Raw genomic sequence first — 55719 nt, forward strand, 5'->3', positions numbered from 1 at the left:
ACTAAATAATGAATGTAGGGGAAGTGGGTTTTGGTGGAACGTTGCAAAAATGTTTGGCTGGCAGTGTCCGGCCTTGTGATATCGGATAAAGGTGAGTGGCTTGTCGTGAACAAAAGGTATGGCGGATTGAAAGGGCAATGGTCGCTTCCGGCAGGTTTTGTCAAAAATGATGAAACCGTCGATGAAGCTGTCGTAAGGGAAGTGCTGGAGGAGACGGGCATTCATACAGAAATCGAAGGCATCGTAGGAGTGAGAAGCGGAGTCATCAAAAGGGATATAAGTGATAATATGTTGATATTTTTACTTAAACCGCTCAGTTTTGAAGTAAATGCTCAATTGGATGAATTATATGAAGCTAAATTTTATCACCCTGATTTACTCATGAAGGAAGGGAAGCAATCGTTACTATTGGAACAGCTTTTAGCTTTTAAAAAGGAAAGAATGCAGACGATGCTTGACGGGTTGAATCCGGGAGATCAATTTGGATATACATCATATAAACTATTCTTGTAATTTGGGTAATTATCTTTTCTTCGGTATTATTTGGTATAAGTCGTTGACGCAGCAATTATTTTTTCAGTAAACTAAAGGTGTCGCTTTTAAGGAGGGTCAAGAATAACATGCCATTGCCTGTTTTAATTATCTCAATACTCTTATTTTTCATATTGTTTTTCGGAATTGGCTTTTTGCTGAATATGCTCTTTCGTTCTTCGTGGATCATGGTCTTCTTATTTCCAATCGTCTTCATCATCATTGTCAATGAAACAAAGCTAATAGAATATTTTAGGAATCCGGGAATATCTTTTTCCAATCTTGGTACGAACCTTACATCCCTGCATACGGCAGACATCATTATTTTATCAAGCGGGCTGCTTGGCGCGGTTTTAGCTGGTGTGGTCATCAGGATTCTAAGGAATAAAGGATATCAAATGTTTTAATAAGGGAAGGGCCGTCATGTATGGACGGTCCTTTTTTGTTTTCGCATACTTTGTTGCTATTCACTAAGTAGTGCGGTGTGGTTGATTTCCCCTCCAGATGCTCGCTTTCCGCTGCTCCCGCATGAGTATCGCACTTCCGCTCCAGATGCTCGCTTTCCGCGGGGCGGTGAGCATCCTCGGCGTAAACCCTGTGGGGTCTTCACCTGTCCCGCTGCTCCCGCAGGCAGTCTGGCACTTCCGCTCCAATCAATCGAATAGTTTCGTTTTAAAAACAACGATCTTTACGAAAAGAGCCTTTTTTGTAAGAAAAATTGGTTCTTTCCATGCTTTATGAATACTTTCACTCCGTAAAGGGAACAAATATCCTTGTGAGAGGAGTGAAATTGATACATATGAAGATTGTGAAGGCATTATTTTTGAGGGTTGCTATTATCATATTATTTATCTTGGCCATCGAATCGACCTTGAATCATGTTTTTGGGGCAGTTCCTGAAGATCATCCTTTTGAAGAGGCAATGAGACAACATCGAATGCTTGGTCTCGAATATAAAGCGATTCATAGTGGGGGGCAAGTGGCAACGCTAATGGCATCGGCATCCGCGAGCAATGGTCCCACGACGATAGCGGAGGCAATCGAGCTTTCGAAATACCCGAAGCATGAAGTTTTGGCTACAGGATATACAGCAGGGTATGAATCAACCGGAAAGTACCCGGAAAGCCCATCTTATGGAATTACATTTTCAGGGGTGAAAGTGAAACGGGATCTGTTTTCCACCATTGCCGCCGATCTTGCCGTATTCCCTCTCGGAACCATCCTTTGGATTCCGGGCTATGGATATGGGGTTGTAGCGGACAAGGGTGGTGCGATCAAAGGGAATCACCTGGATCTATACTACGAAACGGTACAGGATGTGTACGAGAACTGGGGAAAGAAAACCCTTGAAGTATATGTTGTCCAAAAAGGGAACGGCGAGTTATCCGAACAACAGTTAAGCAGGTTGAATGAAACCAAGATCAAGCAGGTATTCAAGCCGAAAATCGCTGAGAAAACATTGAATGAGAATGTAGCTTCCTTTGCTTTTTAATGAGGAAAGTGAAAGGCTGCCTCAATTGAGGCAGCCTTTTCTGTTTCATTTGGGACGCCCTTAGGGCATGCCTTTGTAGGCTTCAGGATGCAGAGTCTTTGCCAATATGGACAGCCCATCCAGCAAACGCGGGGAAGGCCGGCAGAATAAAGGTTCTTCCATGATGTGAATATGGTTATTCCGGACGGCCTTCATATCAGTCCACCCTTGCCGTTTCTTGACAAGCGCAGGGTTTACTTTACGTAAAGGGACACCGACCCAAGCTAAGCAAATATGGTCGGGATCCTTTTTTTGGACCTCTTCGGAAGTGACTTGAATGCTTGCCATGTCGACATCCTCGAAAAGGTTATATCCTCCCGCAAGCGTACTGATCTCGGAAAGCCAATTAACTCCCCCGGGGCTGAATAAGGGATTAGGCCACCATTCCCAATACAGGGACGGCTTTGTTTCGATTTTATCGGCGATGTTTTTATATTGAAGGATGGCATCACGGAATTTGGCAGCCTGTTCCTCTGCTTTTTCCTTAAGATCCATCGCCTCGCCCAAGGTCAGTAAATCTTTTGCGATATCTTCAAGTGATTGCGGGTTGAAGATTATATGGGGGATGTTCCGTTCTTTTAGCCCCTCAATGTTTTTTTCCATGCCCGGTACACTCAGTGAAGCCAGCACCAAATCGGGTTTTAGTGATTCCACATGATCGATATCGATCGATAAGTCGGGCCCCACCTTAGGAAGATGCTGTAGGGTTTCAGGCCAATCAGAGTAGTCATCGATGGCGATCAGCTGATCTTCGATTCCTAGATATGTGCATAGTTCCGTATTGCTGGGGCAAAGAGAGATTATTTTCAAATTGAACACCTACCCTTGAAAGATGAAAAAGTGAAGTGCCAATGCAATGAATACTCCGGTCAAGGCTCCGAAAAATACCTCGATTGGCTTATGGCCCAACAGTTCCTTTAATTGTTGCTGTTTCTGTTTATCTGCTTTTTTCTGCCAGTTCTTTGCTTGCTCGACAAAGGTATTGAAGTCGGTAACGAGCTGGTTCAAGACGGCTGCCTGTTCTCCTGCCTGCCGTCTCACTCCTGTCGCGTCGAACATCGTGATGATTGCAAAGATCGCGGCAACGGCAAATACAGGGGAATCCATTCCGGTTTCGATCCCTACCGCCACGGTCAGGGCTGATACGGCCGCAGAGTGGGAGCTTGGCATACCGCCTGTGGAGTTAATGAGTGACCAGTTCACTTTACGAAATGCTATGAAGTGGATTGGCACTTTGATGAATTGAGCAAAGAAAATGGCAATCAATGCTGCGATTAAAGGGAAGTTGAGTAATAATTCCAAGAGTATCAGCCTTCTTTCTAGTTATAAGTAAAGATGAAATCCATATATGGGTAAATGCATCCTGTTCGGAATAAGGCCCTTATTATTAGTTCCATTCAGTCCTGTCGATTCCCTGCCGGTATAGGTATAAATATGATCTTTCTTATACTATTACTCTAAAGTCACCCATTCTAAACAATATACCTTGTTATTATTATTTTCGCGGACCTTATTCGAAAATTTTTGAAGATTTCGTTATAATGAATGTAATAGAATGGAGGAGGTAGCAGAATGTTCACAGTAAAAAATTCCTTAAATATAGATTTGATTGATGAATGCCTGATTCTAGGCCTATTTGACAGACCCGTAAAGTTCACAGGGATAGGAAAAGAAGCGGATGAACGATTGGATGGCCAGCTGACAGAGTTGGTGAAAGCCGGGGAAATCTCTTCCAAGAAAAAGTCAGTGGTCAAAATACATACATTAGGTAAATTAAGCGTTAAGAGATTGATTTTTGTAGGATTGGGCAAGGAAAAGGAGCTATCTTTTGAAACGCTCCGCGAAGCGTTGGGAAAAGCACGTAAGACGATTAAAGAATCCAAGATTACGACACTTTCGATCGCGTTGGATACATTCACGACTGAAAATCTGGATGCATTGGACGCAGCCCATGCTTGTTCCGAGGCTTTTGAACTTGCTTCCTATAAGTTTGACGGATACAAGCAAAAATCGAACCAGGTCGAAAAAAGCCTTGAATCGATTACGGTTTACAGTGAATTTGATCAAGAAGAGGTCGGTGCCGCGCTTCATGTAGGGAGGATCTTCGGAAGGGCGACGAACTCAGCCAGAACTTTGGTCAATACACCAGGCAATTTGCTGACTTCCACGGATTTGGCGGATTATTCATCTGCCCTGGGCGAACGTTATGGGTTTGAAGTGGAGATCCTCGAGAAGGAGGACATGCTCAAGTTGGGAATGGGCGCACTCCTTGCTGTCAATAAAGGTTCGGTCGAGCCTCCGAAAATGATCGTCCTGAAGTATCAAGGTAAGGATGAATGGAAGGATGTTATCGGGTTGGTCGGTAAAGGGATCACATTCGATACGGGTGGATACTCATTGAAAACCAAGGCTGGTATCGTTGGAATGAAGACGGATATGGGCGGTGCGGCAGCTGTTTTAGGTGCAATGGAAATCATCGGCGAATTGGGACCGGACCAAAATGTCGTGGCGGTCATTCCTTCCACTGATAACATGATCAGCGGTGATGCATTCAAGCCCGATGACGTGATCACTGCCATGAGCGGCAAGACGATAGAGGTATTGAACACGGATGCGGAAGGCCGTCTGGTTTTGGCGGATGCCATGACTTACGCTAAACATCATGGCGCTGACTATCTTATTGACGTTGCGACTTTAACGGGTGGTGTCATAACGGCGCTGGGCATGGATATGACGGGTGCAATGACAAATGACACGGAATTCTATGAACAAGTGGTCAAAGCCTCAGAGGAGGCCGGGGAGCCCATTTGGAGATTGCCGATTACGGAAAAGGATAAAGAGCGGGTACGCAATAGTAAAATAGCGGATTTGAATAATTCACCTGGAGGGGCGGGACATGCAATCATGGGCGGCGCCTTCATCGGTGAATTTGCCGAAGACACTCCGTGGGTCCATCTGGATATTGCCGGAACTTCCACAACCTCGAGCAACTCCGAATTGTGCACATCGGGGGCTACCGGTGTCATGGCACGCACGCTTGCACTATTGGTTGAAACCTTTGAAACGAAAACAAGATGAACCCAAATATCCGAAGCCGAAAATAGGCTTCGGTTTTTTTACCAAAAAGGTATTGGACGGACGTTATGCATCCCTCCATTTCAAGCTGACGATGATATGGCAATTTTCTTCCCCTGCTTTAGGATAGAAATCAAAACGGATCCCATCGGGGTTATACGTGATATCAGGTTCGTTCTTAATTCCTATCTTTCGGATCATATCGATCACGACATTTTTTTGCGATGCTTGGGCAGCAGTCATCAACCGGTTCGAGAAAGGCTTGGATGTGGCTATGGTATCCATGACTTTTTTTACATCAAGCATCAAAGATTGCGAGGTCTTTGCCGATTTGACTAGCAGATCTGGATTGGTTGCCAAGTAGGGACGCAATGTCCGATTCCTGGCGTGAGGCGGAAATAGGATAGGATCATATAAAAAATAAGGGAAATCCTCCAAAAGGTTTCCTTCCTTTCATTAGGTCTGTCTATAGACACGTTTTCGTTATACGTTAAAATATGTATAAAGGCCAGCCGATATGATAGCGGTTTGTGAATGACCTTTTTCTGCAAAATAACTTCTTGAAAATTATGATCAAAGACACACTATTATTTGTAAACTGCTTCATTGACAGGTATAGTGTATAGTAATATACTTACTTACCTAAAGTAAGGAGAAGGCACACTATAAATTATAAAATAGGTGATGTTAACATGAAAATGACCCAGGAAACAAAAGACCTTTTAATAGATAAAATGAATATCATCCAAACCCCCGGTAAAGCTGATATATGCCTTGTTGGACCTGTGAACCTGCCGGTTGAACAAGGAGATTTCTCAACGGTTTTCCAATGGTATACATGGCTTCAGCTTGACGGTGCGGATAATGACAAGGATACGGTGCTTGATTCGCTTTCGGAAGCGAACCTCGCTTTTGGACAGCAATCCTCCGTATTGGTTTATGGTGATTTTGAAAAGTCGGAGGATGCACTTGTCCGGATGCATAGCATCTGCCACACTGGTGATATCTTCGGCAGTAAACGCTGTGATTGCGGCTACCAGCTCCACCAATCGATGAAGATGATAGCCGAGCATGGGTGCGGGGCCATTTTTTATCTTGCGGACCATGAAGGAAGAGGGATTGGCCTATTTTCCAAATCTCTTGCCTATTTGCTTCAGCAGGAAGGTTATGACACGGTCGAGGCGAATGAGGCTTTAGGATTCGAAGATGATACGCGATCTTACGAGGGAGCCATTCGCGTATTGAGGGAACTGCGTAAGGATCCGGTGACTTTAATCACGAACAACCCCAAAAAGCTGGATGCCCTCATGAAGCATGGACTTGCGGCAAAGGACCATATTCCGCTATGGGGCGGTTTGACGGAAGATAATAGTTTCTATCTCGATACAAAGGTCAAGAAGTCTGGACATATTCCCAAAAAGAAGCCAACTTTGATTGTATAAGGAGAGCTATAGAATGAATGATGATCAATATTACATGAAGCTGGCACTGGATTTGGCAGCCAGTGCTAAAGGAAAGACGAATCCAAATCCAGTGGTCGGGGCAGTCATAGTGAAAGACGGTGTGATAGCCGGGACAGGGATCCACCGTAAAGCGGGTGAACCGCATGCGGAAGTACATGCTTTTAAAATGGCGGGTGAGTATGCAGAAGGTGCAACGCTTTATGTGACTCTTGAGCCTTGTTCCCATTATGGAAAGACGCCTCCTTGTGCAAATTTGGTGAAAGAATCAGGTGTCCGGCGAGTGGTGGTTGCGACTCAAGATCCAAATCCGGAAGTGGCCGGCAGAGGAATATCGATCATAAAGGATGCAGGCATTGAAGTTGAAGTCGGCGTCCTGGAAAAGGAAGCTCAAAGGCTGAATGAGCGTTTTATTCACAATATGCTGACGGATCGTCCATTTGTCATATCGAAGTATGCGATGACGCTCGATGGAAAACTTGCAACCCACACAGGCCATTCAAAGTGGATAACAGGAGAAGAGTCACGTCATTCCGTTCATTTGCTCCGTGATGAGGTGGATGCCATCCTAGTTGGTATCGGGACTGTGTTGGCCGATGATCCATCACTGACGACCAGACTTCCGGAGGGCGGAGGGAAAAATCCGATCCGGATCATCTTAGACAGTGAATTACGGGTTCCATTGGATGCCAAAGTTGTGGAAGTATCAGATGCGAAGACCTTGATCGTAACGCAGGAAAATGCACCTGCGGATAAAATGGACCTTTTACGTGAAAAAGGGATCGAATTCATTTTCGTCCCCAAAAACGAGACGGGACTGAATCTAACGGCATTAATGGAAGAGCTGTATAAAAAGGGGATTACGGATGTCTTGCTGGAAGGCGGAAGCGAAGTGAATGCCTCATTCCTTAGGGAAGGGCTCATCGATAAATACTTGATTTATATAGCCCCTAAACTATTGGGCGGCAGAAACTCACTGACACCGTATACTGGCATGAATGTGGATACGATGGATGAAGCGATGGATGTTTCCTTCTCTGGCGTGGAAACGTTTGGTGAGGACATACGCATCACGGCTTATCCTAAATAAAAATAGACAACAGGTGAAGAGGCATGATGGTTAAATCAGATGTATGCATAGTCGGTTCAGGTCCTGGAGGTGCCCTGCTGGCTTACCTATTGGCCAAGCAGGACATTTCAGTCGTATTGCTTGAAAGGCATTCTGAAGTTTCAAGGGAGTTCAGGGGCGAGTTCTTGAACGATGAAGGAGAGGGCATTCTTAAAAAGCACGGTTTATTCAATAGTGTGGAAAAACTTGGCTTGCTTAGGATGGAACAAATTGAATATTGGCATGACGGCCAAATATTCAAAAGCATTATCCCGGAATGGCCTGTCGATCATGTTGGGATACATGTCCCTCAAAACCATCTGCTTAAAGCCATATTGAATGAAGCCGAAAAGCTGGACTCCTTTCAATTGATGATGAATACGAGGGTTACCGACTTGATGCAGAATGAAATGGGCCGTTTTACGGGTGTCGAGGCCCGTAATGACGGAAATGACCTTGAAGTGCAAAGTCCATTGATAATCGGAGCGGACGGCAGGTTTTCCATCGTTCGAAAAAAAGCGGGAATACCAGTCGAGATTAAAGATCATGGCTATGATTTACTGTGGGCAAAAATTCCTGCTCCGGAGGGGTGGAAGCCTTCGATCAAGATGGCATTGGTCAATGGCTCCCAGGTTGCCCTCTTCACCCAGGCCGGAGGTTTCATCCAAATTGGCTGGAATATAGAGCATGGTTCATTTCCCCATTTGCGAAAACAGCATTTTGAACCATTCATTGAAGATTTGCTTCTTGCCTTTCCTGAATTAAAAAAGGTTGTGTGTGAAAATATCCGCTCTTGGCAGGACTTCATTTTATTGGATGTTTACAGCAGCTATTGTGAAACGTGGACAAAGGATGGCGTTGCTTTATTAGGTGATGCAGCCCATACGATGACGCCTACAGGTGCATTCGGACTCAATTGTGCCATGAAGGATGCCGATATATTGGCCGAGCTTATTTCTGGATGCATCCTGCAGGGGGATACTGGCTTCCTTGGACTTAAAATGGCTGAGCCAAAAAGAAAAGCCGAGATTGAAAGATTACAGGCCATTCAGGTGGACAAGGAGATGTCCTTCGCATCACAGTTTGCCGCCGCTTATGTTTGAATAGGAGTGAAGGATATGAAATTCGGTTTTGATATTGACGATACCCTTATTAACTTGAGGGAGTTCGCGTTCCATCTTTATAATGAAAAGCTTAATACGAACATAGAGTTAACGAAATTCAGGGCTTTAAAGACGTTGGAGATCCATGAAGCTTTCGGGCTTGATAAAGAGGCTGGGGGCAAGATGTGGAACAGCCTGGCCGATGAAGTGTATTATTCATCCTGTCCAGCCTTCGAGGGCGCAGTGGAAACGCTGCAGGAGCTTGAACGCGATGGCCATGAAATCTATTACATCACCGCCAGAAAAGCGGAGCATGGTGAACGGACGAAAAAATGGCTGATCGAAAACGGCTTTCCGGTTAAGGATGACCATTTTTATTGCGGGATGAAGGATCATAAAAAAATTGATACGATCCGCAAATTGGAATTGGATTATTATTTTGATGATAAACCGGCAGTGCTGGAAACGTTATTGGATATTCCAACGAAAGTGTATGCAATGGATAACTCCTATAACAGGGAATTGGATATTCCAAGACTGACAAGCTGGTTTGAATTAAAAGAAATCCTCTCCAAATAATACATTTACATTATTGACGGATGACTTGATAGACTTGGGTCATCCTTTTTTTGTATACTAATATGAATAACGGTTCATTTTTTGCTAAAAAAACAAGAGAGTCGGGGGTAATGGGATGGAGAGAAATATTGAAAAGTCATTGATAGGCACGCTTGGAATTGAAATGAAAGAAGTCGGCGAGGGGAAAGTCATTGCGACGATGCCTGTGGATGAACGCACTAGACAGCCGTATGGTTTATTGCATGGTGGAGCATCCGTTGCACTTGCGGAATCCGTTGCAAGCTTTGGAGGAATGATGCTGGTAGATAGTACAAAACAAGCTGTCGTCGGCCTTGAAATCAATGCCAATCATGTTAGGGGCGTCCGTTCAGGTATTGTTACCGCAGAAGGGAACATCATCCATCGCGGGAAGACGACGATGGTGTGGGACGTGAAGATCCGTGATGAAGAGGATCATCTTATCTGCATTTCACGCTGTACATTGGCCGTTATCGACTTACCGAAGTCAAAGTGAATCAAAAGAACAACGTAAATTGGTGCAATGATTCTACATTATCCGGTTTACGTATAATATGGCAGCAGACTATTGTATGAAAAGAGGTTTTTTTATGCTGGTGGGTCATATTCAAGAAATCACCCGTCATCCTGTAAAATCATTCACTGGTGAACAGGTACAAAAAACGAAGGTGATGGACTATGGACTATATGGAGATCGCAGCCATGCCTTTAAAGGCAAAAATGGGAAGTTCCTGACGATAACCCAAGTCCCGGAAATGGTCCGTTATCAAGCTGCTTTTTCTGGTGAGGAAGCACTTGACCAATATCCGGAAATCCAAGTGAAGACCCCTTCAGGAAACGTTTTGACATGGGGAGAGGGAGCCTTTCAGGAGGAAATGGAACGGTTGTTGAAACAGGAGGCAGAACCAGTTGTTTATCATCCTGCACATATTCCGTTAGGTGCGATTGAAGAAGAAAACATCCTGCTTGTCAGTGATGCCTCGATTGGCGAATTGACAAAGCTTTGGGGAAAAGAACTGGATGGCAGGAGATTCAGGCAAAATTTAGTGCTATCCTTAGTGAATAAAACCCCCTTTTTAGAAGAGCAATGGTTCGGAAAAAGGATTCTAATCGGAAATGAAGTGGAATTGGAGATCAAAAGGCATTGTGAGCGCTGTATGATCATAACTGTCGATCCAAGCGATTCACATAGAGATCCATCACTGCTGAAAACTGTCGTCAAGGAAAGGGAAAATCATTTTGGCGTATATGCCTCGGTCATGCAAACAGGTGAAATCAAAGTGGGCGACCAGGTATTTTTAAAAGATTGAAACAGAAAAGAGCTGCTCCTGTAATCAGGGCAGCTCTTTTGCAATGGCAGGGATCACCGGGTTTTCTTTAAATCATCCTGGACACTCCGATCCCACATTTTTACGCCAGTATGATAAGCCGAGCGCATGATTAAATGTCCGGCAACAGGACTGGTCATGAAGATGAAGATGATCGCGAGCACGACCCGGAAATCGAAATGGCTATGTTTATAATAAAAATATAACAAGGTGCCGATCAGGATGAACATGATTCCAAGTGTCGAGCTTTTTGAGGCAGCGTGATTTCTTGTATAGACGTCGGGCAGCCGGATGATGCCGAAAGCCGAGACTAAAAAGAGAAAGACTCCCATTAATAGGAATAGGGCCGATAGGATTTCAACGATTGCGGTCATCTTCGATTATCTCCCCTTTCTCAAGGAATTTGGCGAAAGCGACCGTTCCGATGAAAGATAGGATTCCGAGCAGAAGAATGGCTTCCAGATATGCGCTTGTATCCATGACAATGGAGGCAAGTGCAACGATTGCGATAAGATTGATTCCCATTGCATCGAGTGCAATGACACGATCCGGCACGGAAGGCCCTTTGATTAAACGGTATAAGAATCCAATCATGGAAAGCGAAACACCGAGCAACGCGATTTTAAGCATTAGATCGAACATTATTTGCCCACCTCCATAATCGCTTTTTCAAATGTATTTTTAATGCTGTCCACAGCCTCATCCTTGTCGGCAATATCCATCGCGTGGATATAAAGAATCCGATTATCTTCCGATACTTCAACGACAAGTGTACCTGGTGTCAGTGTAATTAAATTCGATAGTATCGTAATTTCCCAATCCTTGGTCAGCACGGTTTCAAATGCGAATATGCCAGGTTTCATATCCAGACTTGGTTTAAGCACGGCCTTAAGGACGCTAATGTTGGAAAGTATGAGTTCCCTTGCGAATATGAGCAGCAATAGAACGACGGCATTCACCCTTTTCAAGTAAAAACGATCATTGAAAAAATGACGGAAGACGAACATGATGCCGAGCCCCAATATATATCCGATGATAAAAGTGCTCCCGTTAAACTCATTTTTCAAAAACATCCAGATAAACGCAAGGAACACATTCAGTAAAATTTGGAATGACATCAGGCACTACTCCTTTAAAACCGCTTTGTTATAGATTTCGGGATTCATTAATGAATCTACAGCTTGTGTAATGTATGGGTAAACCGATTCTGTCCCTACTCCGAATAAAACGGAAATGATGACGAGGAGGACTGCAGGAACCAGCATTTTATTAACCTTTCCATTAGTTAAGGCATAATCAGCTTTTGGAGTTCCCCAAAAGCCATTCATGAATATTTTCATGACGGAATAGAGGACCATCAAGCTTGAAATTAAGATAACGGCCATTCCCAAGTAGGCCCCTTTTTCTGCAGCTCCCTGAAGAATAAGGAGCTTGCCGGCAAAACCGCTGAACGGCGGGATTCCCGCCAATGATATGGCCGCTATGAAGAAGGTCCATGCAACGGCAGGGTATTGCTTGATCAAGCCGCCCATGTCCCGTAAATCATCCGATCCGCTGATTTTGATCATGATACCTACCAGCAGGAAGAGCGCAGCCTTGATCAGCATGTCATGAATGATATATAGAATGGAACCCGATAAGGCCTGTTCATTCATGACGGAGATGCCGAATAGAATAACCCCGACGGCGATGATGATATTGTAAATGATGATTTTTTTTACATCCCAATAAGCTATCGCACCAATGACACCGATGATGATGGTCAAGATTGCAAGTATCGCCAGGAATGTATGGGTGAAATCCTGGTCATGATAAAACATCAGTGTATAGGTACGGAAAATGGAATATATCCCGACCTTTGTCAGCAATGCCCCGAATAGAGCCATCACTGGAATGGGCGGAGCATAATAAGACCCAGGCAGCCATTGGAAAAGCGGGAAAATGGCACCCTTCAAACCGAAGACGATCAGAAAGCCAATCGCTATCACCGAGATGATTCCTGGCTGGTTGACTTCCGTTATCCTTTGACTGATGTCCGCCATGTTCAATGTTCCTACGACTGAATAAAGATAAGCCACCATGATGACGAAAAAGGAAGAGGATAGTACATTGACGATGATATACTTCAATGATTCCCTCAGTTGGATTTTCGTACCTCCCAGTACAAGCAGCACGTAGGAAGCCATCAGCATGACTTCAAAGAATACGAATAGATTGAAAAGATCCCCCGTAAGGAAGGCACCGTTTACCCCGATCAGCAAAAATTGAAATACAGGATAGTAATAATGTCTTTCACGTTCTTCCCCTATGGAGTAAAACGAATAAAGCAGTATGGCAAATCCAATGATATTCGTGGTCAGTACGAGCAGCGAAGATAGCATATCTGCGACGATCACGATCCCGAATGGCGCATCCCAGCTGCCGACGCCTAAAGTCAAGATGCCTTGATTATGGACCGTAATCACTAGGTAAAAGGAAATTACAATTCCGATAAGAGAGGAAAAAAGCGATATCCCTCTTTGCAGATTGATTTTTTTTGCAAAGAATATGAGCAGGATGCCTGTGAAAAGCGGCCATAAAACAGGCATGAAAGTAAGATTATTCATTCGTTTCCGTACCTCTCATTTCTTCCATGTCATCCGTACCGAGTTCCTGGTAGGTCCGATAAGCAAGTACCAGCAGAAATGATGTGACCCCGAAACTGATGACGATCGCCGTCAAGATAAGCGCTTGCGGAAGCGGATCGACATAGGATGCAGCTTCATCACTTAGCAATGGAACGGAATCGCCTTTCAAACCGCCCATCGTCAAAATCAAAAGGTGGGCGCCGTGACTAAGCAGCCCGGTACCGATTATGATTCTTAAAATGCTTTTGGAAAGCATTAAATAGGTCGCACACATAAATAGTATTCCAATGACAATGGCCATTAAAAGTTCCATTATTCACTCTCCCCTATCGTTTGAATAATGGTCATCGTTACACCAACAACCACAAGATAAACACCCAGATCAAAAAGTACCGCGGTATGAAGCGAGATGTGCCCAAGAAGCGGTAAATCAACATATTGATAAACATGTGTCATGAGGGGCACCCCGAAAAATAGCCCGCCGGCCACGGTCAGGCTTGATATGAACAGGCCTGAACCGATCATTAACTTATAGTCAATCGGCAAAATGCCGGTGACGGTTTTAATGTCGAAAGCGAGCAACAGCAGGACTATGGCGGCTGAAGTCATTAAACCGCCGACGAACCCGCCACCTGGCGAATAATGCCCGCCTAAAAAGATGGCTACCGCAAACAGCAAGATAACAAAGGCGGCGACTTTCGTAACCGTTTGGAGAATCAGGTCATTTTGCTTCATGATTTATCTTTCCCCCCTGTCAAACGCAATTTGATCATCGCGAATATTCCGAGTGCAGCGATGGAAAGGACACAGATTTCAAACATCGTATCAAGTCCACGGAAGTCAACGAGAATGACATTTACGACATTTTTCCCGCCTGCTTCCTTATAAGCATTTTCAAGATAGTAACTGGATATGGAATCAAATAGTTTATTGCTATGTGCCGATAAGGCAATCAATGTGACGATGACTCCTACACCAATGGATATCATGGCATTATTCAACTTGAACGTCATCCGTTCTTCCTTTCTGCTTGCCATTAACGGGAGGTGGAAGAAACAGAGCAAAAACAGCGATACCGAAATCGTTTCGATGACTAGTTGAGTCAGAGCTAAATCCGGTGCCCGCAGCAAAACGAAAAATAGGGAAATCGTATAACCGATGGCTCCTAAGATGATAATGGAAGTTAAACGGGATCTTGCAAACAGAATGGCGATCGAGCCAATCACGATGATTCCAGCTAATACCAATTCATATATGCCGATCGGGGCAAAATTACCTGTATCCAATTTAAATGCATCCTTCGAATATAGCGTAAAGCCCAACGAGAGAATGAAGAAAAGGAAGATTGAAAGCAGATACGTCCGAATCGAACCTGTCATTAATACTTTCATGACGAAGGAAGCTGAACGTTCGAGCCCTCTTACCCCGTCATCATACAAAGCATTCAGGGAGATGCGTTCAGGAATCCACTGAGTGACTTTCTGCCACTTCGGAAGCGTTTTGTATAATAGAATTCCAAATGCTATGATGCCGATGGTCATCCATACCTCAGGTTTGAATCCATGCCAGAACTCGATATGGACTTGGAAATCCGGTCCCGCTAAGCTTGGCTGTATGCCGGCTACAGCAGGTTTAATGATGGATGAAGACAGCAAGTTTGGAAAAATACCGAAAACGATGACCAACGAAGCAAGGATGATCGGGGATATCAGCATCCCAATCGGTGCCTCGTGGGGCTTCTTTTCCAATAGTTGTAACTGAAGTTTGCCTGTAAAGGGTTTGAGCACGACAATCATGCTGTAAATAAAAGTGAATACACTGGCTACCCATGCAACCACAGGGAACAGGACCCCCCATGTCTCCATATTGAAGATATTCAATTTCAATACATTCACCATGCTGGCCAGGAACATTTCCTTGCTCAAAAAACCATTGAAGGGAGGAAGTCCAGCCATTGAAAAAGCACCAATCACAGCGACGGTGAAAGTGATCGGCATCAACTGCATCAATCCGCCAAGCTTTCTGATATCACGCGTACCGGTTTCATGATCAATGATGCCTGCAACCATGAATAGGCTCCCTTTAAAGGTTGCGTGATTAATTAAGTGGAATACTGCAGCAACCGTTGCTGCCAAGTATATATTTTCCTCCAACGCTTCATAGTGGAGTGCCGCAGCACCAAGCCCCAAAAGCGACATGATCAATCCGAGCTGACTGATGGTGGAAAAAGCGAGAATCCCCTTCAAATCAGTTTGCTTGATTGCAGAGAATGAGCCCCAGAACAGGGTGATCAATCCGGCGATCGAAACGAGCCAGAACCATAATCCTGATTCTGCAAAAACAGGGCTTAATCGGGCAACCAAATAAATGCCAGCCTTGACCATTGTGGCGGAATGAAGGTAGGCACTGACCGGAGTAGGGGCTTCCATCGCGTCAGGAAGCCAGATGTGGAACGGGAACTGTGCGGATTTAGTGAACGCGCCAAGCAGCACTAGCAAAAGTGCAGGAACGAAGAGCGCGTGGTCCATAAGTTCCCCGCTTTGGGCAATCAATTCACGTATGCTGAATGTGTTCCCCATAATGGAAAGGAGAATGATGCCTCCAAGCATGCTTAAGCCTCCAAGCACAGTGATCAGCAGCGATTTCTGCGCCCCGTAACGTGAACGCTCCCTCTCATTCCAATATCCTATCAATAGAAAAGATGATAAACTCGTGAATTCCCAAAACGAATAAAGGACTATTAGATTATCGGATAGGACGACACCAAGCATCGCTCCCATGAAAAGCAAAAGGAAGACGTAAAATTGGTTCAGCTGTTCTTTCTCCTTCGACAAATAGAAAATCGAATACAGGACGACGAGTGAACCAATACCTGTAATGAGCAAGGCAAACAAAAGCCCTAGTCCATCCACATAGAAATCAACATCAATACCGAGAGAAGGAATCCATGTTGCGCTTTCCATAATGATATCCCCTTGTTTGGTCAAGGAAATGAACCTTGAAAAATAGGTGAAAAGGAGAATCGGTAAAATCAATACAAACCATCCTGTATGTATTTGTCGAAATAGTTTGTACAATATCGGTACAATAATTGCTAATAGAAACGGTGATAATACCGCCCAATGAAGTAAAGACATAAACTCCCCCCTTTTTTAAAAACGAAGTCAGTCGTCTTATTATGCTTTTTTCGTGCAATTCTAGACGTTAGGAATCTTCGTTGAATATGTATTTTTTTATCGAATCCTTGCCTCGCTTAAAAGTATAACGCAATTTATGCGGGTTTGCATGGCTTTAAAAACGCTGAAGGCCAACTAGAATGATGTTTTATATATAGGTAGAAAAGGAGGGGGAACCGTCCTGAAAAATTTATTAAAAAAAGTTTTTCAACGGTGAATGAGCAGAGTATCCATTGTGAAATCGTGGATTATCTTGCGTGATATAGGACAAAAGAAACGCTTATGGGGAAATCATGGAAAACCCTCATTTATTTAGCTATCTACCAATCATTTCAATCGTGTTATTCAGCCTCTCCTTTGCCATTTATGGGAAAATGCAAATGCTCAAGTTATTTGGAAATTTGGGAATCTATCAAGGGATGCTGGAATTCTTTTCTGAAGCCGGCATCAAGCTGGCGCTGCTGATCGTATTGCTCCTTTTATTCTTCATGGTTTTTGCTGCATTGAAGCTGATCTCCGATACGATATTGGAGCTGTCTTTATTATTCTTTCCAAGGATTCGGAGGGTAAAGCCCTGAACAGTGTAAGAAAGGGGTCTGTCATTTATGTGATTGACGGTGCCTGTTCATTGTTCAGCGTTCAATTCATCTTCGGGCTGATTTCAATAGTCGCTTATGCGGGATTGAAGCTCTATAACAGCGTCATTGCAAGTCTTCCCATATAGCGAAAAAGAAGGTGCCATTGCGGCACCTTCTTTTTCACTCGGCAGTCTGGCTGATATCTTTCCAAATCAATAGAATGGGGTGAATGTGAATAAATGGATTGTAGATTGGATGGCTTGTCCCTTCCAATCCAAACCCCTGTTGTATAGTTTGCTGTCTGACCGACAAACCACATGTCTTTGACATCATTGGTCGTACCGGTTTTACCGCCAACATAATCTGTAGGAAAGTAGGCTTTTCGGGCTGTCCCGGAAAGCGTTGTTTCATGGAGCAGCTGCCGCATCTTGGCTACGGTGCGTTTGTTCCATATCTCCTTGGAGCGGTCTTTCCATTTATAAAAGGACTTTACCTTCTTGGTCGGTGACTTTTGTAATGGCTCGAGCTGTGATAGTTTCTGTCATGGAAGGAAGTATAGGCATCTGTGAGTTCAAGGGGACTCATGCCATATTCGAATCCGCCTATGGCCGAACTCGTATGGTGGTCTTTTTTGCTGACTTTTCTAAATTCAAAAGCATCCAGGTACTTGAAACCCGTTTCCACCCCCGTCTTTTTCAAAGAGTCTTATGGCGGGTGTGTTATACGACTGAGCAAAGGCAGTTCTTAGTGTGACCATCCCATAGCTGTCGCCGCTATAATTTTTTGGACAATAGCTATTGCTCAATAGCTTGCTCCGCTAACGAGCAGATCCGTTTCTTCTAAATAGGGAGCATAATCGAGAAGCGGCTTAATCGCAGACCCTGGCTGCCTATAGCTTTGATATGCCCGGTTGAAAGAATTTTTTTTTTAATCTTTTCCCCCAATCAAAGAGACAAGCTCGTGCGTATGATGCTGTATAACCACTAAAGCTCCCTCGATATCATTGACACCGATTTTTGATTGTACAGCAGTCTTTGATTGTGTTTGCAGTTTAGTATCGAGTGCGGTATGGATGGTTACACCGGAATTCAAAAGCTTTTTGACCTTTTTATCCAACTCGGCTTCCGCGTTCTTACGTATAGTGATATCAGTGCTTTGCAGAGATTTGTCGAGACCCTCGGAGGATGCCACCAGGTTTTTCAATTCCTGATGAACATATGTCACGTAATCGGGATATAAGTCGACCGGGATGGACAAGTCTAATTTAATCGTACTTTTGATAAGACTTTCATACTCGGCCTGTTCTAATGCACCATTGGCAACCATTTGTTCCAGCATTCTCTCCTGACGCTTTTTCGTCGCATCGAAATGTTCAAGGGGATTATAGTATTCCGGATTATTAGGGATTGCGGCAAGGAAGGCAAGTTCCGCCTTGGTTAACTCTCCAGTCGGTTTACTTTTAAATAATATTGGGAAGCAGCTTCGATTCCATAAGCTCCATTACTGAAATAGATGGCATTCAAATATAGCTCCATGATTTCCGGTTTTGATTTTTTTCGCTCTATCTGAGAGGCATAAATGAGTTCACTGAGTTTTCGGTTATATGTCCTATCATGTGATAGATAAACATTCCTGGCCAGTTGCTGGGTAATGGTACTGCCGCCTTGTTCGATTGTTTTATTTTGTGAATTGATAAGAAGCGCCCTCCTTATGCCGGATAGGTCGACTCCTGCATGATCATAAAATTTCTGGTCCTCTGTAACGATGAACAGATTTTCCAGGAAAAGGGGGATATCTTCAAGTTTTAAGTAAGTCCGTTTCTCACCAGTGGAAATTTCACTGATGACCTTTCCATTTGCGGCCTTCATGTAACTATTCTGAGCCAGTTCTATCGATTCAACAGGAATTCGCTCGTCGAGTACATGATAGGGAGATTGCGCTAAGGACCACTCCTGATGGGAAAAGAAAATGAAAAGGATCAATACCGGAACTAAGAGGGGAATCGTGATATAGCCAAGATACGTGCGCATAGTTCAACTTCCTAACTAATATATTTTTAGTATGTCCTTGGAATGAAGGAATGAAAAAATGGTACTTTTGGTTCATTCATCCATCGTGATCCAAAAAATGTAGACAATAAAGGGTTTTGGGTAAATTAGGTATGACGGCTAGCGCGGTATTCGAATGGCAAAGAAATAACTTTCTAAATCTTCTGTTATAATAATCTCGTGAGAAAAAACCATGTTTGTTTATATGTTGATGTCAGGAATATGAAGGGGGTCATAAAAATGGAGGAACAACAGCAATATGTATTCATAGATTTTGAATTTACGATGCCGGAAGGAAAAGCCAATCCAACGGGGTTTTATCCGGAAATCATTGAGGTTGGTTTAGTCACCGTCATTAATGAGACCATTGAGGAACAATTCTCATCTTTTGTTAACCCATTGAAATTTCCAGTTTTAACGGGAAGATGCAAGAAGTTCTTGAACATTACCCAGGATCAGGTGGACCGGGGGATTTCATTTGAAGAGCTGGTTGCGTTATTGAAGAAAATAGATGAACAGCACCCGACGACGATTGTTACTTGGGGAAATATGGACATGAAGGTGCTTCGCCAGAATTGTCAGAAGGCAGGATTGGATTTCCCTTTTTCAGGGAAGGAAAATGATCTATGCCTGGAGTATAAACGCTTTTTCGGGGATCAAAATCAAACCGGACTTTGGAAAGCTGTACAGGCCTATGGCAAAGAAGGGACAGGCAAGCATCATAGGGCGCTGGATGATGCGATTACGACATATAATATCTTTAAGTTAGTGGAGAAAGATAAAAGTTATATGAAAAATCATGAACCGACGACAATTGGCGATCGCATTGATTTATCAAAGGTATTGAATCATTTAGCGTTATAAAAGCCAAATCATATACTACTGATTTGGCTTTTAAGCTTTATTTGAAATAATCCGCCGCTAGATCTTCAAGCAACTGTAAGCTTTTATCATTCCACTCTGTTTGGGCTTCGCTTAAAGTGCCTTTCATTTTATCAACAGCTTCTCTTAAGGATTCCTTATACTCCGGAATCTCCTCATCGAATGTCCTTACCATATTCTTTGGTACATTGGTTTGTTCCCGGAATGCAAGAGCACGCCGCTGATGGAACATGGACACTTCCGTTTGTTTTGGGTTATGAAGATCTCCCTGCATGGGGTGCTTCAAAACAGCCAACACTTTAACAAGATATGCAGCAGGTCTGATATCGGTGACTTCCCCGATGTATTTTCCAGTTTTATATATGGCGGTAACCTTATCGCCGATTTTAAAATCCTGTTCTGACATTTCCCTACCACCTTTCTTTTAACTTCCTTCATGATACATAAGAACAACGATTTTTCACAGCGAATTTGTTCAATTTCGTAAAGATGCTTTTTTTTTGAAAATCGTGTAAAGTGTACAAATGAAGATGAAAAATGGTGTTTCATGCCATTTTATTTTAAAAAGAAAGAGGTTATGTACAATGACAAACTTTCCGCAATTAACAAGTGAAGTTTTGGAAAATGAAAAAGCGGTCATCATGCAAACGACGATGGGCGATATTAAAATTAAACTATTCCCTGAACTGGCTCCAAAGACAGTGGAGAATTTCTTGACACATGCTGAAAACGGTTATTATGAAGGAATCATCTTCCACCGTGTCATCAAGGATTTCATGCTTCAAGGCGGAGATCCGACAGGGACTGGAATGGGTGGAGAAAGTATTTGGGGAGCTCCATTCGAGGACGAGTTCTCCATGCAATTATTCAATTTGCGCGGAGCTCTTTCCATGGCTAATGCAGGCCCGGGAACAAACGGCAGCCAATTCTTCGTCGTACAAGCCCAGCATGTGGACAGCAGGATGGGTGAGCAAATGAAGCAAGCCGGTTATCCGGAAGAAATCATCAGTGCTTATATGGAACAAGGAGGCACACCCTGGCTGGATCATAAACACTCTGTTTTTGGACAAGTGGTCGAAGGCATGGACGTTGTTGATACGATTGCTAACGTAGAGACAGTTGCGGGAGACAAGCCAGCAGTTGACGTTGTCATTAAAGGGATCACCATTCTATAAATAAAGGTTGTTTTCACATACTTTGTTGCTATTTACCAGGTAGTGAGTTGTGGTTGATTTCCCCTCCAGATGCTCGCTTTCCGCGGGGCGGGCGGTGAGCCTACTCGGCGTAAACGCCTGTGGGGTCTCACCTATCCCGCTGCTCCCGCAGGGGTCTCGCACTTCCGCTCCAATCAACCTTAAATAGTTTCGTTTTAAAAACATCAATCTTTACGAAAAGAGCCTAAATAAAAGATAAGCGAGGGGCTCAGTGCCTCTCGTTTTTTACGTTTTAGTGGATTACGCCCACTAGTGGATTGTTCTGGTAATTGATATAATGAGAGAATGCAGTTTAATTCCCTATCAGGAAGGATGTAACGGATGGACTTTCTCAATCATGCTTTACTAGGTTTGTTTCTTTACTTTCCGGAAGACAAGACTGAATATATCTCGGCTGGTATAACTTGCTTCATTTTTTTAGTGGCGGCCGTTTTTACGATGAGGGCAATTATAAGATATTCAAAGAAGGAAGAATTGAAAACGAAGCAATTCGAAGATGAGGTCACCAGAAGGAACCAGCGTATAAAGGATGATACCATTTCCTGATCCCGGAAGATGCCTGCATCGCGAGCCCCGTTTTTAAATATTGATTATCTGAATATGAATGGTATTATATTTTGTTAGAAGGTCGTAAAGAATTAAATGTTCCCTTCTCAGCATAAGCATTTTATACTAAAAGCATAGAGATAGAAATTTTGGGGGCGTAATTGGTTATGCAAATCGTAGCTAAAAGAATGATTGCGGCAGATACGGTCAAGGATTTTTTCATTCAGCACTGGGAGACGACTCAAGTCGTTTTTTCAAGAGGCTTGTTTCATTATGCGGAACTTGAGGGTGTTGGGGTGATGGACGAGAATGGAAAAATCACGGGGTTGGGAACATACAAATTATCCGACCATGTATGTCAGATCATCTCTTTGAACAGTGAGCATGAGAATCAAGGTGTGGGCTCATCATTGCTTTATGTGATGGAAAATATCGCTAAGGAAAAAAATTGCCTTACTATTAAAGCGATTACAACGAACGATAATCTACAGGCGTTGAAGTTTTTTCAAAAGCGTGGTTATGTCATTTCGGAAATCGTTAAAAATGCCGTGGAAGAATCACGGAAAATCAAGCCGGAAATACCATTTTACAGTTTTGATGGAATTCCGATCCGAGACGAGATCATACTGGAGAAATGCTTATAATAAGGTGAAGTTCACCTGGATATTGATAGGGGGAATGGTTATGTTTAAGAAAATGGCGGCTGATGCCCTTGGTCTTAGTGATATTGGAAGTGTGATTAGTCCTGCAGATTATGACAAGGTGGATGCAGATGATTATATCATGCATGAAGATGGGGAAAAAATTTATTTCCTGATTAAATCGAAAACCGATGAGTACTGCTTCACGAATCAAGCGTTCATACATTTGGACGGCACAAGTGCAATCAGCAAAAAGCGAACACTTACGAGATATAGCTACAGTCAGTATACGATTTCCAACGCCACGCTTGAAACCGCAGGGACAGTGGACTTGGATGCGGAAATTAAATTTTCGATCGGTGCAAAGACGTTCTCCATTGATGTCCATAAGAAATTCATTGAAGAATTAAAGGACTTGTTCAAATCACTCGTGAAAATATCTGAAATTAGCCATGAGAATGAGTTTGCCCTTCAATATGCCCAGCAAAGCGTAAACCTTGCTTCTTCCACTTTGAACCAGGTTCGCACTGATGGAAGCCAAATGGCGGCAAGTTTCAAGGAAATTAATTCGGCCGCTTTCGAATGGTTGATGGACAGCCGGAAAAAGTACCATGTGAAAGATTTTGGCTTTGTTTTTGAGAAATATATCAATAATTAAAAAAGAAGGCGAACACAGAATGATGTGTCCGCCTTCTTTTTTAATTATTCAAATCATTCAATCCCGGGCTATGCTCATTTGGCATATCCGGCATTTCAGGGACCGGGAATCCTTTTGGCGGCTCGGTAACAGCAAGGTTTCCGCCATTTCGGCTCGGTGTCTCCCCTTGGAAAATCTGGCTGATCCGCGTTTGATCCATCCTGAAATTGAATTGGGCATTATGGTAGCCTAAATCCACATATTTGCGGCATTCAGGATATTTGTTCAAATCATAATTAGGCACAGGGAAGATTTTTCCCCAGTCGACCCCAAGTGTTTCCAATGCCTTGGCAAATGCATTTTGGTGGGAATTGTCGCGAACCATTAAAAATGCCAGTGTTTCGCGCATTGTTTTATTGGAACTCATTTCATAAATCCTGGACTTTTGCAGGACTCCTGTAGATTCAAGCATGACATTATTCAAAAGGTTCGCCACAAGATTACCATGATCATAAACCCATGATCCGTTCCAAGGATTGCCGCCAGCATCGACGGGCAGGGATGCTTTCGCACCGATGATGAAATGGTGGGGGTTTGCGCCGCCTTTGATGACTTCATCCAATGGGGCGCCATCGGTACCGGAATCTCCTGGCATATCCCCGCCAGCATCATTCAGCAGCTGATTGATGGTTGATTGGACAAGTTCGACGTGGCTCAGCTCCTCCAAGAAAACCCCGCGAATTAAATCACGATATTGTTTAGCCTTGCCGCGGAAGTTGGCGCTTTGGAAAGAATATTGCATCATTGTCCGCATTTCACCGAATTGCCCTCCAAGCGTTTCCTGGAGCACTTTTGCTGCATTTGGATCAGGCTTATCGGGAACGATCATATTGATTAAGTCTTCTTTATAGAAGTACAAATGGAAGCCCTCCTTAAAATGAATATTTCTAAGTTAGCTTCTGTTATCTGAATTAAATTATTCCTAAGGTAAAAAGTACCTTTATGGAATGGCGGGAAGAGAGAAATACTAGAGGGAAGAACGATTTTGAAAGGATGTTGCACATGCTATCCAATCAGCAGCTAAAAGAATTTCAACAGCAATTGCAGCAAACGAAGCAAGAGTTGGAAGAGCGATTAAATGATTCAGGCAACTACGATTTAAGAAGAAGCCTGGAGGATTCGACTGGTGAGTTATCGAGTTACGATAATCATCCCGGAGATGAAGGAACCGAGTTATATGAACGGGAAAAGGATTTAGCCCTTTCCGAGCATGATCGGGATGAAATAAGGGATATTGAACGAGCGCTTTCTGCCATCGAGGCAGGTGAGTATGGAAAATGCGAGGTTTGTTCAAAGGAAATACCTCTTGAACGTTTGAAAGCGATCCCTACTACGACTTATTGTGTCGAGCATACCCCCTCACAGGAAACTTCGGACAATCGGCCGGTGGAAGAGGAAGTGCTCGGACCCCCATTTGGGAGGTTTGATTATGATGACCGGCATGAATCGGTTGCGTACGATGCGGAAGATTCTTGGCAGGATGTTGCCAGTTATGGAACATCTGAATCGCCTTCCGATTTCGTAAATCCGCCAAACGATTACGAAGATATGTATGTGGAGTCCGAAGAAAATGTCGGCTATGTGGAAAATTATGAAAATTTCGTTGGTGTGGATATATACGGTAAAGAGGTAACGGTTTATCCGAACTCCCAATATGAAGAATTGAAGGAAGAACTTTTTGAAGAAAATATTCAAACCCCATTTGGGGATTTGCCCCGATATGAGCATGATCCTTATGTGGATGAAGAAAAAGATTGAAAAAGAAGAACCAGGATTCTAAGCCTGGTTCTTTTTTTTAAGAAAAAGCCAATTTCAACCGGTTTAGCCCATCCATCAGGACGCTGCGTGAACAACCGAGATTCATGCGGACGAAACCTTCTCCGCCAGGTCCGTATTTAGAACCAGGCTCCAATGCGAGCTTCCCTTGATGGATCAGTCGTTCCTTTATTTCCTTGTCGGTCAATCCAAGGTCACGGCAGTCAATCCATAAAAGGTAAGAGGCTTCCGGATGCATGACATGCAGTGAAGGGATTTCGGCTGCAATGAATTCCTCTGCCACTTTTATATTCTCCTCAATGTAGCCAAGCATGTCTTCCAGCCATTCCAAGCCCTCCCGATATGCGGCTTCCATTGCTGTTAAGGCAAAGATGTTAAGGCCATGGAAGGCCAGTTTCGTTTGCGCCATTTGCAGTTTCTTCTGCAATCTTTCATTACTGGTGATCAGGAATGAAGCCTGAAGGCCGGCAATATTGAATGTTTTGCTTGGCGCCATCAATGTAACGGTCCTATCCGCTAATTTTCCTGAAAGGGAGCCGATCGGATAATGCTTGGATGTTGTATGGAATAAGTCAGCATGTATCTCATCACTGACGATGACTACATCATATTTTTCACATAGCTCCCCGATCCGCAAGAGTTCATCCCTTGTCCAAACGCGTCCGCCAGGGTTATGCGGACTGCAAAAAAGGAATAGTTTCACTCCGCTTTTCAGCTTGTCCTCAAAATCGTTGAAATCAATCTCGAAGCGGTCCTTTTCTATGATAAGGGGACTATTGACCACTTCCCGGTCATTATTTTTGATCATATCAAAAAATGGGGTATAGACGGGAGATTGTAACAGTATTTTATCGCCCGGGTTCGTAAATGCCTGGATCGTTGTACCGATTGCGGAAACGACGCCGGAGCTGAATGAAATCCACTTCTTATCGATTTGCCAGGAGTGCCGGTCTTTAAGCCAGCTTTGAATTTCAGTAAAAACCGTTTCAGAAGGGACGGTATAGCCGAAAATTGGATGATTCAAGCGTTCCATCAATGCCTTTTGAATGCCCTCAGGAGATGGGAAGTCCATATCGGCAACCCACATTGGCAGAACATCCTCACGCCCATATAAGGATGTGAGGGAGTTTTTATCCCATTTTGCAGACCCTGAATTTTCCCTGTTGATTTGTTCTTCAAATATTGATTTGTTCAAAATATCCACCACCGAATAAAAATTTGTCGTCTTCGCGAAAAGCCTGTTGTTATGATACTATGATATCATGTTCTTTGAAAATATTGAGCAGGTGATAAATTAGATGGATACACAGCAAATGAATTTAGCGTTGGTTGCCGTTTTACAAGAATGGGACCCTTTCAAGATAGGTTGGGATCTATATGAGCCGGAAATTGCAGATACGGTCGTAGCAATCCGGGATATAGATGACCCGAAGGAACTGGCGGAAAGAATAAAATCCATTTACGAGTTCGCATTCGATGAATCCATTCAGATGGAAAAGTGCCTGGACGTTGCACGAAAGCTGCTCATCATAAAAAATGATGCAAGCTGTTCGATATAAAGGTGAAAAAGGTGTACCCGGAAATCAGGGGCACCTTTTTTACGTTGTTTTTTTGCTCTATACCCATAGTTTGTTCAGTTAACTGATGGTTTGTGCAGTATACTTATGAGTTTTGGCGATTTACTCGTGAGATTCGGCGATTTACTCGTGAGTTTCGCCCATTTACTCGTGAGATTCGGCGATTTTTTGGTGATTTGTGCTTTTACTCGTAAGTTTGTGCAGTATACTCGTGAGTTTTGGCGATTTACTCGTGAATTACAGCGATTTACTCGTGAGTTTACGTTGGGGTGGCTACTCCAATAAACCCCTTAATTAGTTGATACACTTCTTCAGGTTTCTCCTCTGGAAGAAGGTGCCCGGAATCCTCAATGACAACAAGCTCGGAATTGGGCAGATCATCATGAAGCCTTTCGCCGATACTCAATGGCACCACTCGATCATGTCTTCCCCAAATAAGCAGGCATGGTGTATGAATATCACTAAGGTCCTCCTTCAGCAAATCGATTTCCTTATCTCGAAGCATCCTTCCCAATGCCCGGAAAATATCATGCTTCTTTATGAATGGCCCTAGATATCCCTGCCGCATTTCATCGTCAATCATCGCCGGGTCATGGACGACATTTTTCAAGTTCTTTTCGATACCTGATTTTTGCAGATACCGTTTTATCCCGTATGAAAAGAAAGGCAGGTAACTGACCATCTTCATTTTTTCCGAATAGCCGGGCTGATAGCCTGAGCCGGCAAGTAGAATGGCATGGTCGACAAGATCAGGATATGACTTGATGAGCTGCAGGGAAATCTGCCCGCCCATGGAATGGCCGATGATACTGAATTTCCTGATTCCTTTTCCCTCCAGGAACATAACGACGGATTTAGCGATGTTTCGGAATGAATATGTATATCGATAATCTTTTCCGCTTTGCCCGAATGGCGGGAGGTCTATGGAGATCACATTGTATTCCTTGATTAAATGGGGGACTAATTTACGGAAACTGAAGCTCGATGACAAAAATCCGTGAAGCAGGACAAGGGTGGGGAGAGAATCATCGATTCTGTCATATTCAAAATAGATTTCGATATTCCCTACCCGTTCGAGACCTTTGATTGTATGACTTTCCATATAAGCTCCTCCTCCGTTATTGTTCCATGATAAAAACCCATGTTACCCTGAATATTCCAAAAAAGGTCCTATAATACTGTTGCATAACAGTAATTGTAATAATAACGATGAAAAAAGACAATTACTATAACAGGTCACCAGCCAATTTTGATATAATAGTGTAAGTTTATCCTGACAGCATAGGACTTATTAAATTATATTGTCATATAGGTTTTTTAAAAAGTCTAATAAGGTAATTCGTGAGACTATCTGCCAGCCAAACCATCACAGCTAAATTAGTGAATTCCAAAAGGGGGGTTTTCCAATGCACTTGAATGAAGAGGAATTGGAAGTCTTGAGAATCATTGAAAATAACAGCCGGATTGATCTGAAGGATTTGGCTAAAATGACCGATCAATCAGATTCGGACATTGAAATAACATTGAAGAAATTGGAAGATATGCGGGTCATTGTACGTTACTTAACAGTCATTAACTGGGCTAAAGTGGATGAATACCATGGTGTCACAGCGATGATCGATGTAAAGGTCACTCCAAAACGGGGCGTCGGTTTCGATGATGTTGCAAAAAGGATTTACAAGTTCAAAGAAGTCGAGTCCGTTTATTTAATGTCTGGGGCATATGATCTTTCAGTCATTGTCGAAGGGCGTTCGATGAACGAAGTGGCAAGCTTCGTTTCGGAAAAACTTTCGACACTGGATTCCGTCATTTCTACGACGACTCACTTCATAATGAAAAAATACAAGCATGATGGCACCATTTTTGATCAAACTGAAGAAGATAAGCGGATAGTGGTGTCACCATGATTAAAACGAGTTATGTTTCAAAAACGATTGCAGAGCTTAAGCCATCAGGCATCCGCCGCTTTTTTGACTTGGCAGCCAATTTGGAAGGGGTCGTTTCGCTTGGTGTAGGTGAACCGGATTTCGTTACATCTTGGGCGGTAAGGGAAGCGGCGATCAACTCCCTGGAGGAAGGATATACCTCATATACGGCCAATGCCGGATTATTTGAATTAAGGTCGGAAATCAGCCGGTATATGGAGAAGCAGTTCCATGTTTCGTATAGACCGGATGATCAAATCATTGTCACGGTCGGAGCAAGCCAGGCCCTCGATATTGCCCTGAGGACCATCTTGAATCCAGGTGAAGAAGTCATTGTCGTCGAACCTTGTTTCGTCGCCTATGCACCGCTTGTGACCATGGCAGGGGGAATACCGGTCACGGTCCAAACATCCAAGGAAGAAGACTTTAAGTTGACTCCCCAACAACTCGAAGCGGCGATCACGCCTAAAACGAAAGCCGTTTTAATCTGTTCACCGAATAACCCGACGGGAACCCAGCTTGGGCAGGAAGAATTAGTGATGCTTGCTGACATCGTTAAAAAGCATGACTTGCTGGTGATTTCCGATGAAATCTATGCCGAACTTGCTTATGATGAGGAATTCACTTCTTTTGCTGCCGTTGACGGCATGCTGGAGCGGACGATTGTCATCAATGGGTTTTCGAAAGGGTTTGCGATGACAGGGTGGCGTCTTGGGTTCGTTTGTGCACCTAAGGAAATTTCCGAAGCGATGCTTAAGCTTCACCAATATGCGATGATGTGCGCGCCGACCGTTGCGCAGCATGCTGCATTGGAAGCTTTAAAGAACGGTATGCAGGATGTGGAAGAAATGCGTCGGAGTTATCGGAGAAGACGAAATTATATCGTGAAATCATTTAACGATATGGGGCTGGATTGCCATAATCCCGGCGGGGCTTTTTATGCTTTTCCATCAATCGAGAGAACGGGGATGACTTCGATGGAATTTGCTGAAAAACTTCTGACGGAAGAACTTGTTGCCGTTGTACCGGGAGATGTGTTCGGGGAAAGCGGTGAAGGTCATATCCGCTGTTCTTATGCATCCTCCATGGAACAGCTTCAGGAGGCGCTCAGAAGAATGGAACGTTTCATGAAGAATCATTGCCAATAAAAGCAAAAAAATAGGGATCCGGCCATTAGCAGCCGGATCCCTTTCCATAGGGGGAATTAGAAAAAAGAGTTAATCTAATGGATTAACATAGAAAGTGTTAATCATAGTATATCCAGTACCCAGAAAAAAAATACACATACTACGACCCATTTTTTGAATTAAGCTTGTGTTTTATATAAAGTATGCATAACTTTCAGAATTTGTTCTTCGCTAAAGTCCTTGGCTGTTCTTAGAATGAGCTCAGTTTTTTTGGTTCCGATTTCTTCAATCAATTTTTTTATGTCCTCGTCGATACCAGCGGCGTTACCGGTCTGGGCATCCTTCAGGAATTCTGAAGCCGGAATGTCAAGAACGGTGGAAAGACGTAAAATGGTTTGTGTATCAGGAACCGATTCACCCGATTCATACTTTTCGATTTTCTTCGTGCCGATTCGTAATTTCAAAGCCAGTTCCTGTTGAGTTAGGTTGTGATCTTCTCGGTATTGACGGATATTTTTCGCGATATTTGACATGGTCAGACACTCCTTTTTCAGGAAATATATTTTTATTATGTAATTATTTTACCATATTATTACTTAAGTGAAGGAACGGAATATGTAGGTTTTGTGAAAAAAATGCCGCATCGAGAAATATCGAAACGGCATGTTGAATGTTAAATGAGATTAGTTGACTTAAGGAATACGAGTATGATCATGATCGGCACGATGTAGCGAATCAGGAAGTACCAAAGTTTAAAAAGTGATCGGCCGGGATCAGCGCCAGTTTCGAACTCCTTTTGTACTTCGATCCTTTTCATTTGATAACCGATGAAAAGGGATATGAACAAGGCGCCGACTGGCAGCGCGATATTGCTTGTCAGATAATCCGCGAAATCGAATATGGATAAATTGAAAATCTTCACATCCGAAAGCACCCCAAAGGACAATGCGCTAGGAATCCCAATCAGGAAAACGGTGATACCAGCTATCCAAGAGGCCTTCTTCCGTTTTGCGGAATCCCCCTTGATCATGGCTGCAACGACGATTTCGAGAATGGAGAATGCCGTCGTAAGGGTGGCAAATAATAATAATATGAAGAAAATGAACATGAAGATCCCGCCAAGCGCCATTTCATTGAAGACGGCAGGCAACACGACAAATACCAGTCCAGGCCCGCTTGAAGGGCTGAAGCCCAGGGCGAAAACAGCCGGGAAGATGACCAAACCTGCCAGCAAGGAAATGAAGATATTCAGTCCAACTACCGAAAAGGCCGATTTTGTAATATCTTCTTTTTTACTTAAATAGGATGCGTAGGTTACCATCACGGAAACACCGACACTTAGTGCAAAGAAGGATTGGCCGAGTGCCAATAGGATCGTTTCCCCTGTTAATGCGGAAAAGTCCGGTTTCAAGAAGAATTTAACACCTTCCATTGCCCCATCCAGAGTCAAGGATCGGATAAGAAGGATGATGAAAAGAATGAACAATGAAGGCATCATATATTTATTAGCCTTTTCAATTCCCTTGGAAACGCCGCCTTGCACGACCCAAATGGTAAAGACCATGAATAATAACTGAGCGATGACCGTTTCATAAGGATTACTGATTATCGTATTGAAGAAGTTCCCATATTCCTCTTGCGTCAAGTTTGAGAGGGAACCTGTAAAGCTCCTTGCTAAATAGGAGATGATCCAGCCTCCAACAACACTGAAGAAGGAAAGAAGGATGATTGAAGCGACGACACCGCCATATCCAATCAATGCCCAAGGCTTTCCAGGGGCGATATGTTTATATGCGCTAATGGCATCTTTCTGTGCATTGCGGCCAATCGTGAATTCCGCTATTAATATCGGTGCCCCGATAAGCAGGGTGAATATAATGAAGAGCAGGAAAAAGACCCCACCGCCATTTTCCCCGGTCATATACGGGAGCTTCCAGATGGCGCCCAATCCGATAGCGGATCCCGCGGCTGCCAGGATGAACCCAAGTTTTGAAGTCCATTGATCTTGTTTTGACATGATGGAAAAACTCCTTTAGATGTAAAGAATATCTAGCTGTATATTATTTTTTTTAAAACATTTTCTCATCTTACTATGATTAGGGGCAATTGGATAGGTTTAATATTACAATCTTTAGAAAAATGAGTAAATATCTTAAGGGAAATAGGGGTTATTTGCAAATTTTTAGGTTAAGTTATATACAAAGATCTTATAATATTTATTATTTCCAAAAAACAAACATTTTTAATGAGTAAAATCCCAAAAAGTATGGTATACTTAACTTTGATTATTTTCCAATTATGTGATATAATTTTTTATTGCGTGAAAAGACGAAAAAATATATATAAAATAGGAGTGTTACCATGTCTGAAAAATTCGAAATTGGTGCGGTAGTTGCTGGTAAAGTTACTGGTATTCAACCATACGGTGCATTTGTTGCTTTAGATGAATCAACTCAAGGTTTAGTTCATATTTCTGAAATCACTCACGGCTTCGTTAAAGATATTAACGAACATTTAAAAGTGGGCGATGAAGTGAAAGTTAAAGTTCTTTCCATCGATTCAGCTGCTGGAAAAATCGGCTTATCGATCCGCGCTACAGAAGAAGCTCCTGAGCGTACTGAAGCTCCGAAAAAAGCTCCGAAAAAACGCCAAGCATCTGTTAAAGCGACATCTCACATCGAATCTACTGAAGGTTTCAACACATTGAAAGACAAACTTCAAGAGTGGATTGAACAATCTCAACGCGAAGACTTAATCAAAAAATAATTTTTTAGAACCGGCAGATCCTCGATCAGCCGGTTTTTTTTGTCCTGGGGCACATGAAGAAATAAAGCCGGGTCATGTGTTTATCCATGGTCCGGCTTTATTTTATAGAACCTAACATTGTCGATGATCAAGATCTCAGCGAGTCGGTTTGGTTTCAGGCTCCCTGGAAATTTCAGGACTTGGTTTAAAGAGAAGACCAAGATTAATGAGACCTGCAATTCCAACCAATCCATAAACGATACGGGCCATTCCGGCATCTTGCCCTCCGAAAATCGAAGCGACCAAGTCAAATTGGAAAAACCCTATTAATCCCCAGTTGATTGCCCCGATTATAGTAAGAACAAGTGCAATTCTTTGTATTCCACTCATTGTACAGCCTCCTTTTTTTTGAAAAAATCAGTTCTTTACTTATCATGCATTTTCAGCATGTAAATATACATCCACTCAAAAGTTAGGGCGGATATTTTGTATTTAAATGGAACATTGGTCATAATGAATAAAAGAAAAACTAGCACTTGGCCCTGTCGTTCATTCGAAAACGGAGTCAATGTGGCATTAAAGGAGAGATACCATTGGAGAATTTCACATATAAAAATCCTACAAAAGTAATTTTCGGGAAAGGTCAGCTTGAAAGCTTAAAAACTGAAATTCCCGCCTATGGCGATAGAGTTTTACTTGTATATGGCGGGGGGAGCATAAAGAAAAATGGCTTATATGAAAAAGTGATCAATGCCTTGAAAGAGATCGATGCAGAGGTGCACGAACTTTCCGGAGTTGAACCGAATCCACGCATCTCAACAGTCCGGAAGGGTGTTGACCTTTGTAAAGAACATGGGATCGACTTTGTCCTTGCGGTTGGAGGGGGAAGCGTTATAGACGCTACAAAGGCCATCGTTGCAGGTGCTAAATATGAGGGTGATCCATGGGATCTTGTCATTAAGAAGTCACCAGTCGAAGAGGCCCTTCCATTCGGAACGGTGCTGACTTTAGCTGCAACAGGCTCTGAGGCGAATTCCGGATCTGTCATAACAAACTGGGAAACGAAAGAGAAATATGGATGGGGAAGTCCATTGGTATTTCCGCAATTCTCCATTTTGGACCCTGAAAATACTTTTTCAGTACCAAAAGACCAGACGGTATACGGAATGGTCGATATGATGTCACATGTATTCGAAACGTACTTCCACCCGGCAACGCATGCACCGCTGCAAGACCGTTTTTGTGAATCGCTGTTATCGACGGTGATTGAAACGGCACCTAAACTATTGGAAGACCTAGAGGATTATGAGCATCGGGCCACTATCCTGTATGCCGGAAACCTAGCCTTGAATGGGTCACTTGGGGTTGGTTACAGCGGTGATTGGGCAACGCATAACATTGAACATGCCGTTTCAGCTGTTTATGACATCCCGCATGCAGGAGGATTGGCCATCTTATTCCCGAATTGGATGAAGCATGTGCTCCATGAAAATGTCGCACGCTTTAAACAAGTTGCAGTCCGTGTATTCCATGTAGATCCGGAAGGTAAAACGGATGAGGAAGCGGCCCTTGAAGGCATTGAAAGACTTAGGTCATTTTGGAGCAGCTTAGGGGCGCCGACCAATCTTTCGGATTATGGCATCGATGACTCACAATTGGAAGTCATGGCTGATAAAGCGATGAGCAGAGGGGAATTTGGACGATTCAAAGTCCTGAACCGTGAAGATGTCCTTGCCATTTTACGGGCTTCCTTATAAACAAGTGATATGATCCGATCTCCCTCCTTGCCAGGTGGGAGATTGCTTTATATGCATAATTCGTTATTTACTTGATCGATTTCTTGATTATGAGAATTACATCAGATAAAGTGAAAGGGAAACTAAAGAATTCAAGGAGGAATTTGAATGGCCCATATTCGTTTCGATTATTCAAAAGCCCTGCCGTTTTTCGGGGAGCATGAAATTACCTATCTACAGGATGCTGTAAAAGTGGCACACCATTCCCTGCATGAGCAGACAGGGGCAGGCAATGAATATCTTGGCTGGCTTGATTTACCCGCCAATTATGATAAAGAAGAATTCTCAAGAATCAAAAAAGCGGCCGCGAAAATAAAAGAAGATTCAGAAGTGCTGCTGGTTATCGGAATCGGTGGATCATATCTGGGAGCACGGGCAGCAGTTGAGATGCTTCAACATAGTTTTTATAACATTCTACCTTCGGATAAAAGGAAAGCACCGCAAATTTTATTTGTCGGTAATAATATAAGCTCTACATATATGCAGGACGTGATGGACCTATTGGAAAATAGGGATTTCTCGATCAACGTCATCTCTAAATCCGGTACGACCACGGAGCCTGCACTGGCCTTCAGGATTTTCAGGAAACTGCTTGAACAAAAATACGGCGTTGAAGAAGCTAAGAGCCGCATTTATGCTACGACTGATAAAGAGAAGGGCGCATTAAAAACGGTAGCAACGGAGGAAGGTTTCCAAACTTTCGTCATTCCTGATGATGTTGGCGGACGTTACTCGGTCTTAACGGCTGTAGGGCTGCTTCCGATTGCTGTCAGCGGGGCGGATATCGATCAAATCATGGAGGGAGCCGAGCGTGCCAGGGCCGACTTCAGTTCTTCCGAGCTAGGGGAGAATCAGGCATACCAATATGCGGCGGTTCGGAATATCCTTTACAATAAAGGGAAAACGATTGAAATGCTGATAAACTATGAGCCTGGACTTCAATACTTCTCTGAGTGGTGGAAACAGTTATTTGGAGAAAGTGAAGGGAAGGATCAAAAAGGGATATTCCCTTCATCGGCTAACTTCTCGACTGACCTGCATTCATTAGGGCAGTATGTCCAGGAAGGACGGCGTGATCTTTTTGAAACGGTCATCAAAGTCGATAAGGCCCGACACGAAATCTTGATTGAAGAAGCGTCCAATGACTTGGACGGCCTGAATTACCTAGCAGGTGAAACGGTGCAATTCGTGAATAATAAAGCATTTGAAGGTACGCTGTTAGCCCATACGGACGGTGGCGTTCCCAACCTGATCGTAACGGTTCCTCAGCTCGATGCTTATACTTTTGGCTACCTTGTATATTTCTTCGAGAAAGCTTGTGCAATGAGCGGTTATTTACTGGGTGTAAATCCATTTGATCAGCCTGGAGTGGAAGCCTATAAGGTGAACATGTTTGCTCTTTTAGGCAAGCCGGGTTATGAAAAGAAAAAAGCGGAGCTCGAACAGCGCTTATAATATAAAGGCATCAAGCCGGAAAATGGCTTGATGCCTTTTTTTGTTAAAGAAGGAAACGGTGGAAATTTCACTAAAGCGAAAGGATGGCTTGGAAGCCAAGTTCCTTATGCCTTTCGAGGGGACAATAGAGTCGTTCCAGGTTTTTTTTTAGGCGCTTTGGTTAAGCTAATAGAAAATTAGCGAAAGAGGTTTTATACAATGATTAAAATTTCTTCTCAGTTGGAAGGGAAAACATTCGGTTTGTTCGATCTGGAGACAAAGTTAAAACCGGAAGGATATGCAATAGGCGGGGGATGGGATTATGACCACGGATCTTTTGATTATAAGATTGATGACAGTGATGGCTACCAATTCTTGCGGGTCCCTTTCAAGGCTGTTGATGGTTCACTCGATCAGGACGGGGTAATGGTCGAACTCTTACAACCGTTTTTGTTATCTCATAAGTACGAGGACGGGATTGATGATGAAGGAAATATCGGAAACCTATCCGCTTCCTTCAATCAGTTTGCCGAGCCTGAAAATCCGGATGCCGAATTTCCGGAAAACTATATCTCATTAGGAAAAACGCTTGTCCGTAATCTGGAAAAGCTTTTATTACATTAATCATCAATGATGAGTAGAGTGTCATCACGATGGATGATTACATCTCCGGGGGGCTTGATTAAGGTCTTGCCTCCTGAAATGATGCCGACCAATAAAATGTTTTGATCGAATAGCTTAACGTTCAGCTGTTTGAACGTCAATTCCGCCCAGTCATCCTGGATGGGCAGCTGTTTGAGGCTCAATCCATCCAGCTCATTTTGTTCTCTGGCTTCCGTTATGATCCCCTTCGATAAGCAATCCTGCATATATTCACTCGCGAATTTATTCGTTTCGACTATACCGTCCGCCCCAGCCCGTAAAGCATTTTCCTTTTGTTCATGCGTCAATATTTCCACAAGACAATACACATGCGGATTCAGCCCTTTGACGGCCAGTAACGTTAAAATCGAGAACATATCCGTTTGCAGCTCGTCCTGCTTAAGGTCAGCCGTAATAAGGACGCGAATGGCTTGTTTAATATTGGCTTTCTGCAAAACGGAATCCAATGTAGCCTTTCCTTGGATAAAGTGGATATTCGTTCGTGGAAGCGGGTGCTTTTGCAGTGTATCATCGATAAGGACAATGGATTGATGGTGCTTACGATCATGGATGTTTTGGATGATTCTCTTGGAACGGCCATTCCAGCCCACAATGATAATATGTCCGCCGCCGCCGAATACTTTCTTTCCTGTTAGAAATTGCTGTTCATTGGATATGGAAATTTTAGCGATGTACGCAAAATAAGAAGTAATCAGGCCGGCCCCTGACAAAATGAGGACCATCCCAATGATTTTGCCAAGATTGGTCACGGGAGTGAAATCTCCATAGCCGACCGTTGACATCGTCACGATTGCCCACCAGATGCCATCAAGTAAGGTGGGGAATCTCTTCGGCTCCACAATGTGGATCAAGACCCCGAATGAAAGTAAAAATAAGGCGATGATGGAAAGCAATCTGATGAAACGCGGAAATCTGGGAACGGTACTGATGTATGGACCGATTCGAATCATTATTTTCACACCCTTTGAGCTGTTCCTTATAGTATGGTCAAAAAAGGCATGGCTCATAAGGGTCCGGACAGACAAACTTTGAATGATGAATATCGGCATATAGCCTGATCGAATTACCGTAAATGATAAAAGCCCTCCGGAAGATGTCGGAAGGCTTTTAGTGCTGAGTCACGTATCCTGAATGGACTTCATGCTCGATGGTTGATTATATGCCCATTTCAGATTCGGTATTCCTATATCTTTTGTTAAACCCTTCTCCGTACGTTGAAGTTATCACTGATGAGCAGCCAGTTTTGGGGGAAGGCTAAGCCGAGCTTCCAATAACTCATTCCCCTTAAGTTCAATTCTTTGAGTAAATCGAATTTTGCCTGAATCGATCTGGCATCTTCAAACCACACCTCATGCTGCCTATCCTCAATATCGGTATAATTGAAGTGAGGGGCCTGTGCGGTTTCGTCATACTCGATGGAAACATCATTGTCCGCCGCAAGCTGGATGGCCTGCTGCGGACTCACGGCCCTGGCAGTGGATCCCTGTACAAAAGGCAGGGTCCAATCATAGCCATATAGGTTTTGCCCCATCAGGATCTTGTTGGAAGGAATATCGGTGACGGCATATTCGAGGACATCCCGAACAGGTCCGATAGGTGACACTGCCATTGGCGGTCCGCCGCTATACCCCCATTCATATGTCATGATGATGACGAAGTCGACGATTTCACCATGTGCTTTATAGTCATGGGCCTCATACCAACGGCCTTTTTGCTCAGCACTTGTTTTAGGGGCCAGTGCCGTGGAAATGAACCATCCTTCCTTCTTGAAGCGATCCCTGGCTTTTCGGAGAAATTGATTATAGGCTTCTCTGTCGGCCGGCCGTAAATACTCAAAGTCAAAGTGGATATCCCGGAAACCGTATTTCTTTGCCGTTGTAACGATATTGTTCAGGAACTTATTCTGAACGGAAGTATTCGTTAAGATGATTCGCCCGAGCTCATCGCTGAATTGGTCATTCTCCTGATTTGTGATCACCATCATCAGGACATTTTTATTTTCCCTGGCGATGGCAGGGAAGTCATTGAGCAATGGCTCTTTTAAGGAGCCGTCTCGCAGCGCCTGGAAGCTGAAAGGGGCTAAGTAGGTTAAATAGGGCGCAGCTTCCCTGGCGGCCGTCTCAAGGGCCGGTGCAACCGTCGTGCCCCTCGGCTCGACATAGCCGTTGAATTCGGCAGTCCTTTTCCTCCGTGCCGGAATATAAAGCCGGTATCCAACGGATAGGATTTGATTTTCGGAAATGCCATTTATATTTGCCAATTCTTGAACAGGGACATCAACCCTTTGGGAAATGGTATAAAGACTATCACCTGGTTGAACGAAATAATAACTGCCGACGATTGGAATAACAAGGGCCTGCCCCGAAACAAGATTATTTGGGTTAGGGATCTTATTTGATTCAACGAGCCTGTCGACGGTTACGCTGTACGTCTGGGCGATGCCATATAACGTCTGGCCTGGCCTAACCACATGTATTTGCAATTCTTTTCCCTCCTACTGAAAGTTTCCTAACAGTTTATGAGCATAAAAAGAAATTCATGATAAAGAGCTCAGGATTGGGAGAAACGTAAACAAAAAAATTCAATAAATTGGCAATAATAATTTAAGCTTAAAATGCTAATTAATATTAGTAGGAGGTGAAAAACACATGGCAAACAACAATAACAGCAATCAACTTTTAGTATCTGGTGCAGAACAAGCTCTACAACAAATGAAGAATGAAATCGCTAGTGAATTTGGTGTAAACCTAGGTGCTGACACTACTTCTCGCGCTAACGGATCTGTTGGTGGGGAAATCACAAAACGTTTGGTTCAAATGGCTGAACAACAACTAGGCGGTTCAAACTTTTCTCGTTAATTAATTGAATAAATATGGATTAGAAAGAGAAGGAGCATCGCTCCTTCTCTTTCGCATTGCTCAGCCATGTGACTGCCAAGCTTTTAAAATCTTGATTGCCCTTTCAGGAAAATCGGTCATGATGACGTCGACTCCCAACTCTGCCAGCCTGACGATGTCGGCTTCATCATTGGCGACCCAAGGCCGGATTTTATATCCAAGTTTTTTCGCTTTTTCTTTAACCGCAGGAGTCAGGCTGTTTTTATCTGGATGAAAACCCAATTCTTTTTTATCACGTAAGATTTCTTCGAAGTTTTCAGGAAGTCCCTCGAACAATAATGCCCGTTCAAGATCTGGGGCAAGCATCTTCACTTTTTCAATGGATTGATGGTTGAAGGAAGAGAGAATCACCCGGTTTTCCATTCCATATTGGCGAATTGAATCAATGATCTTCTGTTCGATTCCTTCATAAGCGAGTTTATCCGTCTTGATTTCGACATTCATCAATAAAGCATTCCCCTTAGCCCAGTCGAAAACGTCCATTAAAAAAGGAATCCGCTCCCCAAGGAATTCATTGGAAAATTTGCTCCCGGCATCAGCCGTTTTCAGTTTTTGTGCCGAATGATCTTTTACATAACCAGTAAGGGTGGTCGTTCGATCAAGTGTTTCGTCATGGATGATGACCAATTCCCCGTCAGAACTGAGGTGGACATCGAACTCGATCCCCTCGGCCCCGATTTCTGCCGCCTTTTGAAAGGCTGCCATGGTATTTTCAGGATGCGTCCCCTTGGACCCTCTATGGGCGAAAATCAGTATGTTTTGCAAAATCATCACTTCCCCTTTAAACTTTATCTTGAACCCTATCATACATGTACGCTTGAATTGTTTCAGCAATGTTTAATAGACAATATTTTAAACAACGAGTAAAATACATATGGTATTTCCATAAATAGGTGTTCGAAATATGAGGTGAATAAAATGAATATGTGGGAAATTTTTGTTGCAGTTATCCTTGGTCTTGTAGAAGGATTAACTGAGTTTGCTCCTGTATCGTCAACAGGGCATATGATTATCGTTGATGATTTATGGCTGAATTCGAAAGAGCTTTTCGGGAGTGAAGTGGCTAATGCCTTTAAGGTGGTCATCCAGCTTGGTTCGATACTCGCCGTTGTGGTGCTCTTCTGGGGGCGATTCATGGACTTGCTTGGTTTAAGGAAGCTGAAAGGCACATCCGCTGGGAACGGCCAAAAGCTTAACCTATTGCAGATCATTGTCGGATTGTTGCCGGCGGGCGTTTTAGGTCTATTATTCGAAGATTACATTGATGATAATCTATTTACGATGAAGACGGTTATCGTCGGATTGTTCCTTGGCGCGTTTTTGATGATTGCTGCGGATAAATTCCGTCCAAAGCTGACTGCAGAGACGGTTGACCAAATCACTTATAAACAAGCCTTAGGTGTAGGGTTAATTCAATGTTTGTCACTATGGCCGGGATTTTCCCGTTCAGGTTCAACGATATCAGGCGGTGTGCTATTAGGGATGAGCTATCGGGCTGCTTCCGATTTCACGTTCATCATGGCAGTGCCGATCATGGCTGGTGCCAGTCTGTTAAAAATCGTGAAGTACTGGGATAGCTTCACGCCTGAAGTCCTGCCATTCTTTATTGCAGGTTTCATCAGTGCATTTATCTTTGCGTTATTCTGTATCCGCTTTTTCTTGATTTTAATCAATAAAGTTAAATTGACTCCTTTTGCCATTTACCGGATCGTCTTGGCGGTTGTGCTTCTATTCATTATTTGGTAATACGAAATGAAGCTTGAAAGAGGAGAGGAACCACCCCGTTGATTCGGGGTGGTTTTTTGTGTGTCCGAAAATAAGCAGGATTCCCATGAAATTAATAACGAATGATAATTCACTTTTTAAGTTTTTAATTCGTCATTATTGAGTAAAAACTCAATAAATCTTTTTATAATAAAAAAACATTCGGTTTTCAGGGCAGTTTCAGTCATAATTGATAAAAAAAATATAAATGAAATAAAACTGCCTGAGCGTAATGATACCAACGTGTTTGAGTATTTTCCGGAATATTCAAATGATTACATAAACTATTTCCGTATAATTTATATGATATAATTTTAGTATAAATAAAGTACATGTGTACACCTGGGGAGGACAACATGGGAAATGACCAATTGAAGAAAACGATTGGCTTTTGGGTTGGAACATCTATTGTAGTTGGTACAGTTATCGGTTCTGGTATTTTCATGAGACCTGGTGACGTGCTTGAATTGAGCGGTAATTCAACCATGGCCTTGTTAGCTTGGCTGATAGGCGGTCTGATTACCCTTGCAAGCGGGTTGACGATTGCGGAAGTAAGTACACGGATTCCTAAAACGGGCGGCTTATATGTCTATATGGAAGAAGTGTACGGTAAAGCATGGGGATTCCTATGCGGCTGGGTTCAAACATTGGTATACGGACCTGCAGTCATGGGCGCACTCAGTTTATACTTCGGGTTATTAATTGCCGGAATATTTAAGATCGCTTCAAGCTACTCTTTGGCGATAGGGATTCTGACGATTGTATTCATAGCAGGCATGAACTTGCTGGGGACAAAATACGGCGGTATCATCCAAACCTTATCGACCGTTGCTAAATTGATCCCGATCATTTTCATAGCGGTATTCGGTATCGCACAAGGTGAGATGCCTGTATTCAATATCGATAGCGAAAGTTCAATGAAAATCAGTATGGCCGGTGCGATTTTGGCAACGCTCTGGGCGTATGATGGCTGGATGAATGTCGGCTTCATGGCAGGGGAAATGAAAAATCCGCAGAAAACGTTGCCGCGGGCAATCATAACGGGATTGGTCGTGGTCATGGTCGCTTACTTGGGTGTGAATCTTGCCATGCTTCATGTATTGGGGGCGGAGGGAGTCATAGCCCATGGTACGAATGCAGCGAATGTTGCAGCAACCCTTCTATTCGGTGAATTGGGCGGGAAATTGATATCGATCGGAATTGCGATTTCAATCTTCGGTTGCTTGAACGGAAAGCTTTTGACCTTTCCGCGCATTACCTTGGCGATGGCGACTGATAAAATGATGCCAGGCCATAAACAAATCGGAAAAATATCGCCCAAGTTTAAAACGCCTATAAATGCCACGGTATTGCAAGTGTTCATTGCAATCATCATGATGGTTGCAACAGACCCTGACAAACTTACCAATATGGCTGTTTTCTCTGTCTTCTGTTTTTATGGATTAGCCTTCTTTGCGGTCTTCATCTTACGCAGAAAAGATCCGGATGCAAAAACGTATAAAGTGCCGTTTTACCCATTCATCCCCATCGTGGCGATTGCTGGTGCAATATACATCGTTTTAAGCACGTTGATCCAAACACCTTTAAATGCCTTGTACTCAGTGATCATCCTCATTATCGGTATGCCAGTGTACTGGCTCCTTAAGAAAAATGAGCGGGATGGTAAACGTTCAAATTAATGAAAAAACCTTCACTGCATGCAGTGAAGGTTTTTTTGTTGCTGGAATGAAATTTTCCCGTTGGATAGAAGTGGTGAAATAGACAACTCGGGAAGTTCGTATTAACATAGGGGGAAAGTTAAATAGTGAAGGGTCTGAACAAAAGTGAATTATATCGAGCCTGCTGGTAAATCATTCAGGAAAACGATCTTGGCTTTATTTCTCGGTAGCTTTGTAACGTTTGCGGATCTGTATAGTACCCAACCGGTCATTCCGGTTTTCGCAAAGCAATTTGGAGTCTCTCCTGCAATGGCAAGCCTTACATTATCTTTCGCGACTGGAACGCTTGCACTCTGTTTATTGCTTGTTTCTTTTTTCTCAGAAAATATCGATAGGAAAAAAATAATGGGGACGGCGCTCACTCTGTCTGCATTGTTATCCATATGTGTCAGCTTCATCCAGGATGATCTATACATCCTGATCGCAATTCGGGCGATTCAAGGAGCGGTGCTTGCAGGTTTCCCGGCCATTGCGATGGCCTATATCAATGAAGAGTTTCATCCGAAAAGCCTTGGCTATGTGATGGGGATCTATGTGAGCGGCTCGAGTATCGGCGGGTTGGCTGGCAGGCTGATTGTCGGGGTGCTGACCGACCATTTCTCATGGAACATAGCGATTGGAAGCCTTGGAGCTTTAAGTTTGATCATCAGTCTGGCTTTTTGGTGGATGCTACCGCATTCGCAGCATGCTGTCCGCGTACGGGTCTCATTATCGAGAATCAAAACCTCCCTTATCAATAACTTAAGGAATAACAGACTAGTACTCTTATTCGGCATGGCCTTCCTATTAATGGGCTCGTTCGTTACCGTTTATAACTTTGTGGGTATACCTTTAATGGGACCGCCATATCATTTATCACAGACATTGATTGGCTTCATATTCATAATCTATCTTGTGGGGACGTTTAGTTCAACATGGATGGGGAAGCTTGCCGATCAATATGGTCGGAGGGGTGTACTTCTTATCGGAATCGCAATCATGCTGATGGGCGCCCTGTTAACTTTATTGGACCCGCTTCTGCTGAAAATAATGGGGCTTGCCCTGTTTACATTTGGCTTTTTTGGAGCACATTCCATTGCGAGCAGCTGGGTCGGCAGTTTGGCAGATAAGAGTGAAAAGGCACAAGCATCCGCATTATATCTCCTGTTTTACTATGCAGGGTCAAGTATAGTGGGGGCATCTGGCGGTTTATTCCTGATGAAGTTCGGCTGGGGGGGGGTCATCTCGGCTGTATCCATTCTGATCCTCCTTGCTGCCGCTTGTGCGATGATGGTTGGAAAAGTGAAAAACGTTAAATAAAATGATCTTTTCTATCATGTTTTTCCGGAATCCTGAATATAATCTAGTGAAAATGGATATTGAATAATAGATTGATAAGAGAAGAGGGTATTAGATAGAGTGAAACGAAAAGCAGTAATTCTCATTGGGTTAATAGCCGTTTTAATTATATTATTCGTTGTATACTTAACAAGTCCGGGCAGATTGCATAAGGTGCAGATTGTTGAAAAATACTATCCGCATTTCTCCGATGGCAAGGCAGTCGGTTTTAAGACGAACGAAGTCATTGATGTTACGGAAACCGAAGAGGGATCCAATTGCGCAATGAAATTCGACAATGGAAAAACGTTTGAAATCGATTGTGACCGTTATTTAACATACAAAATTGATGAAACAGTCTATATTACTACTGAAGGGAACCATGTGAAGGAGATCCGGAGAAAAAGGTAGTGGCTTATCGATTTTTAATGACGAAAGAGCTGGGCTTGCTTAATGAACAGCTCAGCTCTTTTATTTGATCCCATTCAAAAACCCAGGCCAATTTGGACTGGGCTTTTTCATTTTTTATCTTTGCCTTTACTTTTATCCTTTTTATTACGCCGAAGTACATCCAAGATTCTGCGGCTGTTATTTTTACTGTTTATGAGCTCGACTAAATCGCTCATGTTTTCAGATTCGAAGTCTTGTTGATCTTTTTTCATGTTCATCCCTCCAAGTCATACATCATAATACCCTTATCAAGAAAAGGGTAAACGTCTATTAGCATATTGGTAATAGAAGGATTTTATATCCTTAACCCTTGATTATTGCTAAAATATGATAAAAGCCCTGTATGGGAGGTCCATATGGAAGAATTAAGAATGATCGGCGAAAAAATTGAAAAATTTAAATATATCTTAGTGGAGCATATCGAGTTGTTTGAAGAAGAGGAACCGCTCTATGATTTAGAAACGAGTAAAGAGGTTCGGTCAAAACTTATTCAAATTCATGCAGATGCCTTGATTTATGGAAAGGCACAAGCGATGGAGAGCATGAAAATAACGGGTATGGAAATAGGTAAGCGCGTCGTGGATATGGGCATTCCTTTAGATAAGAATATTGAGGAAGCTCAGCTTGTGCGTAACCTTTTCTGGAGTTTCATTGAAGAAGAGGTGAGCAACCGATATTACTCCATTGAAATTCTGTTAAAGGCAAGCTCGATAATTGATGCAATCCTGGACCGGTTCATACACTGTGTGAGTATCAGTTACGTGAATCATTATAAAGAAATGGCGAAAATGGCAAACGATTCGTTGCAGAAGATAAAGGAAAACCAAGAAGTCATGGAAGAATTGTCCACCCCGATTGTTCAGACCGTATTAAAGGATGTGCTGCTCTTACCGTTGATCGGACGCATTGACGATTGGAGAATGGAGTCGATTCAATCGACGGTGCTGCAAAAATGTGCAGATCTGCATGCGGAAGTATTGATCATGGATTTCTCGGGAATTATCTTTACGAAGGAAAGTGATATGCTCTCCCTGCTGGATCAATTAGTGGGGGCATTGGCCTTGATGGGAACGGAAACGATGTTTGTCGGTTTTACCCCTGATGTCGTGAAAGAGATCGTCAAACTTGATTTTGCAAATCAGGTAAAAGCCTTTCTATCGTTCAGGCAGGCCCTGGAATATCTGTTTAACCAAAGAGGGCTGGCTCTTCAGCCAGTATGATGGAGGTATCCTTTTTTAGGGTATCTTTTTTTCTATGTCAGGCTAACATTCCTGCTGCTCCCGTATTTAATCGCCCATCGATATTTCTCCATGTTATAGTGAAGTGACGTGGACGGACATGTTGTTTTTGATTTAAATTAAATAGGACATGTAAAGCGTGTAAGGAAGGTGGTTGAATAGTGTTTTTTAAGAAAAATGAAGAACCTGAACATTACGAAAAATGGTATTGTGTAGGAATCATGACGGATAATGGGCTGGAGGATGAAGAATATGATGTTTTGTCCAAACGCATCCTCGACTCGGTTCAAAATGTCTCCGTCATATCGGACTTGGTAAGGGTGGAATGGGATCGGGACAAATTGCAAGCCTTGAATGAACGTTTTGGGGACCCCTCACTTTCCGACCCATGGTTTATCATTAATGAATTCATACCAGAGGATATAAAAAAGGAAAGAAAACTTCTGGAGAAAACTCATAAATGGAAGAGGATCTTTGGTCTCCTTTCCCCGATTGAATATATGGAAGCCGAGACGAAGGCTGCCCATGACTTTGATAAAGCTCTCTTTTATACAGACGATGCTGATAAAGTGATTGAATACATTATTGCAAATAGCTAGCATTCCCTGCCACATCGATACATTGTATCGGTGTTTTTGCATTTGATTTACTGTTTATCGGAGCAATTTCACGGTAACAATCCGACCTTGAGCGAGTTGATTCGACCTTGTGTGTAATAATTAGACGTTGCTCGGAATAATCCGTACTTGCACCTTTCTTCCTTCTTGAAATAAAAAGAGAGAATGTGGGGAGGGTGGTAGGAAAGATGGAGTTAAACGCGGAATATCTTAAATAGAAAGAAAGAGAGTTTTAAGGGGAGAGGAAGATGAATCGATGGAAGTTGCCGTACCTCAGCAAAAGCCAAAACGGAAGTGGAGAAAGCGGGCGCTATGGAGTTTTGGTATCCTGATCATACTTTTGCTGTCTGTCTTGATTGCCGCAAATGTATTCCTTTCAAGATCCTTGCCGGAAACAAAGGGGGAAATATCGCTTCCAGGTCTTTTGAAACCGGTTACGGTGGTGAGGGATTCAAGTGGGGTCCCGCATATAAACGCAGCGAGTGAACATGATTTGTATTTAGCCCAAGGATATATCCAAGCCCAGGACCGTTTATTTCAAATGGATTTAAGCAGGCGTCAGGCGTCAGGTAGATTGAGTGAAGTGATTGGTGAGAAAACCGTCAAAAATGATAAGTATTTCCGCACACTTGGTTTGAGGCGGGCGGCCGAAGCCTCTTATGCTGCATATTCAAGTGACGGAAAAGTAGCCTTGGATATGTTTGCCGAGGGTGTAAATCTTTATATCGATGAATTGAAGGAGAAGAATGGGAAATGGCCGGCGGAGTTCACTCTGCTTGGATACGAACCGGAGCCTTGGACACCCGTCGATTCGCTGACCATCGGTAAATATATGGCCTTTGATTTAGGCGGAAACTGGGAAGATCAGGCATTTAGGCAGTATTTGCTGCAAACGTTCCCCAAGGAAAAGGCATATGATTTATTTCCTGATTATCCAAAGAACGCTCCATATATCATCAGCAAGGAAGAACTGGATATTGAAAAAAGTTTTGCAGGGGCCGTTATTCCTTATGAATTCAACGGCAGCAATAACTGGGTCGTTTCAGGCAAGAAAACGCAATCCGGTCAGCCGTTATTGGCGGATGATCCCCATCTGGGATTGGCTACACCGTCGGTTTGGTATCAAATGCATTTGGAGGCCCCGTCAGTCAATGTGAGCGGTGTCATTTTTGCCGGGATTCCGGGAATCATACTAGGCCATAACGAAAAGGTCGCTTGGGGTGTGACCAATACCGGTCCGGATGTTCAGGATCTATATATTGAAAGGAGAAACCCGGAAAACGAGAAAGAATTCTCCTACAAAGGTAAATGGGAAAAAGCTGAAATCTTGGATGAACCCATCAAGGTGAAGGATGGGGAAACACTTGACTATCAAGTGACGGTTACCCGCCACGGACCCGTTGTCTCCGAGTTTGCCGGGAAAAGCGGAAAAGATACCGTGCTTGCCTTAAGGTGGACAGCACTTGATCCATCTGCCGAGCTTGAAGCGGTACTGAATATGAATAAGGCGGGAAGCTGGAAAGAATTCGAAAAGGCCCTCTTGAAATTCGAAACGCCGGCACAGAATTTCGTCTTTGCCTCAGCCGATGGGACCATTGCCTATAAGGCGAATGGGAAAATCCCAATCCGGAAAAAAGGTGATAGTATGCTGCCTGTACCTGGCTGGACGGATGAATTTGAGTGGAAAGGCTACATTCCCTTTGATGAACTTCCAAAAACGGTGAATCCAAAAGAGGGATTCATTTCGACAGCGAATAATAAAGTCATCTCGGATGATTACCCTTACCATATCAGCAATAACTGGGCACAGCCATACCGCCAGATGAGGATACAGGAGTTTTTAAAGGCGAATAAAAAGCTTACGGCCGAGGATATGCAAAGCCTGCAGATGGATAAAGTGAATTTGCAAGCTAAGGAGTTTGTTCCTCGATTCGTGGAGGTATTGAAGGGTCCATCTGGGAAACAGGAAGCCCAGGCACTGACGATTCTGAAGAAATGGAATCATATCGATTCCGCTGATGAAGCGGCTCCGATGATTTTTAATGTCTGGATGCGAAATATAGGGGATGTTCTGCTTAAAGAAGAAATACCGGAAGAAACCCTCAACCTTTTTAATGGAAGGCGTTCGGCCGTTGATGAACTGCTAAGGCGGGCACTGGACGGTAAGCCGGGCCCATGGATTGAAGATGCAGGCGGACTTGAGCAGGTGCTTGCCAAGTCGTTACAGGTGACGTTAACGGAACTGGCAGAATCACAAGGTGACGATATAGCTGATTGGGAATGGGGAAACTATCATCAGGTCAGGTTTAACCACCCGCTATCAAGTGTCGCCCCGTTACATTATTTATTTAACGGCGGCGGCATTCCGGTAGGCGGCAGCAGTGTCACCGTACAGGCGGCGGCATTTTTAGATGATGGAACCGTTAATCACGGTGGCTCCTGGCGATTCGTCATCGACCTAGCCGACATGAAACAAGGATATCACCTTGTTGGACCGGGTCAATCAGGTAACGTTAAAAGTGAGTGGTATCACGATCAGCTTGATGATTGGGCAGAGGGTACTTATCACAAAACCACGATGGACGATCCAAAAGGGGATAAGCTGATATTGAAACCATCAAACTGAGATTCAAAAAAAAGTACCAAGTCCAGCAGATTTCTCTGGACTTGGTACTTTTTCATTGTTTTTGCTTAGTCAGGAATTCCGCAAGGAACTCCTCAAAATTAGGGGCTTCGATTGCTGCGATTTTTTCATATGATTCAATGATCTTGAGTTTAATTTCTTGCTCCAGATCATTCCGGTCTTGATAGTTCGTATTTTTTAATGATTTTTTTATTTTAGGATTCAAAGATTCGATCAGGTCCAACAATTCTTCTTTTGACAGTTTTTTATCCACAATGGCTTTTCTCCTTTCTAACATATACCTCATCCATATAGTGCTTTCGAAGTTTTTTTAGAGCTTGTTTACGGATGCTTGAGATATTCTGTGGCGACTCCTGGAAATAGGCAGCGATTTCCTTGTTGGATAGGCCGTAGGAAAAGATCATGGTTAGCACCAGGTTTTGTTTGGCTGTTAACTTCTTCAAGGCTTTTGCCATCTCTTCATCACTTATGTGTGAAGCGAGTTCATTCGATTCCCCCATCTTTTCAAGTTGAACATCCAAGGTGCCGATTCGATCGATCAATCCTCCAGTATCCCTTGGCGTCGCATCAAGTACCATTCGATAGCGTTCCCGCTGCTTCCGTGCCCTTTTATCAAAATCAACAGAGAAAAAGTAAATTAAGGAGCACATGTATTTGTATACTTTAGCCCGGTAGTAGAAAATTTTGAAAGTCTCGTTGAGATGATCAATGTTGTGGGAAGAAGGGGAATCAAGAGTTTCAGTGAAAATCTTTAAATGCTCTGGGTTCTGTAAGAATAATTGAATGATCGGTTGTGCAAAGAAAGATGAGTACTGTTGCTGCAGAAACTCCAATGAATGAGAAAAAAAATGAGAAGTTAATTGGTTCATTGTTATCCCTCCTTTTATTAATAAAGTGATAGACAAGGGGAATAAATCAATTATATAGGAACATTCGTTCTTTTTTCCATAAATCAATAGTGCTAGATTGATTTTTTTTGACAAGTTTCACTTTAGATATCAGATACAAGAAAAGGGGTGAAGAGGATGATGATTGAGGATGCTACTATGTGGGTTTCATTAGTTAGCGAATTTGGCTATCCATTCGTCGTTTCTATGTTTTTGCTCTTCCGCTTCGGTAAACAATTAAAAGAACTGACAACGGACGTAGAGAACTTAAAAAAGTCCGCTCATAAAACGAAAAAACGATAACCTCAGGACGTAAGTGCCGGATGGTAAACACCGAATTTCGGATTCTATACTAAAAAGGGTCCGGAATTCGGGTATAAAGAAATGGGTACTAACTGATTCAAGCTTTTGTTAAATCCCTCCCTTAACCTAAAATAAAATAATAATAAACCATTATTTGGAATATAGCACAAAATAGGTAAAAAATAATCGTCATTTGGAATCATTTTACTGCTATAATTCATCCGTCAATGGAATTAGATAGGAAATCCTCCCCTCGTAGGATTTTAGTTTTATGGATTAAAGTGAAAATACTTTTAAAAAAACAACATTCATCAATAAACTTCTGAATAGTATGCGGCACCCAAGTAAAAGGGTGCTGCTTTTCTTATTTTTTGGTAATAAACTAATAATATGGAAAAGGGGTGGCAAATTTGAAAAATGAACAGCTGGAAGATATTCGGATCCTGCAGCAAGAATGTGAACGGGAAGGTTTTACGTTAAAACTGAATTGGGAAACGCTTCGCAGTCGAAATGGTGTTCATAAGAATGATTTTCTCCACTATGATGGATTGAAGCTTGTTGGTTTTCTTGGTCTTTACGATTTTGGAAACAAAGCGGAGATGTGCGGGATGGTGCATCCCGACTACCGGAGGCAAGGCATTTTTACTAAGCTGCTGGAAGAGGCGATAAGGAGTGCCGTGGAGCGCAACTATAAGGTGATTCTCTTGAACTCACCTGCTCAATCACATTCTGGGACAGAATTTTTGAAACAGCTCCCATGTGAGTTTGCTTTTTCAGAGTTTCAAATGAAGTGGTCCGAAACGGAGCTTGATGATTATGATGATGCAGTCGTTCGCCCTTCACGGAGAGATGATGAGGAAACGGAAATTCAGCTGGATATTCAATGTTTCCATTTTACGAAACGAGAGGCGAAGGATTATTATCAGCGCATCCTATATGAGGATACTCTGAAAACCATGATGATTGAAAAGGGCGGCCGCCCAGTCGGTAAGATCCGTGTTGATCACTCAGGCGGGGAAGCGTGGATTTATGGATTTTCCATTTTGCCAAAATACCAGGGAAAAGGACTTGGAAGAAAGGCATTGAAAAAGGTTGTAGCCGAACAATGCCAGCTGGGATATGATATTTTTCTCGAGGTCGAGGCGACTAATGAGCATGCGTTAAGACTCTATGAATCTTGTGGCTTCAAAACGATTCAAAGACAGGATTATTATCAATACAAAGGCTGAAGGGGATTTGACGACAAAGAGTGTTAGGGGGGCTGGGAAGGATGTTGACATTATTCGATTATAACTGGCAGGTGAGAAGGGAATGGATCAAGTGGTGCCGATCCTTACCGAATGAGGAGCTGAAACGGCAGCGTACGGGAGGGATGGGCAATATATTGCGGACACTTGCCCATATTATCGATGTCGAATGCAGCTGGATCAGGGCCATACAAGGGAGGCCTGATGTCGCGATCGATTTGGACGCTTATGAAACGATCGGAAAAGTGGCGGATTTATCTAACCAATATCACTCAGAGGTCATGGACTATTTGAACTCGCATGCAATTGAAGAAGGGCATGGAATGGTTCAGCCATCCTGGATGGAGGGGACATATGAAAAAGGCAGGATATTGCGCCATCTCATAGCGCACGAAATTCACCATATAGGCCAGCTGTCCATCTGGTCGAGGGAGATGGGCATCGAACCGGTATCCGCCAGTTTAATAGATCGGGATTTATAGGTTTTATACTTTTAAACCTGGCAATGCAATTTGCATTGCCAGGTTTTTATTTTGCAAGGAATTCAGCAGAATTTATAAAAAATGGGGGGATTTTGGAGGGAGTGCAAGCAGGGGGTGAAATTTAGCCGATCGATAAAATTAATTTGACTTAGTGTTGACATGCTATAGAATGAAAACATTGAAAAATCAAAATATTCATAAGGAGGCATTATTCAGATGTTTGAACAACGGAGGGAAAAACTTACTCGATTATTAAAGGAAAATAATATAGATGCGGCTGTTCTTGTACCAGGATCGAATATGTATTATTTTACCGGACTGAAGCTTAAACAAAGTGAACGGCTTACACTTGCTGTAATTACCCAAGATTCTAAGACGTTTTTTATTTTACCACAGGTGGAGTTGAGTAAGGTCAAGGAAATAACGGCTGAAAATATATTTTGGTATACGGATGAACAGGGGCCGAGCGAGGCTTTAGTTGAATTGAAAAATGTAGCAGGTGCTCTTACGAAAATCGGGGTCGAATACAACCTGATGAGAATCATGGAGCTAAAAGGAGCAGAGACCCTATCAGCAGCAGCTGAGGATATAAGTGATGTAATTGATACTCTGAGAATTTATAAAGATAAACAAGAAATTGAACAGATGCAACATGCTGTGAAAATACTTGAAGAAAGTTTCGAAGCTACGATCCCATATATTAAGCCTGGAGTAACAGAAGTGGAAGTTGCAGCTCAGCTGGAGTATGAAATGAGAAAAAGGGGTTCTGAAGGAACGCCGTTTGGCACAGTCGTGGCCTCTGGATATAGAGGGGCCAGTCCGCATGGACGTGCTGGCGGCAAGAAAATAGAATCAGGGGAACTTGTTGTGATTGATTTCGGTTCCATAATTAACGGGTACGTAGGGGATATTTGTCGTACGGTGGCGATAGGCGACGTTTCTCATGAATTAAAGGAAATCTATGAAACTGTCAAAGAAGCACAGCAGGCGGCCATTGACATTATTAAACCGGGTGTGACAGCTCATGAAGTGGATGAAGTAGCCCGCTCCGTTATACAAAGCAAAGGTTATGGAGAGTATTTTACCCATCGTACTGGACATGGATTAGGCCTGAATTCCCATGAAGAGCCATATATCATGAAAAATAGTGATCTAAGGTTACAGTCTGGAATGGCTTTTACGGTGGAACCAGGAATTTATGTGCCTGGTAAAGGAGGAGTGCGGATAGAGGATAATATTATCATGACAGAAGATGGCTTTATCAATTTGATGTCGCTTCAAAAAGATCTTATCACTGTATAGAGAGGGAATGCTGAGTATGGATATCGAACAAATTCAAAAGGATAATCCTTTTCATGGGAATTATATATATATTAATACAGCTGCAGCATCTGCCCCGCCTTGTCAAGTAGTGAATGTGATTATTGATTATTTGCAAAAGACAGCTAGTTTAGGTCCATACTTGCCTGCATTTAGAAAAGAGGTTTATCAAAAGATAGATGAAACAAGAGAAAAGGCAGGAAGTTTTATTGGAGCTGAGGCAACGGAAATAGCTTTTGTGAAAAATGGGACAGAAGGCATTAATTTTGTTGCTAATGGACTGCCATGGGAAGAAGGCGATGAAATAATACTCGCTGACTTTGAATTTCATAGTAACTATACACCTTGGCTGAAATTAAGAGATAAAAGAAAGGTCAGCATAAAGGTTATCGAGACGGATGAATCAGGTGTTATTGATGTGAATTTAATAGCAAAGCAAATTACTGAACGGACCAAGCTTATAACCGTTTCCCATTTACCTAATGCATCCGGGGCTCTGCAGGAAATAGAGAAAATATGTAAACTTGCAAAAGAAAATGATGTGTTAACTCTTATCAATGCATCTCAATCTCTAGGATTGGTTCCTATTGATGTCAAAGAACTTGATTGTGACTTTCTGACAGCTTGCGGACGGAAATGGCTGCGGGGTCCCGAAGGATCAGGAATATTGTATCTTAGAGAATCATTGGTGGATTCCATTGAGCCGACTTTAGTTGGCTGGGGAGGAACCACTTGGAATTTTGAAACCAATGATTATCACTATTCATCAACTGCCAAAAGAGTGGAGGCAGGATGCCCGATCGTTCCTTCTATTATTGGTCTGGGGGCAGCTATTGATTATGCTCAAAATGTAGGTCTGGAAAATATATTAAAAAAAGTGATAGCGTTAACAGAGTATGCAGTTAATCAATTATCCACTATCGAGGGAATCTCCATCTACGGACCCCGGGATATCAAAAATCGGCTGGGCATCATTCCATTTAATGTAAATGGGCTTGATCCGGATAGAATAACAGCGTATTTAGAAGAAAAAAAGGTCATTATTGAATCCGGCACCTTCATGGCGAATACGCTGCTTCAACAATATGGTATTGATAAAATGGCAAGGCTGTCCCCTCACTATTTTAACACTGAAGAGGAAATAGATTTGACCGTTTCGCACATTAAATCTTTACAAAAGGAAGAAGGAAAGTTAGACTGCCATATTGATTGGAAATAAAATGAAATGCCATTATTCGGCTGCCGTGTCCCCAAATTCTTTGGTGTCAGGCAGCCGGATTTTTCTTGAATCAGTTCTCCCATTTTTCAGTAAAACTCCCCGCGTGCCCTCAGACCGCATTTCCATATTATCAGCTCGATCATCCGTTATTTGTTACAAATTGATAGGCTATAGCACCCTTATCCTCCTTGCTTGCCAATTTTCCTCAACCTAACTTAATCTCCGGGCCCTAGGCAGCTCTTATCTGAATAAAGTCCTTTTTTAGGTCCGCAGTTTTTCCACGGTCAGGGGCAGGGAAGTCGAAAGATTGGTAGGCATTTTCCAAAGATACAAGCGAATTTCTAATAGCCTTCATGGAATGAATTAAAAATAGTTTGACAATTCTAATTTGTTAAATTAATATATTTCTAGTTAAGAACCAGTGGTCCTATTATAGAACCAAAGAAGGGGGAAGATTGCATGAGAATTGCAACAGATATCGGTGGAACTTTCACTGATTTAGTATATGTGGATGACAACGGGAAATTTGGTTATGCCAAATCACACACAACTCCGCCCCAGTTTGAGAATGGAGTAATTGACGTAATTAAACAAAGTGGGGTCAGCATAGATGGTATAGACATGTTCATTCATGGTTCTACCGTTGTGATCAATGCATTGACCGAAAGAAAAGGTGTAAAAGTAGGATTACTTACGACAAAAGGAACTAAAGATGTCTTGGAAATTGCTCGGGGAAACCGACCTGATTTATATAATTTTAAATATAAAAAACCAGAAGCCTTTGTGGAAAGGCATTTGCGTCTAGAAGTGACAGAACGGTTGGATTACAAAGGAAAGGTCGTTACTTCAATAGTTCAAGAAGATATTGAAAAAGCGATAGAGTATTTTAAAGAAGAACAGGTTGAAGCAATTGCCATTTGCTTTTTGCATTCTTACCTGAATCCTGTGCATGAATTGAAAGCGCTTAAAATTGTGGAGGATTTGTGGCCTGAAGTATCTGTCAGCGTTTCCAGTGATATCACTAAAGAATGGCGTGAGTATGAAAGGACGAATACGACTGTGCTGAATGCATACGTTAAACCGACTGCAAATTCATACATTGATAATCTTTCGAATAAGTTAAGTGATTTTAACATCAAAGAGAACCGGTACATCATGCAATCCAATGGGGGTGTCACGACATTCGAAAATGCGAAGAACATTCCAATCAACATGGTCGAGTCAGGCCCGGTAGCTGGGATTTTCGGAGCCGCCATTTTAGGGAAAATGATCGGTGAAGATAATATCATCGCTTTTGATATAGGCGGAACAACTGCAAAGTGTTCATTAATTAGTGATGGCGAAGTGAAAGTGTCAACGAACTATTATATTGAAAAGTCGGAAAAAACAGCAGGATATCCGATTAAAGTGCCAGTCGTCGATATTGTTGAA

General features: G+C 42.9%; 63 protein-coding genes and 2 pseudogenes (1 of these 65 only partly in view). 38 read left to right on the forward strand and 27 right to left on the reverse strand.

All coding sequences use genetic code 11. The features are described 5' to 3' along the window. Nucleotides 1-33: 33 nt before the first annotated feature. The 3 genes from ACFX4H_RS18520 to ACFX4H_RS18530 all read left to right on the forward strand — a co-directional run bounded on the left by ACFX4H_RS18520 (nt 34) and on the right by ACFX4H_RS18530 (nt 2023). Nucleotides 34-513, forward strand: coding sequence for an NUDIX domain-containing protein (locus ACFX4H_RS18520; RefSeq protein WP_328137821.1), 480 nt, complete (start codon nt 34-36; stop codon nt 511-513). A gap of 107 nt (nt 514-620) precedes the next feature. Next, entirely contained in the window at nt 621-938 is a 318-nt protein-coding gene (locus ACFX4H_RS18525) for a YuiB family protein (protein ID WP_034310217.1), read from the forward strand. 392 nt (nt 939-1330) lie between these two features. Further along, nucleotides 1331-2023: a 3D domain-containing protein gene (locus tag ACFX4H_RS18530; protein ID WP_328137822.1), complete on the forward strand. Its 693-nt coding sequence runs from the start codon at nt 1331-1333 to the stop codon at nt 2021-2023. 60 nt (nt 2024-2083) lie between these two features. On the opposite strand, the gene ACFX4H_RS18535 is transcribed toward ACFX4H_RS18530, so the two are convergent. Further along, complete coding sequence (locus ACFX4H_RS18535; RefSeq protein WP_063574764.1) at nt 2084-2872, reverse strand: cobalamin-binding protein; 789 nt, start codon at nt 2870-2872, stop codon at nt 2084-2086. A gap of 9 nt (nt 2873-2881) precedes the next feature. Then, nucleotides 2882-3364: a divergent PAP2 family protein gene (locus ACFX4H_RS18540; protein ID WP_034310222.1), complete on the reverse strand. Its 483-nt coding sequence runs from the start codon at nt 3362-3364 to the stop codon at nt 2882-2884. 270 nt (nt 3365-3634) lie between these two features. Here ACFX4H_RS18540 and ACFX4H_RS18545 point away from each other — a divergent pair, with 270 nt between their 5' ends. Beyond that, on the forward strand, nt 3635-5140 hold the full coding sequence (locus ACFX4H_RS18545) for a leucyl aminopeptidase (RefSeq protein ID WP_377435996.1): 1506 nt from the start codon (nt 3635-3637) through the stop codon (nt 5138-5140). A 63-nt stretch (nt 5141-5203) separates the two neighbouring features. Here the strand turns inward: ACFX4H_RS18545 and ACFX4H_RS18550 are convergent, their stop codons facing one another. Further along, nucleotides 5204-5575, reverse strand: coding sequence for a YuzC family spore coat inner layer protein (locus tag ACFX4H_RS18550; protein WP_052137354.1), 372 nt, complete (start codon nt 5573-5575; stop codon nt 5204-5206). Nucleotides 5576-5829: 254 nt separating this feature from the next. Between ACFX4H_RS18550 and ACFX4H_RS18555 the strand changes: the two genes are divergently transcribed. From ACFX4H_RS18555 to ACFX4H_RS18580, 6 genes are all read left to right on the forward strand, one after another. Next, a complete protein-coding gene (locus tag ACFX4H_RS18555) occupies nt 5830-6579 on the forward strand; it encodes a GTP cyclohydrolase II (protein ID WP_249598354.1) in 750 nt (249 codons plus the stop codon). Between the two features lie 13 nt (nt 6580-6592). Next, entirely contained in the window at nt 6593-7687 is a 1095-nt protein-coding gene (gene ribD, locus ACFX4H_RS18560; RefSeq protein ID WP_098864796.1) for a bifunctional diaminohydroxyphosphoribosylaminopyrimidine deaminase/5-amino-6-(5-phosphoribosylamino)uracil reductase RibD, read from the forward strand. A 23-nt stretch (nt 7688-7710) separates the two neighbouring features. Further along, a complete protein-coding gene (locus tag ACFX4H_RS18565) occupies nt 7711-8808 on the forward strand; it encodes an FAD-dependent monooxygenase (RefSeq protein WP_377435997.1) in 1098 nt (365 codons plus the stop codon). A 15-nt stretch (nt 8809-8823) separates the two neighbouring features. Further along, nucleotides 8824-9387, forward strand: a complete 564-nt coding sequence (locus ACFX4H_RS18570) for a 5' nucleotidase, NT5C type (protein ID WP_377435998.1) — start codon at nt 8824-8826, stop codon at nt 9385-9387. Between the two features lie 115 nt (nt 9388-9502). Further along, the gene (locus ACFX4H_RS18575) at nt 9503-9901 is read left to right on the forward strand and encodes a hotdog fold thioesterase (RefSeq protein WP_377435999.1); all 399 of its coding nucleotides are present in this window, start codon (nt 9503-9505) and stop codon (nt 9899-9901) included. A 94-nt stretch (nt 9902-9995) separates the two neighbouring features. Further along, nucleotides 9996-10715 carry an MOSC domain-containing protein gene (locus tag ACFX4H_RS18580; RefSeq protein WP_241636503.1) on the forward strand — a complete coding sequence of 240 codons (720 nt, stop codon included), beginning with the start codon at nt 9996-9998 and terminating at the stop codon, nt 10713-10715. A 53-nt stretch (nt 10716-10768) separates the two neighbouring features. Here ACFX4H_RS18580 and mnhG read toward each other — a convergent pair whose 3' ends face one another. Genes mnhG through ACFX4H_RS18615 form a run of 7 tightly spaced genes read right to left on the reverse strand, consistent with a single transcriptional unit; the run spans nt 10769 to nt 16497 of the window. After that, nucleotides 10769-11107 carry a monovalent cation/H(+) antiporter subunit G gene (gene mnhG, locus ACFX4H_RS18585; RefSeq protein ID WP_048687653.1) on the reverse strand — a complete coding sequence of 113 codons (339 nt, stop codon included), beginning with the start codon at nt 11105-11107 and terminating at the stop codon, nt 10769-10771. Next, complete coding sequence (locus ACFX4H_RS18590; protein WP_370023645.1) at nt 11091-11363, reverse strand: Na(+)/H(+) antiporter subunit F1; 273 nt, start codon at nt 11361-11363, stop codon at nt 11091-11093. The genes mnhG and ACFX4H_RS18590 overlap by 17 nt, the downstream gene beginning before the upstream one ends. 11 nt (nt 11364-11374) lie before the next feature. Then, nucleotides 11375-11851 (reverse strand): Na+/H+ antiporter subunit E, encoded by a 477-nt coding sequence (locus ACFX4H_RS18595; protein WP_034310248.1) that lies wholly within the window; start codon nt 11849-11851, stop codon nt 11375-11377. Between the two features lie 6 nt (nt 11852-11857). Next, entirely contained in the window at nt 11858-13339 is a 1482-nt protein-coding gene (locus ACFX4H_RS18600) for a Na+/H+ antiporter subunit D (protein ID WP_377436000.1), read from the reverse strand. Next, nucleotides 13332-13673, reverse strand: coding sequence for a Na(+)/H(+) antiporter subunit C (locus ACFX4H_RS18605; protein WP_241636501.1), 342 nt, complete (start codon nt 13671-13673; stop codon nt 13332-13334). Before ACFX4H_RS18605 ends, ACFX4H_RS18600 begins: the two co-directional genes overlap by 8 nt. Beyond that, nucleotides 13673-14095 (reverse strand): Na(+)/H(+) antiporter subunit B, encoded by a 423-nt coding sequence (locus ACFX4H_RS18610; RefSeq protein WP_053536727.1) that lies wholly within the window; start codon nt 14093-14095, stop codon nt 13673-13675. The genes ACFX4H_RS18605 and ACFX4H_RS18610 overlap by 1 nt, the downstream gene beginning before the upstream one ends. Beyond that, nucleotides 14092-16497 carry a Na+/H+ antiporter subunit A gene (locus ACFX4H_RS18615; RefSeq protein ID WP_377436001.1) on the reverse strand — a complete coding sequence of 802 codons (2406 nt, stop codon included), beginning with the start codon at nt 16495-16497 and terminating at the stop codon, nt 14092-14094. The genes ACFX4H_RS18610 and ACFX4H_RS18615 overlap by 4 nt, the downstream gene beginning before the upstream one ends. Before the next feature lie 458 nt (nt 16498-16955). Here ACFX4H_RS18615 and ACFX4H_RS18620 point away from each other — a divergent pair. Continuing rightward, nucleotides 16956-17260: pseudogene (locus tag ACFX4H_RS18620) on the forward strand (DUF5366 family protein). Here ACFX4H_RS18620 and ACFX4H_RS18625 read toward each other — a convergent pair. From ACFX4H_RS18625 to ACFX4H_RS18640, 4 genes and pseudogenes are all read right to left on the reverse strand, one after another. Beyond that, complete coding sequence (locus ACFX4H_RS18625; protein ID WP_377436002.1) at nt 17227-17541, reverse strand: hypothetical protein; 315 nt, start codon at nt 17539-17541, stop codon at nt 17227-17229. The pseudogene ACFX4H_RS18620 and the gene ACFX4H_RS18625 sit on opposite strands and share 34 nt — an antisense overlap. A gap of 500 nt (nt 17542-18041) precedes the next feature. After that, entirely contained in the window at nt 18042-18452 is a 411-nt protein-coding gene (locus ACFX4H_RS18630; RefSeq protein ID WP_377436003.1) for a hypothetical protein, read from the reverse strand. A gap of 45 nt (nt 18453-18497) precedes the next feature. After that, nucleotides 18498-18584 (reverse strand): annotated as a pseudogene (locus tag ACFX4H_RS18635) (hypothetical protein); the annotation flags it as partial. Beyond that, complete coding sequence (locus ACFX4H_RS18640) at nt 18551-19144, reverse strand: transglycosylase domain-containing protein (RefSeq protein WP_377436004.1); 594 nt, start codon at nt 19142-19144, stop codon at nt 18551-18553. The gene ACFX4H_RS18640 and the pseudogene ACFX4H_RS18635, both read right to left, overlap by 34 nt. A 258-nt stretch (nt 19145-19402) precedes the next feature. On the opposite strand from ACFX4H_RS18640, the gene kapD reads away from it, so the two are divergent. Further along, nucleotides 19403-20026 carry a 3'-5' exonuclease KapD gene (gene kapD / locus ACFX4H_RS18645; RefSeq protein WP_034310264.1) on the forward strand — a complete coding sequence of 208 codons (624 nt, stop codon included), beginning with the start codon at nt 19403-19405 and terminating at the stop codon, nt 20024-20026. A gap of 37 nt (nt 20027-20063) precedes the next feature. Here the strand turns inward: kapD and kapB are convergent, their stop codons facing one another. Next, nucleotides 20064-20450, reverse strand: a complete 387-nt coding sequence (gene kapB, locus ACFX4H_RS18650) for a kinase-associated lipoprotein KapB (RefSeq protein ID WP_034310268.1) — start codon at nt 20448-20450, stop codon at nt 20064-20066. Nucleotides 20451-20628: 178 nt separating this feature from the next. Here kapB and ACFX4H_RS18655 point away from each other — a divergent pair, with 178 nt between their 5' ends. The 4 genes from ACFX4H_RS18655 (at nt 20629) to ACFX4H_RS18670 (ending at nt 23103) form a co-directional block, all read left to right on the forward strand. Beyond that, the gene (locus ACFX4H_RS18655; protein ID WP_034310270.1) at nt 20629-21219 is read left to right on the forward strand and encodes a peptidylprolyl isomerase; all 591 of its coding nucleotides are present in this window, start codon (nt 20629-20631) and stop codon (nt 21217-21219) included. Between the two features lie 360 nt (nt 21220-21579). Then, nucleotides 21580-21804, forward strand: coding sequence for a hypothetical protein (locus ACFX4H_RS18660; RefSeq protein WP_034310272.1), 225 nt, complete (start codon nt 21580-21582; stop codon nt 21802-21804). 167 nt (nt 21805-21971) lie between these two features. Then, a complete protein-coding gene (locus ACFX4H_RS18665) occupies nt 21972-22448 on the forward strand; it encodes a GNAT family N-acetyltransferase (RefSeq protein ID WP_377436005.1) in 477 nt (158 codons plus the stop codon). A 40-nt stretch (nt 22449-22488) separates the two neighbouring features. Beyond that, nucleotides 22489-23103 (forward strand): PH domain-containing protein, encoded by a 615-nt coding sequence (locus ACFX4H_RS18670; RefSeq protein ID WP_034310278.1) that lies wholly within the window; start codon nt 22489-22491, stop codon nt 23101-23103. 40 nt (nt 23104-23143) lie between these two features. Here the strand turns inward: ACFX4H_RS18670 and ACFX4H_RS18675 are convergent, their stop codons facing one another. Continuing rightward, nucleotides 23144-24001, reverse strand: a complete 858-nt coding sequence (locus ACFX4H_RS18675; RefSeq protein WP_063589783.1) for a manganese catalase family protein — start codon at nt 23999-24001, stop codon at nt 23144-23146. A 143-nt stretch (nt 24002-24144) separates the two neighbouring features. Between ACFX4H_RS18675 and ACFX4H_RS18680 the strand changes: the two genes are divergently transcribed. Then, complete coding sequence (locus tag ACFX4H_RS18680) at nt 24145-24900, forward strand: TraR/DksA C4-type zinc finger protein (protein ID WP_377436006.1); 756 nt, start codon at nt 24145-24147, stop codon at nt 24898-24900. Between the two features lie 37 nt (nt 24901-24937). Here the strand turns inward: ACFX4H_RS18680 and ACFX4H_RS18685 are convergent, their stop codons facing one another. After that, nucleotides 24938-26113: a MalY/PatB family protein gene (locus ACFX4H_RS18685; RefSeq protein WP_377436007.1), complete on the reverse strand. Its 1176-nt coding sequence runs from the start codon at nt 26111-26113 to the stop codon at nt 24938-24940. Between the two features lie 103 nt (nt 26114-26216). Here ACFX4H_RS18685 and ACFX4H_RS18690 point away from each other — a divergent pair, with 103 nt between their 5' ends. Then, entirely contained in the window at nt 26217-26477 is a 261-nt protein-coding gene (locus tag ACFX4H_RS18690; protein ID WP_063589786.1) for a DUF1871 family protein, read from the forward strand. Between the two features lie 277 nt (nt 26478-26754). On the opposite strand, the gene ACFX4H_RS18695 is transcribed toward ACFX4H_RS18690, so the two are convergent. After that, entirely contained in the window at nt 26755-27597 is an 843-nt protein-coding gene (locus ACFX4H_RS18695; protein ID WP_034310289.1) for an alpha/beta fold hydrolase, read from the reverse strand. 304 nt (nt 27598-27901) lie between these two features. Here ACFX4H_RS18695 and ACFX4H_RS18700 point away from each other — a divergent pair, with 304 nt between their 5' ends. Next, entirely contained in the window at nt 27902-28402 is a 501-nt protein-coding gene (locus ACFX4H_RS18700; RefSeq protein WP_034310292.1) for an Lrp/AsnC family transcriptional regulator, read from the forward strand. After that, nucleotides 28399-29568: an aminotransferase gene (locus ACFX4H_RS18705; protein ID WP_034310296.1), complete on the forward strand. Its 1170-nt coding sequence runs from the start codon at nt 28399-28401 to the stop codon at nt 29566-29568. The genes ACFX4H_RS18700 and ACFX4H_RS18705 overlap by 4 nt, the downstream gene beginning before the upstream one ends. Nucleotides 29569-29726: 158 nt before the next feature. Here the strand turns inward: ACFX4H_RS18705 and ACFX4H_RS18710 are convergent, their stop codons facing one another. Continuing rightward, a complete protein-coding gene (locus tag ACFX4H_RS18710; protein ID WP_063589788.1) occupies nt 29727-30080 on the reverse strand; it encodes a helix-turn-helix domain-containing protein in 354 nt (117 codons plus the stop codon). 140 nt (nt 30081-30220) lie between these two features. After that, on the reverse strand, nt 30221-31564 hold the full coding sequence (locus ACFX4H_RS18715; protein WP_053536716.1) for a sodium-dependent transporter: 1344 nt from the start codon (nt 31562-31564) through the stop codon (nt 30221-30223). A 344-nt stretch (nt 31565-31908) separates the two neighbouring features. Here ACFX4H_RS18715 and yugI point away from each other — a divergent pair, with 344 nt between their 5' ends. Further along, nucleotides 31909-32313, forward strand: coding sequence for a S1 domain-containing post-transcriptional regulator GSP13 (gene yugI, locus ACFX4H_RS18720; protein WP_034310304.1), 405 nt, complete (start codon nt 31909-31911; stop codon nt 32311-32313). A gap of 135 nt (nt 32314-32448) precedes the next feature. Here the strand turns inward: yugI and ACFX4H_RS18725 are convergent, their stop codons facing one another. Beyond that, nucleotides 32449-32682 carry a DUF378 domain-containing protein gene (locus ACFX4H_RS18725; RefSeq protein ID WP_034310308.1) on the reverse strand — a complete coding sequence of 78 codons (234 nt, stop codon included), beginning with the start codon at nt 32680-32682 and terminating at the stop codon, nt 32449-32451. Between the two features lie 203 nt (nt 32683-32885). On the opposite strand from ACFX4H_RS18725, the gene ACFX4H_RS18730 reads away from it, so the two are divergent. The 3 genes from ACFX4H_RS18730 to ACFX4H_RS18740 all read left to right on the forward strand — a co-directional run bounded on the left by ACFX4H_RS18730 (nt 32886) and on the right by ACFX4H_RS18740 (nt 36146). Next, complete coding sequence (locus tag ACFX4H_RS18730; protein WP_377436008.1) at nt 32886-34049, forward strand: iron-containing alcohol dehydrogenase; 1164 nt, start codon at nt 32886-32888, stop codon at nt 34047-34049. A gap of 147 nt (nt 34050-34196) precedes the next feature. After that, the gene (locus tag ACFX4H_RS18735; RefSeq protein ID WP_034310314.1) at nt 34197-35543 is read left to right on the forward strand and encodes a glucose-6-phosphate isomerase; all 1347 of its coding nucleotides are present in this window, start codon (nt 34197-34199) and stop codon (nt 35541-35543) included. 198 nt (nt 35544-35741) lie between these two features. Next, complete coding sequence (locus tag ACFX4H_RS18740) at nt 35742-36146, forward strand: YugN-like family protein (RefSeq protein ID WP_034310316.1); 405 nt, start codon at nt 35742-35744, stop codon at nt 36144-36146. Here the strand turns inward: ACFX4H_RS18740 and ACFX4H_RS18745 are convergent. Both ACFX4H_RS18745 and ACFX4H_RS18750 read right to left on the reverse strand, forming a co-directional pair. Beyond that, a complete protein-coding gene (locus ACFX4H_RS18745; RefSeq protein WP_323602481.1) occupies nt 36143-37135 on the reverse strand; it encodes a potassium channel family protein in 993 nt (330 codons plus the stop codon). The genes ACFX4H_RS18740 and ACFX4H_RS18745 overlap by 4 nt on opposite strands. 245 nt (nt 37136-37380) lie before the next feature. After that, nucleotides 37381-38667: a glycoside hydrolase family 18 protein gene (locus tag ACFX4H_RS18750; RefSeq protein ID WP_034310319.1), complete on the reverse strand. Its 1287-nt coding sequence runs from the start codon at nt 38665-38667 to the stop codon at nt 37381-37383. A 166-nt stretch (nt 38668-38833) separates the two neighbouring features. Between ACFX4H_RS18750 and ACFX4H_RS18755 the strand changes: the two genes are divergently transcribed. Continuing rightward, on the forward strand, nt 38834-39043 hold the full coding sequence (locus ACFX4H_RS18755; RefSeq protein WP_034310322.1) for an alpha/beta-type small acid-soluble spore protein: 210 nt from the start codon (nt 38834-38836) through the stop codon (nt 39041-39043). Nucleotides 39044-39103: 60 nt separating this feature from the next. On the opposite strand, the gene ACFX4H_RS18760 is transcribed toward ACFX4H_RS18755, so the two are convergent. After that, nucleotides 39104-39853 (reverse strand): glycerophosphodiester phosphodiesterase, encoded by a 750-nt coding sequence (locus tag ACFX4H_RS18760; protein ID WP_034310325.1) that lies wholly within the window; start codon nt 39851-39853, stop codon nt 39104-39106. Between the two features lie 147 nt (nt 39854-40000). Between ACFX4H_RS18760 and ACFX4H_RS18765 the strand changes: the two genes are divergently transcribed. The 4 genes from ACFX4H_RS18765 (at nt 40001) to ACFX4H_RS18780 (ending at nt 44292) form a co-directional block, all read left to right on the forward strand. Beyond that, nucleotides 40001-40828 carry an undecaprenyl-diphosphate phosphatase gene (locus ACFX4H_RS18765; RefSeq protein ID WP_034310327.1) on the forward strand — a complete coding sequence of 276 codons (828 nt, stop codon included), beginning with the start codon at nt 40001-40003 and terminating at the stop codon, nt 40826-40828. A 374-nt stretch (nt 40829-41202) separates the two neighbouring features. Further along, on the forward strand, nt 41203-42525 hold the full coding sequence (locus ACFX4H_RS18770) for an APC family permease (RefSeq protein ID WP_377436009.1): 1323 nt from the start codon (nt 41203-41205) through the stop codon (nt 42523-42525). 144 nt (nt 42526-42669) lie between these two features. Next, on the forward strand, nt 42670-43863 hold the full coding sequence (locus tag ACFX4H_RS18775) for an MFS transporter (RefSeq protein ID WP_377436010.1): 1194 nt from the start codon (nt 42670-42672) through the stop codon (nt 43861-43863). A 99-nt stretch (nt 43864-43962) separates the two neighbouring features. Beyond that, nucleotides 43963-44292, forward strand: coding sequence for a hypothetical protein (locus ACFX4H_RS18780; protein WP_063589796.1), 330 nt, complete (start codon nt 43963-43965; stop codon nt 44290-44292). A 107-nt stretch (nt 44293-44399) separates the two neighbouring features. On the opposite strand, the gene ACFX4H_RS18785 is transcribed toward ACFX4H_RS18780, so the two are convergent. Continuing rightward, nucleotides 44400-44543 carry a hypothetical protein gene (locus tag ACFX4H_RS18785; RefSeq protein ID WP_158226130.1) on the reverse strand — a complete coding sequence of 48 codons (144 nt, stop codon included), beginning with the start codon at nt 44541-44543 and terminating at the stop codon, nt 44400-44402. Nucleotides 44544-44687: 144 nt separating this feature from the next. Between ACFX4H_RS18785 and ACFX4H_RS18790 the strand changes: the two genes are divergently transcribed. The 3 genes from ACFX4H_RS18790 to ACFX4H_RS18800 all read left to right on the forward strand — a co-directional run bounded on the left by ACFX4H_RS18790 (nt 44688) and on the right by ACFX4H_RS18800 (nt 48812). Beyond that, nucleotides 44688-45551, forward strand: a complete 864-nt coding sequence (locus ACFX4H_RS18790) for an STAS domain-containing protein (RefSeq protein ID WP_034310340.1) — start codon at nt 44688-44690, stop codon at nt 45549-45551. Between the two features lie 179 nt (nt 45552-45730). Further along, nucleotides 45731-46168, forward strand: a complete 438-nt coding sequence (locus ACFX4H_RS18795; protein ID WP_191929959.1) for a hypothetical protein — start codon at nt 45731-45733, stop codon at nt 46166-46168. Nucleotides 46169-46442: 274 nt separating this feature from the next. Continuing rightward, nucleotides 46443-48812 carry a penicillin acylase family protein gene (locus ACFX4H_RS18800; RefSeq protein ID WP_377436011.1) on the forward strand — a complete coding sequence of 790 codons (2370 nt, stop codon included), beginning with the start codon at nt 46443-46445 and terminating at the stop codon, nt 48810-48812. 52 nt (nt 48813-48864) lie between these two features. Here the strand turns inward: ACFX4H_RS18800 and ACFX4H_RS18805 are convergent, their stop codons facing one another. Beyond that, nucleotides 48865-49083, reverse strand: coding sequence for a hypothetical protein (locus ACFX4H_RS18805; RefSeq protein WP_052137357.1), 219 nt, complete (start codon nt 49081-49083; stop codon nt 48865-48867). Then, a complete protein-coding gene (locus ACFX4H_RS18810) occupies nt 49076-49699 on the reverse strand; it encodes a sigma-70 family RNA polymerase sigma factor (protein ID WP_034310352.1) in 624 nt (207 codons plus the stop codon). Before ACFX4H_RS18810 ends, ACFX4H_RS18805 begins: the two co-directional genes overlap by 8 nt. Nucleotides 49700-49855: 156 nt before the next feature. On the opposite strand from ACFX4H_RS18810, the gene ACFX4H_RS18815 reads away from it, so the two are divergent. From ACFX4H_RS18815 to ACFX4H_RS18840, 6 genes are all read left to right on the forward strand, one after another. Further along, the gene (locus ACFX4H_RS18815; RefSeq protein WP_081088496.1) at nt 49856-50020 is read left to right on the forward strand and encodes a YvrJ family protein; all 165 of its coding nucleotides are present in this window, start codon (nt 49856-49858) and stop codon (nt 50018-50020) included. A 410-nt stretch (nt 50021-50430) separates the two neighbouring features. Continuing rightward, nucleotides 50431-51249: a GNAT family N-acetyltransferase gene (locus ACFX4H_RS18820; protein WP_063589800.1), complete on the forward strand. Its 819-nt coding sequence runs from the start codon at nt 50431-50433 to the stop codon at nt 51247-51249. Nucleotides 51250-51290: 41 nt separating this feature from the next. Beyond that, nucleotides 51291-51749, forward strand: coding sequence for a DinB family protein (locus ACFX4H_RS18825; RefSeq protein ID WP_283866700.1), 459 nt, complete (start codon nt 51291-51293; stop codon nt 51747-51749). A gap of 216 nt (nt 51750-51965) precedes the next feature. After that, nucleotides 51966-53051 (forward strand): M24 family metallopeptidase, encoded by a 1086-nt coding sequence (locus ACFX4H_RS18830; RefSeq protein ID WP_377436012.1) that lies wholly within the window; start codon nt 51966-51968, stop codon nt 53049-53051. Between the two features lie 16 nt (nt 53052-53067). Beyond that, nucleotides 53068-54288 carry an aminotransferase class V-fold PLP-dependent enzyme gene (locus tag ACFX4H_RS18835; RefSeq protein ID WP_377436013.1) on the forward strand — a complete coding sequence of 407 codons (1221 nt, stop codon included), beginning with the start codon at nt 53068-53070 and terminating at the stop codon, nt 54286-54288. Nucleotides 54289-54747: 459 nt separating this feature from the next. After that, nucleotides 54748-55719, forward strand: the 5' end (the start) of a protein-coding gene (locus tag ACFX4H_RS18840) for a hydantoinase/oxoprolinase family protein (RefSeq protein ID WP_377436014.1). 1074 nt of this gene lie beyond the right edge of the window; 972 of the gene's 2046 nt are visible here — the first part of the coding sequence; its start codon is at nt 54748-54750; the stop codon falls past the right edge of the window.

Source organism: Peribacillus sp. YIM B13477, assembly GCF_042787955.1.
Taxonomy (GTDB): Bacteria; Bacillota; Bacilli; order Bacillales; family DSM-1321; genus Peribacillus; species Peribacillus frigoritolerans.

Excerpts from the sequence above, each read along its gene's own strand:
- ACFX4H_RS18525 (WP_034310217.1), top strand. The coding sequence starts at position 621 with ATGCCATTGCCTGTTTTAATTATCTCAATACTCTTATTTTTCATATTG.
- ACFX4H_RS18530 (WP_328137822.1), top strand. The coding sequence starts at position 1,331 with ATGAAGATTGTGAAGGCATTATTTTTGAGGGTTGCTATTATCATATTA.
- ACFX4H_RS18545 (WP_377435996.1), top strand. The coding sequence starts at position 3,635 with ATGTTCACAGTAAAAAATTCCTTAAATATAGATTTGATTGATGAATGC.
- ACFX4H_RS18555 (WP_249598354.1), top strand. The coding sequence starts at position 5,830 with ATGAAAATGACCCAGGAAACAAAAGACCTTTTAATAGATAAAATGAAT.
- ribD (WP_098864796.1), top strand. The coding sequence starts at position 6,593 with ATGAATGATGATCAATATTACATGAAGCTGGCACTGGATTTGGCAGCC.
- ACFX4H_RS18565 (WP_377435997.1), top strand. The coding sequence starts at position 7,711 with ATGATGGTTAAATCAGATGTATGCATAGTCGGTTCAGGTCCTGGAGGT.
- ACFX4H_RS18570 (WP_377435998.1), top strand. The coding sequence starts at position 8,824 with ATGAAATTCGGTTTTGATATTGACGATACCCTTATTAACTTGAGGGAG.
- ACFX4H_RS18575 (WP_377435999.1), top strand. The coding sequence starts at position 9,503 with ATGGAGAGAAATATTGAAAAGTCATTGATAGGCACGCTTGGAATTGAA.
- ACFX4H_RS18580 (WP_241636503.1), top strand. The coding sequence starts at position 9,996 with ATGCTGGTGGGTCATATTCAAGAAATCACCCGTCATCCTGTAAAATCA.
- mnhG (WP_048687653.1), bottom strand. The coding sequence starts at position 11,107 with ATGACCGCAATCGTTGAAATCCTATCGGCCCTATTCCTATTAATGGGA.
- ACFX4H_RS18590 (WP_370023645.1), bottom strand. The coding sequence starts at position 11,363 with ATGCTTAAAATCGCGTTGCTCGGTGTTTCGCTTTCCATGATTGGATTC.
- ACFX4H_RS18595 (WP_034310248.1), bottom strand. The coding sequence starts at position 11,851 with ATGTCATTCCAAATTTTACTGAATGTGTTCCTTGCGTTTATCTGGATG.
- ACFX4H_RS18600 (WP_377436000.1), bottom strand. The coding sequence starts at position 13,339 with ATGAATAATCTTACTTTCATGCCTGTTTTATGGCCGCTTTTCACAGGC.
- ACFX4H_RS18605 (WP_241636501.1), bottom strand. The coding sequence starts at position 13,673 with ATGGAACTTTTAATGGCCATTGTCATTGGAATACTATTTATGTGTGCG.
- ACFX4H_RS18610 (WP_053536727.1), bottom strand. The coding sequence starts at position 14,095 with ATGAAGCAAAATGACCTGATTCTCCAAACGGTTACGAAAGTCGCCGCC.
- ACFX4H_RS18615 (WP_377436001.1), bottom strand. The coding sequence starts at position 16,497 with ATGTCTTTACTTCATTGGGCGGTATTATCACCGTTTCTATTAGCAATT.
- ACFX4H_RS18625 (WP_377436002.1), bottom strand. The coding sequence starts at position 17,541 with ATGCGGCAGCTGCTCCATGAAACAACGCTTTCCGGGACAGCCCGAAAA.
- ACFX4H_RS18630 (WP_377436003.1), bottom strand. The coding sequence starts at position 18,452 with ATGCTGGAACAAATGGTTGCCAATGGTGCATTAGAACAGGCCGAGTAT.
- ACFX4H_RS18640 (WP_377436004.1), bottom strand. The coding sequence starts at position 19,144 with ATGCGCACGTATCTTGGCTATATCACGATTCCCCTCTTAGTTCCGGTA.
- kapD (WP_034310264.1), top strand. The coding sequence starts at position 19,403 with ATGGAGGAACAACAGCAATATGTATTCATAGATTTTGAATTTACGATG.
- kapB (WP_034310268.1), bottom strand. The coding sequence starts at position 20,450 with ATGTCAGAACAGGATTTTAAAATCGGCGATAAGGTTACCGCCATATAT.
- ACFX4H_RS18655 (WP_034310270.1), top strand. The coding sequence starts at position 20,629 with ATGACAAACTTTCCGCAATTAACAAGTGAAGTTTTGGAAAATGAAAAA.
- ACFX4H_RS18660 (WP_034310272.1), top strand. The coding sequence starts at position 21,580 with ATGGACTTTCTCAATCATGCTTTACTAGGTTTGTTTCTTTACTTTCCG.
- ACFX4H_RS18665 (WP_377436005.1), top strand. The coding sequence starts at position 21,972 with ATGCAAATCGTAGCTAAAAGAATGATTGCGGCAGATACGGTCAAGGAT.
- ACFX4H_RS18670 (WP_034310278.1), top strand. The coding sequence starts at position 22,489 with ATGTTTAAGAAAATGGCGGCTGATGCCCTTGGTCTTAGTGATATTGGA.
- ACFX4H_RS18680 (WP_377436006.1), top strand. The coding sequence starts at position 24,145 with ATGCTATCCAATCAGCAGCTAAAAGAATTTCAACAGCAATTGCAGCAA.
- ACFX4H_RS18690 (WP_063589786.1), top strand. The coding sequence starts at position 26,217 with ATGGATACACAGCAAATGAATTTAGCGTTGGTTGCCGTTTTACAAGAA.
- ACFX4H_RS18695 (WP_034310289.1), bottom strand. The coding sequence starts at position 27,597 with ATGGAAAGTCATACAATCAAAGGTCTCGAACGGGTAGGGAATATCGAA.
- ACFX4H_RS18700 (WP_034310292.1), top strand. The coding sequence starts at position 27,902 with ATGCACTTGAATGAAGAGGAATTGGAAGTCTTGAGAATCATTGAAAAT.
- ACFX4H_RS18705 (WP_034310296.1), top strand. The coding sequence starts at position 28,399 with ATGATTAAAACGAGTTATGTTTCAAAAACGATTGCAGAGCTTAAGCCA.
- ACFX4H_RS18710 (WP_063589788.1), bottom strand. The coding sequence starts at position 30,080 with ATGTCAAATATCGCGAAAAATATCCGTCAATACCGAGAAGATCACAAC.
- ACFX4H_RS18715 (WP_053536716.1), bottom strand. The coding sequence starts at position 31,564 with ATGTCAAAACAAGATCAATGGACTTCAAAACTTGGGTTCATCCTGGCA.
- yugI (WP_034310304.1), top strand. The coding sequence starts at position 31,909 with ATGTCTGAAAAATTCGAAATTGGTGCGGTAGTTGCTGGTAAAGTTACT.
- ACFX4H_RS18725 (WP_034310308.1), bottom strand. The coding sequence starts at position 32,682 with ATGAGTGGAATACAAAGAATTGCACTTGTTCTTACTATAATCGGGGCA.
- ACFX4H_RS18735 (WP_034310314.1), top strand. The coding sequence starts at position 34,197 with ATGGCCCATATTCGTTTCGATTATTCAAAAGCCCTGCCGTTTTTCGGG.
- ACFX4H_RS18740 (WP_034310316.1), top strand. The coding sequence starts at position 35,742 with ATGATTAAAATTTCTTCTCAGTTGGAAGGGAAAACATTCGGTTTGTTC.
- ACFX4H_RS18745 (WP_323602481.1), bottom strand. The coding sequence starts at position 37,135 with ATGATTCGAATCGGTCCATACATCAGTACCGTTCCCAGATTTCCGCGT.
- ACFX4H_RS18755 (WP_034310322.1), top strand. The coding sequence starts at position 38,834 with ATGGCAAACAACAATAACAGCAATCAACTTTTAGTATCTGGTGCAGAA.
- ACFX4H_RS18760 (WP_034310325.1), bottom strand. The coding sequence starts at position 39,853 with ATGATTTTGCAAAACATACTGATTTTCGCCCATAGAGGGTCCAAGGGG.
- ACFX4H_RS18765 (WP_034310327.1), top strand. The coding sequence starts at position 40,001 with ATGAATATGTGGGAAATTTTTGTTGCAGTTATCCTTGGTCTTGTAGAA.
- ACFX4H_RS18770 (WP_377436009.1), top strand. The coding sequence starts at position 41,203 with ATGGGAAATGACCAATTGAAGAAAACGATTGGCTTTTGGGTTGGAACA.
- ACFX4H_RS18785 (WP_158226130.1), bottom strand. The coding sequence starts at position 44,543 with ATGAAAAAAGATCAACAAGACTTCGAATCTGAAAACATGAGCGATTTA.
- ACFX4H_RS18790 (WP_034310340.1), top strand. The coding sequence starts at position 44,688 with ATGGAAGAATTAAGAATGATCGGCGAAAAAATTGAAAAATTTAAATAT.
- ACFX4H_RS18800 (WP_377436011.1), top strand. The coding sequence starts at position 46,443 with ATGGAAGTTGCCGTACCTCAGCAAAAGCCAAAACGGAAGTGGAGAAAG.
- ACFX4H_RS18810 (WP_034310352.1), bottom strand. The coding sequence starts at position 49,699 with ATGAACCAATTAACTTCTCATTTTTTTTCTCATTCATTGGAGTTTCTG.
- ACFX4H_RS18815 (WP_081088496.1), top strand. The coding sequence starts at position 49,856 with ATGATGATTGAGGATGCTACTATGTGGGTTTCATTAGTTAGCGAATTT.
- ACFX4H_RS18825 (WP_283866700.1), top strand. The coding sequence starts at position 51,291 with ATGTTGACATTATTCGATTATAACTGGCAGGTGAGAAGGGAATGGATC.
- ACFX4H_RS18830 (WP_377436012.1), top strand. The coding sequence starts at position 51,966 with ATGTTTGAACAACGGAGGGAAAAACTTACTCGATTATTAAAGGAAAAT.
- ACFX4H_RS18835 (WP_377436013.1), top strand. The coding sequence starts at position 53,068 with ATGGATATCGAACAAATTCAAAAGGATAATCCTTTTCATGGGAATTAT.